The 57671-nt window shown below is 56.4% G+C and carries 48 protein-coding genes (1 of these 48 running past the window's edge); 29 read left to right on the top strand and 19 right to left on the bottom strand.

Annotated features, from left to right (window positions below):
- Together ACR0C6_RS10460 and ACR0C6_RS10465 are read left to right on the top strand one after the other, a co-directional pair.
- Positions 1-253, top strand: partial view of a Gfo/Idh/MocA family protein gene (locus ACR0C6_RS10460; RefSeq protein WP_480446958.1) — the 3' end only. Its footprint begins 782 nt before the window's first position; the window shows 253 of its 1035 coding nt (coding positions 783-1035); its start codon lies off the left edge, out of view; it ends in the stop codon at positions 251-253.
- Complete coding sequence (locus ACR0C6_RS10465) at positions 250-1245, top strand: ABC transporter ATP-binding protein (protein WP_480446959.1); 996 nt, start codon at positions 250-252, stop codon at positions 1243-1245. The genes ACR0C6_RS10460 and ACR0C6_RS10465 overlap by 4 nt, the downstream gene beginning before the upstream one ends.
- A 59-nt stretch (positions 1246-1304) precedes the next feature.
- Here ACR0C6_RS10465 and ACR0C6_RS10470 read toward each other — a convergent pair whose 3' ends face one another.
- Together ACR0C6_RS10470 and ACR0C6_RS10475 are read right to left on the bottom strand one after the other, a co-directional pair.
- Entirely contained in the window at positions 1305-3536 is a 2232-nt protein-coding gene (locus ACR0C6_RS10470) for a CHASE2 domain-containing protein (RefSeq protein ID WP_480446960.1), read from the bottom strand.
- A gap of 57 nt (positions 3537-3593) precedes the next feature.
- On the bottom strand, positions 3594-4544 hold the full coding sequence (locus ACR0C6_RS10475) for a FecR family protein (RefSeq protein ID WP_480619171.1): 951 nt from the start codon (positions 4542-4544) through the stop codon (positions 3594-3596).
- Between the two features lie 553 nt (positions 4545-5097).
- Here ACR0C6_RS10475 and ACR0C6_RS10480 point away from each other — a divergent pair.
- The 8 genes from ACR0C6_RS10480 (at position 5098) to ACR0C6_RS10515 (ending at position 12169) form a co-directional block, all read left to right on the top strand.
- Positions 5098-5526 (top strand): hypothetical protein, encoded by a 429-nt coding sequence (locus tag ACR0C6_RS10480; protein WP_480619173.1) that lies wholly within the window; start codon positions 5098-5100, stop codon positions 5524-5526.
- Positions 5523-6188: a MotA/TolQ/ExbB proton channel family protein gene (locus ACR0C6_RS10485; protein ID WP_480446964.1), complete on the top strand. Its 666-nt coding sequence runs from the start codon at positions 5523-5525 to the stop codon at positions 6186-6188. The genes ACR0C6_RS10480 and ACR0C6_RS10485 overlap by 4 nt, the downstream gene beginning before the upstream one ends.
- Positions 6181-6546, top strand: a complete 366-nt coding sequence (locus ACR0C6_RS10490; protein ID WP_480446965.1) for an ExbD/TolR family protein — start codon at positions 6181-6183, stop codon at positions 6544-6546. The genes ACR0C6_RS10485 and ACR0C6_RS10490 overlap by 8 nt, the downstream gene beginning before the upstream one ends.
- 4 nt (positions 6547-6550) lie before the next feature.
- A complete protein-coding gene (locus ACR0C6_RS10495; RefSeq protein ID WP_152460515.1) occupies positions 6551-6928 on the top strand; it encodes an ExbD/TolR family protein in 378 nt (125 codons plus the stop codon).
- Entirely contained in the window at positions 6925-8073 is a 1149-nt protein-coding gene (locus tag ACR0C6_RS10500) for an energy transducer TonB family protein (RefSeq protein ID WP_480446966.1), read from the top strand. The genes ACR0C6_RS10495 and ACR0C6_RS10500 overlap by 4 nt, the downstream gene beginning before the upstream one ends.
- Before the next feature lie 235 nt (positions 8074-8308).
- Positions 8309-10195 (top strand): DUF3604 domain-containing protein, encoded by a 1887-nt coding sequence (locus ACR0C6_RS10505; protein ID WP_480446967.1) that lies wholly within the window; start codon positions 8309-8311, stop codon positions 10193-10195.
- A 157-nt stretch (positions 10196-10352) separates the two neighbouring features.
- Positions 10353-11183 carry a peptidyl-prolyl cis-trans isomerase gene (locus ACR0C6_RS10510; RefSeq protein ID WP_480459119.1) on the top strand — a complete coding sequence of 277 codons (831 nt, stop codon included), beginning with the start codon at positions 10353-10355 and terminating at the stop codon, positions 11181-11183.
- On the top strand, positions 11180-12169 hold the full coding sequence (locus ACR0C6_RS10515) for a HupE/UreJ family protein (RefSeq protein ID WP_171229426.1): 990 nt from the start codon (positions 11180-11182) through the stop codon (positions 12167-12169). Before ACR0C6_RS10510 ends, ACR0C6_RS10515 begins: the two co-directional genes overlap by 4 nt.
- 162 nt (positions 12170-12331) lie before the next feature.
- Here ACR0C6_RS10515 and ACR0C6_RS10520 read toward each other — a convergent pair whose 3' ends face one another.
- A complete protein-coding gene (locus ACR0C6_RS10520) occupies positions 12332-13246 on the bottom strand; it encodes an AraC family transcriptional regulator (RefSeq protein WP_480619176.1) in 915 nt (304 codons plus the stop codon).
- A gap of 90 nt (positions 13247-13336) precedes the next feature.
- Between ACR0C6_RS10520 and ACR0C6_RS10525 the strand changes: the two genes are divergently transcribed.
- From ACR0C6_RS10525 to ACR0C6_RS10540, 4 genes are all read left to right on the top strand, one after another.
- On the top strand, positions 13337-13558 hold the full coding sequence (locus ACR0C6_RS10525) for a hypothetical protein (protein WP_152460509.1): 222 nt from the start codon (positions 13337-13339) through the stop codon (positions 13556-13558).
- Positions 13559-13562: 4 nt separating this feature from the next.
- Positions 13563-15227: a sulfatase-like hydrolase/transferase gene (locus ACR0C6_RS10530; RefSeq protein ID WP_480446970.1), complete on the top strand. Its 1665-nt coding sequence runs from the start codon at positions 13563-13565 to the stop codon at positions 15225-15227.
- Between the two features lie 143 nt (positions 15228-15370).
- Positions 15371-16480, top strand: a complete 1110-nt coding sequence (locus ACR0C6_RS10535; RefSeq protein ID WP_480619178.1) for an HlyD family secretion protein — start codon at positions 15371-15373, stop codon at positions 16478-16480.
- Positions 16481-16497: 17 nt separating this feature from the next.
- Complete coding sequence (locus ACR0C6_RS10540; RefSeq protein ID WP_480619180.1) at positions 16498-17244, top strand: outer membrane protein; 747 nt, start codon at positions 16498-16500, stop codon at positions 17242-17244.
- 258 nt (positions 17245-17502) lie between these two features.
- Here ACR0C6_RS10540 and ACR0C6_RS10545 read toward each other — a convergent pair whose 3' ends face one another.
- From ACR0C6_RS10545 to ACR0C6_RS10560, 4 genes are all read right to left on the bottom strand, one after another.
- Positions 17503-18573, bottom strand: coding sequence for a DUF2793 domain-containing protein (locus ACR0C6_RS10545; RefSeq protein ID WP_480619182.1), 1071 nt, complete (start codon positions 18571-18573; stop codon positions 17503-17505).
- A 170-nt stretch (positions 18574-18743) separates the two neighbouring features.
- The gene (locus tag ACR0C6_RS10550) at positions 18744-20183 is read right to left on the bottom strand and encodes a mannose-1-phosphate guanylyltransferase/mannose-6-phosphate isomerase (RefSeq protein ID WP_480619184.1); all 1440 of its coding nucleotides are present in this window, start codon (positions 20181-20183) and stop codon (positions 18744-18746) included.
- Between the two features lie 69 nt (positions 20184-20252).
- A complete protein-coding gene (gene galU / locus ACR0C6_RS10555; RefSeq protein WP_480619186.1) occupies positions 20253-21146 on the bottom strand; it encodes a UTP--glucose-1-phosphate uridylyltransferase GalU in 894 nt (297 codons plus the stop codon).
- Positions 21147-21807: 661 nt separating this feature from the next.
- Entirely contained in the window at positions 21808-23043 is a 1236-nt protein-coding gene (locus tag ACR0C6_RS10560; protein ID WP_480619250.1) for a lytic murein transglycosylase, read from the bottom strand.
- A gap of 199 nt (positions 23044-23242) precedes the next feature.
- On the opposite strand from ACR0C6_RS10560, the gene ACR0C6_RS10565 reads away from it, so the two are divergent.
- From ACR0C6_RS10565 to ACR0C6_RS10590, 6 genes are read left to right on the top strand one after another with little or no spacing between them, the layout of a single operon-like run.
- Complete coding sequence (locus ACR0C6_RS10565) at positions 23243-24187, top strand: cytochrome ubiquinol oxidase subunit II family protein (RefSeq protein ID WP_480619188.1); 945 nt, start codon at positions 23243-23245, stop codon at positions 24185-24187.
- A complete protein-coding gene (locus tag ACR0C6_RS10570; protein ID WP_480619190.1) occupies positions 24184-26274 on the top strand; it encodes a cbb3-type cytochrome c oxidase subunit I in 2091 nt (696 codons plus the stop codon). Before ACR0C6_RS10565 ends, ACR0C6_RS10570 begins: the two co-directional genes overlap by 4 nt.
- Entirely contained in the window at positions 26271-26903 is a 633-nt protein-coding gene (locus tag ACR0C6_RS10575) for a cytochrome c oxidase subunit 3 (protein ID WP_171636380.1), read from the top strand. Before ACR0C6_RS10570 ends, ACR0C6_RS10575 begins: the two co-directional genes overlap by 4 nt.
- Positions 26896-27222: a cytochrome o ubiquinol oxidase subunit IV gene (locus ACR0C6_RS10580; RefSeq protein WP_224856200.1), complete on the top strand. Its 327-nt coding sequence runs from the start codon at positions 26896-26898 to the stop codon at positions 27220-27222. Before ACR0C6_RS10575 ends, ACR0C6_RS10580 begins: the two co-directional genes overlap by 8 nt.
- A gap of 34 nt (positions 27223-27256) precedes the next feature.
- Positions 27257-28240 (top strand): HlyD family secretion protein, encoded by a 984-nt coding sequence (locus ACR0C6_RS10585; RefSeq protein WP_171229436.1) that lies wholly within the window; start codon positions 27257-27259, stop codon positions 28238-28240.
- Entirely contained in the window at positions 28237-29760 is a 1524-nt protein-coding gene (locus ACR0C6_RS10590; protein WP_171331477.1) for a DHA2 family efflux MFS transporter permease subunit, read from the top strand. Before ACR0C6_RS10585 ends, ACR0C6_RS10590 begins: the two co-directional genes overlap by 4 nt.
- Here the strand turns inward: ACR0C6_RS10590 and crcB are convergent.
- Together crcB and ACR0C6_RS10600 are read right to left on the bottom strand one after the other, a co-directional pair.
- A complete protein-coding gene (gene crcB, locus ACR0C6_RS10595) occupies positions 29757-30119 on the bottom strand; it encodes a fluoride efflux transporter CrcB (protein WP_152460498.1) in 363 nt (120 codons plus the stop codon). The genes ACR0C6_RS10590 and crcB overlap by 4 nt on opposite strands.
- Positions 30116-30484 carry a fluoride efflux transporter FluC gene (locus ACR0C6_RS10600; RefSeq protein ID WP_480446979.1) on the bottom strand — a complete coding sequence of 123 codons (369 nt, stop codon included), beginning with the start codon at positions 30482-30484 and terminating at the stop codon, positions 30116-30118. Before ACR0C6_RS10600 ends, crcB begins: the two co-directional genes overlap by 4 nt.
- 249 nt (positions 30485-30733) lie before the next feature.
- On the opposite strand from ACR0C6_RS10600, the gene ACR0C6_RS10605 reads away from it, so the two are divergent.
- Positions 30734-32314 carry an FMN-binding glutamate synthase family protein gene (locus ACR0C6_RS10605; RefSeq protein WP_480446980.1) on the top strand — a complete coding sequence of 527 codons (1581 nt, stop codon included), beginning with the start codon at positions 30734-30736 and terminating at the stop codon, positions 32312-32314.
- Positions 32315-32400: 86 nt separating this feature from the next.
- On the opposite strand, the gene ACR0C6_RS10610 is transcribed toward ACR0C6_RS10605, so the two are convergent.
- From ACR0C6_RS10610 to ACR0C6_RS10625, 4 genes are read right to left on the bottom strand one after another with little or no spacing between them, the layout of a single operon-like run.
- On the bottom strand, positions 32401-33057 hold the full coding sequence (locus tag ACR0C6_RS10610) for an ABC-type transport auxiliary lipoprotein family protein (RefSeq protein WP_152460495.1): 657 nt from the start codon (positions 33055-33057) through the stop codon (positions 32401-32403).
- Positions 33054-34370 carry an MlaD family protein gene (locus tag ACR0C6_RS10615; RefSeq protein ID WP_480619192.1) on the bottom strand — a complete coding sequence of 439 codons (1317 nt, stop codon included), beginning with the start codon at positions 34368-34370 and terminating at the stop codon, positions 33054-33056. Before ACR0C6_RS10615 ends, ACR0C6_RS10610 begins: the two co-directional genes overlap by 4 nt.
- A gap of 5 nt (positions 34371-34375) precedes the next feature.
- On the bottom strand, positions 34376-35191 hold the full coding sequence (locus tag ACR0C6_RS10620; RefSeq protein WP_480619194.1) for an ABC transporter ATP-binding protein: 816 nt from the start codon (positions 35189-35191) through the stop codon (positions 34376-34378).
- Between the two features lies 1 nt (position 35192).
- Positions 35193-36317, bottom strand: a complete 1125-nt coding sequence (locus ACR0C6_RS10625; RefSeq protein ID WP_224856179.1) for an ABC transporter permease — start codon at positions 36315-36317, stop codon at positions 35193-35195.
- 261 nt (positions 36318-36578) lie between these two features.
- Here ACR0C6_RS10625 and ACR0C6_RS10630 point away from each other — a divergent pair, with 261 nt between their 5' ends.
- The 3 genes from ACR0C6_RS10630 to ACR0C6_RS10640 all read left to right on the top strand — a co-directional run bounded on the left by ACR0C6_RS10630 (position 36579) and on the right by ACR0C6_RS10640 (position 40836).
- The gene (locus tag ACR0C6_RS10630; RefSeq protein ID WP_480619252.1) at positions 36579-38111 is read left to right on the top strand and encodes an alkaline phosphatase family protein; all 1533 of its coding nucleotides are present in this window, start codon (positions 36579-36581) and stop codon (positions 38109-38111) included.
- Between the two features lie 158 nt (positions 38112-38269).
- Positions 38270-40135, top strand: coding sequence for a PAS-domain containing protein (locus ACR0C6_RS10635; RefSeq protein ID WP_480619253.1), 1866 nt, complete (start codon positions 38270-38272; stop codon positions 40133-40135).
- Positions 40135-40836: a response regulator transcription factor gene (locus ACR0C6_RS10640; RefSeq protein ID WP_152460491.1), complete on the top strand. Its 702-nt coding sequence runs from the start codon at positions 40135-40137 to the stop codon at positions 40834-40836. Before ACR0C6_RS10635 ends, ACR0C6_RS10640 begins: the two co-directional genes overlap by 1 nt.
- A gap of 142 nt (positions 40837-40978) precedes the next feature.
- Here ACR0C6_RS10640 and ACR0C6_RS10645 read toward each other — a convergent pair whose 3' ends face one another.
- Genes ACR0C6_RS10645 through ACR0C6_RS10665 form a run of 5 tightly spaced genes read right to left on the bottom strand, consistent with a single transcriptional unit; the run spans position 40979 to position 50539 of the window.
- On the bottom strand, positions 40979-42289 hold the full coding sequence (locus ACR0C6_RS10645) for an HlyD family type I secretion periplasmic adaptor subunit (protein WP_171233236.1): 1311 nt from the start codon (positions 42287-42289) through the stop codon (positions 40979-40981).
- A complete protein-coding gene (locus ACR0C6_RS10650; RefSeq protein ID WP_480619195.1) occupies positions 42273-44420 on the bottom strand; it encodes a type I secretion system permease/ATPase in 2148 nt (715 codons plus the stop codon). The genes ACR0C6_RS10645 and ACR0C6_RS10650 overlap by 17 nt, the downstream gene beginning before the upstream one ends.
- Positions 44417-45760, bottom strand: coding sequence for a TolC family protein (locus tag ACR0C6_RS10655; RefSeq protein ID WP_480619197.1), 1344 nt, complete (start codon positions 45758-45760; stop codon positions 44417-44419). The genes ACR0C6_RS10650 and ACR0C6_RS10655 overlap by 4 nt, the downstream gene beginning before the upstream one ends.
- On the bottom strand, positions 45747-46580 hold the full coding sequence (locus ACR0C6_RS10660; protein ID WP_480619199.1) for a SapC family protein: 834 nt from the start codon (positions 46578-46580) through the stop codon (positions 45747-45749). The genes ACR0C6_RS10655 and ACR0C6_RS10660 overlap by 14 nt, the downstream gene beginning before the upstream one ends.
- A gap of 47 nt (positions 46581-46627) precedes the next feature.
- Positions 46628-50539, bottom strand: a complete 3912-nt coding sequence (locus ACR0C6_RS10665) for an Ig-like domain-containing protein (protein WP_480619201.1) — start codon at positions 50537-50539, stop codon at positions 46628-46630.
- 160 nt (positions 50540-50699) lie between these two features.
- Between ACR0C6_RS10665 and ACR0C6_RS10670 the strand changes: the two genes are divergently transcribed.
- The 5 genes from ACR0C6_RS10670 (at position 50700) to rfbA (ending at position 56478) form a co-directional block, all read left to right on the top strand.
- Positions 50700-52748: a dockerin type I domain-containing protein gene (locus ACR0C6_RS10670; protein ID WP_480619202.1), complete on the top strand. Its 2049-nt coding sequence runs from the start codon at positions 50700-50702 to the stop codon at positions 52746-52748.
- A 378-nt stretch (positions 52749-53126) separates the two neighbouring features.
- On the top strand, positions 53127-53696 hold the full coding sequence (gene rfbC / locus ACR0C6_RS10675; protein WP_171640951.1) for a dTDP-4-dehydrorhamnose 3,5-epimerase: 570 nt from the start codon (positions 53127-53129) through the stop codon (positions 53694-53696).
- Positions 53693-54733 (top strand): dTDP-glucose 4,6-dehydratase, encoded by a 1041-nt coding sequence (gene rfbB / locus ACR0C6_RS10680; RefSeq protein ID WP_480446988.1) that lies wholly within the window; start codon positions 53693-53695, stop codon positions 54731-54733. Before rfbC ends, rfbB begins: the two co-directional genes overlap by 4 nt.
- Positions 54730-55593: a dTDP-4-dehydrorhamnose reductase gene (gene rfbD, locus ACR0C6_RS10685; protein ID WP_480446989.1), complete on the top strand. Its 864-nt coding sequence runs from the start codon at positions 54730-54732 to the stop codon at positions 55591-55593. Before rfbB ends, rfbD begins: the two co-directional genes overlap by 4 nt.
- Positions 55594-55611: 18 nt before the next feature.
- A complete protein-coding gene (rfbA, locus tag ACR0C6_RS10690) occupies positions 55612-56478 on the top strand; it encodes a glucose-1-phosphate thymidylyltransferase RfbA (protein ID WP_480446990.1) in 867 nt (288 codons plus the stop codon).
- A 72-nt stretch (positions 56479-56550) separates the two neighbouring features.
- Here the strand turns inward: rfbA and ACR0C6_RS10695 are convergent, their stop codons facing one another.
- On the bottom strand, positions 56551-57405 hold the full coding sequence (locus ACR0C6_RS10695; RefSeq protein WP_480446991.1) for a glycosyltransferase family 2 protein: 855 nt from the start codon (positions 57403-57405) through the stop codon (positions 56551-56553).
- Between the last annotated feature and the right edge of the window lie 266 nt (positions 57406-57671).

Genomic DNA, 57671 nt, shown 5'->3' on the forward strand with positions numbered 1-57671 from the left:
CGACGGCCACACCAAGGTTGGCGGCCTTCTGGTCCACCGCCCTGACGGCGACCGGACAATCGAAATGCCGGATGAGCCCGGCCATCAGCAACTCTGCGATGCCGAGCAAGCCTATATGCTGCGCGCCATCGCCGAAGATATCGATCTGACCCGCCACATGAACGATGCCGTGCAATCGCTGGCCATCTGTCTGGCCGCTGATGAAAGCATCCGTACCGGCCAACCCATATCGCTGAAAGAGACACGCACATGACCGCCCTGACGCTGCAAAACGTGAATAAATCCTTCGGCACCGTCGAGGTCCTAAAGGATATCAACATCGACGTTGACGAGGGCGAATTCGTTGTCTTCGTAGGCCCCTCGGGCTGTGGCAAATCCACCCTTCTGCGTGTCATCGCGGGGCTCGAGGATGTGACGTCGGGCGAAGTGCGCATCGGCGGAGAGCTCATGAATCTCACCCCGCCTTCGAAACGCGGTATCGCGATGGTGTTCCAGAGTTACGCTCTCTATCCCCACTTGAACGTGCGCAAGAACATGTCATTGGCGCTGAAACAGGAGGGCCAGAGCAGGCAGATCATCGACGAGCGTGTCGAAAGGGCAAGCAAGATGCTGAACCTTGAACCTTACCTTGACCGGTATCCTTCCGAACTGTCCGGTGGTCAGCGCCAGCGCGTCGCCATCGGTCGTGCCATCGTCCGGGAACCAAAGCTGTTTCTGTTCGACGAGCCTCTGTCCAATCTCGATGCGGCCCTGCGTATGAATACACGGTTGGAAATTGCGAACCTGCACCGGCAGCTTGACGCTTCGATGATCTACGTGACCCATGACCAGACCGAGGCAATGACTCTTGCCGATAAAATCGTCGTTCTGCGCGACGGGCGTGTGGAACAGGTCGGCAGCCCGATGGAGCTTTACAACAATCCCGCGAACCAGTTCGTGGCCGGTTTTCTTGGGGCGCCTTCGATGAATTTCTTTCCTGCCAGCATGATCGGCGAAAGCGCAGACATTACAACGGGTATCCGGCCGGAAGACCTGTTTTTGTCTGACGACGGTCCGGTGGTCGCAAACGTCACCCATGTCGAGCATTTGGGCGGTGATACCAACGTGATTGCCATGATGCAGGATCACCAGATCACCGCGCGCCTGTTCGGGCAGCATCAGGTTGAAGCCGGTCAGAGCATCCGATTTGGATATTCCCCAGGCAGGGTCTATCGCTTCGACGCACAGGGTGCGCGTCTCGCGTGACACGGACTGACGCAGGGCTTTGGGGGCCGTAGTCAGCCGAGTTTTCCATGCAGCGCCGCCTAAACACCACCGGCTATTCTGGTGTTTCGGGTGAACATGACAGGCCCGGATGATGAAACTGCGCGGAAATCGGCCGCGCGACCCGCCAAAGCGCGATAGAACTGGCGCAATCCGGGTTCGATATCTGCGGCAAGTTCTTCGCAATGCTGACACATGCGCAGGATGTCGCCCTGCGGTTTTCGGGTTCTCAATGCTGCGATCAACTTACCGTGCCGTGCAACGAGTTCCTGGAACGCGTCCGTCTTTCGCAAAGCTGAATCTCCAACCAGAACAAAAACGGGCTCTGGGTTGGCTTTGCCTTTCAGGTCAACATGGCCTGCCTGCAAAAACGCCAGGTCATCGCGCCCGGCTTGATACACCGCGTCAGAGACGACAATGTCATACTCGACCGTTCGACAACATTGTTCGATCCGTGCCGAAACATTCACGACATCTCCGATAACCGTATAGTTGAACCGTTTTTGCGATCCGATGTTGCCGACGCAGGCCTGTCCCGTGGCGATTCCGGTTGCCAGCGCTATCGGCTTTCGGTTCCGCATGATCTCGGATGCATTGAACTGTGCCAGAGCACGCCGCATCCTGAGTGCGGCAAGCCCTGCGCGGCATGGATGGTCCGCGACGGGTAAAGGCGCGTTCCAGAAGGCCATGATGGCGTCACCGATGAACTTGTCGATCGTGCCACGCTCATGCAGGATCTGATCTCCAAGCTTGGAAAACAGCGCGTTCAACAAGGATACAAGTTCCGTTGCCGACGCGGACTCGGACAGAGCGGTAAATCCCCGGATATCCGAAAACATCACGGTGATTGCCTGACTTTCTCCGCCCAATTGCAGCTGGTGGCCCGAATTCTCCATTTCATCAAGGATTTCCGGGGCCACGTAATGCGAAAAGACTTTTCGAATCTGGCGCTTTTCACGCTCGGTCGAAACAAAAAGATACCCCGCCAGCAGACCGAAATTTGCGATGCCTCCAATCAGGGGAAAAGTGGCATCGAACAGGATGGATTGGTTTTGAAAAACCAGCCAGCTGATGGCAAGAACGGCTGCGGCGGCTATGCCACCGGCGATGAAGGATGCGATGGCACCAAAGCTGGACATGACCGCAATCACCACAAGCCCGAGAAACGCAAAGGCAAGCAGTTCCTGTGCTGCGGTTATGTCAGACCGGCTGAGCATTTCCCCGGTCAGAGTCTGCTCGATCATTTGGGCATGAATTGAAACACCGGGGACGCTTTCGCCAAGTGCCGTCTGGTGAATATCGAACAAACCGGCAGCTGAGGTTCCGATCAGGATAATTCTTCCTTCGATTTCGGATCGCAGCCCGGGGTCTTCAGTACCTTCCAGGACATCCTTGGCTGAAATGTAAAGGTCGGGGCTGTCCCGCCGGTACTTCAGCCAAAGCTCGCCATTCTCGGTTGTCGGTAAACGGTATCCGGCGATTTCGACGGCCAGCATGATGCCAGCCTCGTCAGGCGCGCCTTCCACGAAGATGCTGGTCTCACCCAGGGCGACCCTGAGGGCTTCGACGGCAAGGCTTGGCAGCGGACCGTCCGGACCGTTCCAGAGAACCGGCGCCCGTCTTACGATGCCGGTTCCTCCGATGGGCGAGACATTGACCCCGCCGACACCCGCCGCCGCCCGATCCAATGGTGGCGCGATCGGCGTCCAATGCGGAACCGAGATCAGCCCCTCGGTGGGGCTTTCCCCGAATTCAATGATTCCGGCCTTGGCCGCAATGGGCTCACCTTTGGCCGACAATCGCGCGGCCACGCCCAGCACCACGGGCCAGTAGGCCATTTCCATCCCAAGCAAGACATCGTTGTCCAGCTTTTCGGCATGGCGTTCCACAGTCAGTACGCCCGCCAGCGATGGATCATTCAGAAGGCGAGACGGCGAATACCGGTCAGGTTCAGCAAACAGCATGTCGAACGCAATCGTCGCGGCGCCGTAGTCACCCAGATTTTGAACCAACTGCGCAACCAAAGTGCGGGGCCAGGGCCATTGTCCAAAGCTGGCAAGCGAGGCCTCATCGATATCCACGACGCGCACGGGGAGTTCGGGATGGAACTCCCGCGGCGACAGTCTTTGCAAAACGTCGAAATAGATCAGGCGCGTCATTCGAACCGGGTACGGATCCCACGCCCGGATGAAGCAACCCAAAAGGATCAGACCCAGCCCCACGAGGCGGAAGGCCCATCGCCCGTTCCTGGATTTCCGCGCCTTGTCGCTCACACCATCCTCCAGACAAATGGAACTGGAACTGCGTGTTCAACAGCAATTCCCGAGCAATTACGGATCAGTTTCTTCCCGCTCTGGTTCGTCCCGTTCGGGCTCCTCAGGTTCCGGTTCTTCCCGTTCGGGTTCCTCATGTTCAGGTTCTTCCGGTTCAGGTTCTTCCTGCTCCGGTTCTTCTCTGTCGGGCTCTTCCTGCTCTGGTTCTTCGCGTTCGGGTTCTGCATGGTCCGGTTCTTCTCTTGCCGGTTCATTGTTCGCGGAAGGCGAAGGGCCAGAGACCGTATTCTGCGCTTCGCGCTGCTGAGGAGGGTCCCTACGGGCTTCCGACCGGTCCGCCTCGATGCGCCGTATGGGCGCTCCATCACCTGAACACCCTTCAACGCGTACCTGCAAAGGGGGCAGCAGCCCTTCCTGGGACTGAACGAATGGAAACCCGCTTTTCAGCGCTTGTTCGTATTGTGCCTGATCGGCAGGCCGTCCTACTCCTCCGTCTACGCTTGTTGCGAACATGCTACATTGACGCCCCGAAGATCTGCACGCGCCCTGACTGCCGCACATGCGGACCGTACCTTGCAGGACAAGCATCGCGCTTTGTTTTTCCGACACGATCCACATGTCGAAGGTGGTGCCGCGCACGGCCATTGTCGCCGAGGGAGTCCTGATCGAGTAAGCTCTTTTTCGGCTTTTCCCGGAAATAAACCGAAAACTGCCACCCAAAGCCTGAACGGCAAAGCTCTTGGCTTTGCGGTTATTTCGCAACATGGACACATCCAGAACCATGCGTGCGTTGGGGCCAATGGCAATCTTGGTGTCATCCACAAAAACGATTTGGATTACGCCAGTCTGATCAGTGCTGAGCGCGTCGCCGGACGCAACCTCCATTCCTGAATAAACGGGTTGTGCTTTTCCCGCGCGAACAACTTGGGCGCCTTGTTTGACGCTAATAATTTTTCCGATGTTGGCGATGGTCTGCGACGGTATGGCCACGACAACGCAAAGAACCATTACAATCTTTAACAACGACAAACTCGAACCCCTTCCCCCAATGGGCTTTAAAGCACGGAAACCGCGCTGTGCTCGACGCTTGCCTCTCAAAAAGCATGTTATTATCATTCATATGCATTAAAAATGTAGACAAATATGCATTTTTTTTCGCGCTTTTAGCAAGAATTAAGTGAAAACGACGTTCAAAAACCGCTTTGAGTGATTTTCTGTGAAGACTGGATCGAGCGCAGTTTCGCGCCTTTTGTTGCGGCTTAAGCACCTGTTTGGAAAAAGTGCGACTTTTCAAATTAGATCCGACATCAACTTGCTGGTTGTCCAGATGCGCTGAGCAGCTTTGTGCGCAGTTGAAATTCTGATTGCGCACCGTATGTCTTGCCGTGAACGTACGTATATCAACACGCGCTGACGACCCTTTTACTTTGCCACCCTTCGCGGCTCTTTTTTGCCACCCTTCGCGGCTCTTTAATGTGACATGTCCCTCTGGTAGAAACGCAGATGGGCAAGCTGACGGTCGCTGCCCGATTGTTCCAGCGCTGCAACACGGAGTCTGTTCATGCTGTTTCGTCGCATTATGGTCGCGGCCATGTTTTCTGGCTGTTTGCTGTCCACAGCGTCTGCACAATCCGATTCCGCTGCACGGCTCTTTGTGGAGCTGAACTCGGCCGAGGATGTCGCCAGCGCGTGCAGGTTGACGTTTCTGGTCAAGAATGAAACCGGGCAGCCGATCGACGGTGCCGTGTTCGAAACCGTCATTTTCGACACCGAAGGTGGTGTGTTGAACCTTTCACTTTTCGATTTTCGCGATCTGCCCGCCGACCGGCCCCGGGTGCGCCAGTTCGACCTTTCCAACAGAACATGTGACGCAGTTGGACAAGCCTTGATCAACGGCGCGAACTCCTGCGTCGTGGATGGTACCGAAAGTGACATATGCGACAGCACCCTCACGCTGAGCAGCAGGGTGGAAATGGAGTTGTTGGGATGAGCCCTGTAGCCGCACTTCGTGAGATTTTTGACCTCGGCGGGCCGGTGGTGGCGATATTGATCGCCATGTCGGTTTTGACGCTGGCGGTCACCCTCTACAAACTTTGGCAATTTGCAGCCTGCGGTGTCGGGCGGCACAAGGTGCTGTCTGAAGCTCTGGCGGCCTGGGACGCAGGAGATCACAGTGCCGCGCGCGCCAGGCTGGCGGACAGCAGCAGCTATCTTGCCCCTATTGTGGGCGCGGCGATGAATGCATCTGGTGTTCCGGGGGCCGATGACCGGCTGGATGCCGAAGCGGGTTTGGCGCTTGCCGGGCTGGAACGTGGTTTTCGTTTGCTGGACACCGTGGCGCAGTTGGCGCCTTTGCTGGGTCTTTTTGGTACGGTTTTGGGTATGATCAGTGCATTCCAAAGCTTGCAATCCGCTGGATCATCGGTTGATCCGTCACTTTTGGCCGGCGGCATCTGGGTGGCCCTGATCACCACGGCCGTTGGTCTGGCCGTTGCGATGCCAACTTCGATGGTTTTGTCCTGGCTTGAAAGCCGAACCGCACGCGAGCGTGTTTTTGCGGACAAGGCACTGCGTACGGTTCTGGTTCCCGGTCATTCCATCCAAAGCACAGAGGCGGCGGCACAGGTCCCGGTCGCCCCAGAACATGCGTAACACTGCACCTTTTGTGCGGCGGCGCATGTCGATGACGCCGCTTATCGACGTGATCTTTCTGCTTTTGCTGTTTTTCATGCTGTCCTCAACGTTTTCGCGGTTCAGCGAGATCGAGTTGAGCAGCGCCGCCACAGGCGGGAATGCCGACGCTACGCCGCCCGAACGCCTTTTCGTGCAACTTGGCCCCACACGTGTTGTCCTGAACGGCCAACCCCTGTCGCTTGAGGAATTGTTCGATCAGGCCCAGGCCGGTCAGGTGCTGGTAAGCCTTGATACCGGGACAACCGCGCAACGTCTTGTGGACCTGCTTGTCCCGTTGCGCGGGCGCGAAGGTTTAACAGTCAGGGTGTTGGAGTGAGGCAATGATCCGTTACATCCGACCCGGTCGAAATCGCGATTCCACAATTCCGCTGATCAACGTCGTCTTTCTGATCCTGATCTTTTTTCTGATTACGGGTACGATTGCACCGCCATTGGATCCCGATCTGGATCTGGTGAATACTGCGGATCTTGACGGTCGCGAGCCGCCGGATGCGCTTGTTCTTCATCGGGACGGGACATTGAGTTTTCGCGGCAATCCGATCGAGGCAGAAGCTTTCATGGCCGCGCATGACTCGGGGCCCGTGCGGATCGTTCCAGACAGGAATGCGTCGGCCTCTCGATTGATGGAGATCACCAGCAGTTTGCGCCGGTTGGGTGCGCCAACCGTTTTTCTGGTGACCGAACAGGCCCTCGAATGATCAGGCGGTCCGTTTTTGTTGCAATCATTGCAATTTCGATTTCCGTACTGGTGCATCTGATCGGCCTGATTGTCACTGTACCAGATTTGTCAGACCCGGCTTCCGGGGAAACCGGTACCGACACGATCGAACTCAGCAACGCGTTCGAAGAGTTGGCCGATACCACGATCGAACCCGTACCGCCTGCGCCGGATGAACCGCCAACCTCTCCGGTGGAACCGCCAACCCAGCCGCAGGAGGCAGAAGTTCCGACAAGTGATGCCCGCGTGGCCTCGCCGAATCCGCAAGAGACGTTCACGCCCGATACCGGGGATTCAACGATTATCCAGCCGAGGGCGCCGGATGAGGTTGTCGTGGACCCTGTAGACCAGAACCTGAAGGACGAAGGCGAAGCCGCCGAAGCTGAAGGCGCTGTGTCGGCAAGGCCCGAAGCGTTGGCCGAAACACCCGAGGTGCCGATTGAAGAGGCGGTTGCTCCGGTTGAGCCTTCTTCTGCCGAAGAACCGGTGTCCGAGGAACAGCAACAGATTGCCGCGTTACCGGTCGAGGTGGCTCCTATTGTTCCGGAAAACACGTCCCCACTTGAACCTGTAATACCAGAAGAAGCGTCGGAACCTCTGGATGACGACGCCGAACTGACCGTACCCGATGCAAGCGTGGACGGATCCGAACAGGCCGTGGCCACGTCATTGCGGCCTCGCCTTCCAGACCGACGCCCGCAACCCACTCTGCGGGGTGCGTTGGATCCGTCAAGCAACTTTGATGCTCTGAGATTTCCGGAACAGACGATTGAATCACCTCTGGCGACGTATCAAAGAGAGGGTGTCGACGCCTTCCGACAAAACCGGGGCGGCACCCGTTCAGGCGGGCGGGGGCCGGGAAATTCGGACACCACGAACTATGCGGGTCAGGTTCTTGTTCATCTGAACAGGGCGCCAATCGTTTACGTTGCCGGTCGTGGCTATGCGCGGGTGTTTTTCCAGATTGACCCGGATGGTTCATTGGCTTGGGTTGATGTCGTCGAAAGCTCTGGCTCGCCGGAAATAGAGCGCGCAGCCAAAGAACAGGTTCGAACCGCCGCACCTTTCCCGCGCCCGCCTGGGGGCGTCAGCCGGAAGCTTTCATTTTACTATCAGATAAGATGATCCGACGAGTCTTGTCAGGTGAACACGATTAGCGATCTCCCTAAGGGCTTTCGCCGAATTCCCTGATTGCGCGGGTTTGCAGCTCTCAGATTAAAAAAACCCTTTGGCCAATAGAATGTGATATAAGAAAATGGGAATATAATAATGGCGCGATGAAATTCGCCCTCACAGCTAAGTATTCCTGAACTGGGAGGTCACTTTGTTTCGGAAATCTGCTTGCATAATCTCACTCGTATTGGTCCCTGCTGTTGTTGGTGCCGACGCCGTACCCAGCGAAGATGCTGCCGAGGGATTGTTTTCTGATCAGCCCTATTCCCCTTACGCCCAACGCACATTTCCTGAACGCCCATTATGGGGAGACACTCACCTTCACACCGGGCTTTCGCTGGATGCGGGTGCTTTCGGGAACACCTTGCTGCCGGATGAGGCGTGGCGTTTCGCCAAGGGTGAGCAGGTCATTTCTTCGACGGGTCAGCCTGTAAGACTGTCACGACCCTTGGATTGGATGGTTCTCACGGATCACACGGACCTGATGGGGTTCGCGCCGGATTTGCAGGCTGGCAAGCCGGGCGTTCTTTCTGATCCCAAAGGACTGGAGTGGTACGAGGGGTACAAGGCCGGCGGGGAAGAAGCCGGTAAAGCGGCTTTCGACATCATCACCAATTTTTCGCAAATGACACTGCCGGAAATCCTGTTGGAATCCTACAGCCCTGGCGCCGATGCATTTGCCTTTACCTGGGAAAACATCGTTCTGGCAGCAGAGCGGCACAATGACCCCGGCACCTTTACCGCTTTCATCGGCTTTGAATGGACCTCGGTACCGAAAGGGTTCAACTTGCACCGCAATGTCATGCTGCGCGATGGGCCAATCAGGGCGCTTCAAATGGTGCCGCCGGTCACGCAACCGCCCTACGGTGATACGGATCCAAAGGCGCTTTATGCCTGGCTTGAAGAGTACCAGGAAAAAACGGGGGGGCGTGCAGTTGCCTTTGCCCATAACGGGAACCTGTCGAATGGGTGGATGTTCCCAACCGAAGACACGTATCACGGCGGCAAAGTTGACGAGGAATATGTCGCGGACCGCGCAAAATGGGAGCCCCATTACGAAGTCACCCAGATAAAGGGCGACGGTGAAGCGCATCCTTTCCTGAGCCCGGATGACGAATTTGCCGATTACGAGAACTGGGACGTCGGCAATCTGGACATAACCGAGTTGAAAACCGATGACATGCTGGCCGGAGAATACGCCCGAGAGGCATTGAAACGCGGCTTGATGCTGGAAGAAAAGTTTGGCGTGAACCCCTATAAATTCGGCATGGGGGGTGCGACGGACAGCCATACCTCTCTGGCTACGGCCGAAGAAGACAACTTCTTTGGAAAATCCGTCAGCGTCGAGCCCTCAGCCTCGCGTATCAAACATCCGTTCATAGCCAATGACCTTGGTGAAATTCCCGGCGATTTGCTTGTCGCCTCCGGATACACGGCCGTCTGGGCCACTGAGAATACGCGCGCGGCGATCTTTGACGCGTTCAAGCGCCGCGAAACCTATGCAACGACCGGGCCAAGGATCGGTCTACGGTTCTTTGGCGGATGGGATTTCAGTGAAGCAGACGTTGAAACTCGTTTCCTTGCCAATGTTGGCTATACCAAAGGCGTGCCAATGGGTTCGGACCTGCGCCCGCGCGAGGGCGAGGCTGCGCCAAGCTTCCTGATCGCCGCTTTGCGCGACCCGGTTGGTGCCAATCTGGACCGTGTTCAAGTGATAAAGGGATGGCTCGACTCCGAAGGTGCCTTGCAGGAAAAGGTCTACGACGTCGCATGGTCGGATAACCGCGAGGTCGATCAAAACGGCAAAGTCCCTGCGGTTGGAAACACTGTGGACGTGGAGACTGCCAGCTGGACCAACACAATCGGAACGGCCGAACTTGTCACCGTATGGTCAGACCCGGATTTCGATCCGAATGCACGCGCGTTTTACTACGTCCGCGCCATCGAAATTCCAACGCCGCGTTGGATCCTGTACGACAAGTTGAGATACGGTATCGAATTGCCCGAGGATGCAGTGCTTACGCATCAGGAACGCGCCTATTCGTCCCCGATCTGGTACACCCCGGCAGAGTGATCCGTTCTGCGATTGGAACACAAGCCGAGTTAATGACCTTACCTCGGTGCGTCCTCCGCGTTACTGTAACACGCGGAGGGCATCATCATGCAAAACCCGACCCGATGACGCCAACATCTGAACAAACAATCTGGCCACGTTTCACGCAGGAGGCTTGATGCGAGTACTTAAAGAACCTCTGCTCCATTTTTTTTTGATTGGAGCGGCAATTTTTGTTTGGTTCCATATTGTAGCACCGGAAAGCGAGAGCGTTGAAGATCTTGAGAAAATAACACTCGACGAGGATGACGTGGCGCTTTTGTCCGCTCGTTTCGAAGCGCAGTGGAAACGCCCTCCAAGCGATTCGGAACTGAAGGCTTTGGTCGACGCATCCATTCGTGAAGAGGTTCTGGTCAGGGAGGCAAGACAACTTGGTCTGGATCGCGGAGATCCCTTGATAAGGACCCGGCTGAGCCAAAAAATGGATTATCTGACCGAAGCCATTGCCACTTCCATCGTTCCGAATGACGAAGATCTGGAGGTTTTTCTTCAGGAAAACGCGGAACGCTATGCAACGCCTGTCATGGTGGCCTTTAATCAGGTCTTTCTTGGAGAGGAGCCCGGAGAGGCCGAAATCGAGAAAGCACTGGCCACCGTGCGCGCCAAGCAGGAAATCTCCGAACTGGGCGGTTCGACCTTGCTGCCGGCGTCAATGCCTTTGTCCGCGACGCGGGTTGTCGAGTCGGTCTTTGGAGGAGGGTTTTCGCAAAGCATCACAGAGGTCGAAACAGGTCAGTGGACGGGTCCGATCCGGTCAGGTTACGGTATCCACCTTGTCGAGGTCGTTGCTGTCGAGCCCAGCCGAACACCTCCTTTGGCTGAAATCCACGACGCGGTGCTGCGGGATTGGCGCCGCGCGATGAGTGAAGACTTGGCGCAAGCGCAATATCAGTCTCTGGCCGAAAAATACGAGATTGTGGCCCCCGATCTTTCAGGCCCAGCCAAATGAGAGCTTTGATCTGCTTCCTGCTTGCGCTGCTGTTTGTGTGGCCTGCAAATTTCGCTGCTGCGCACGCGCTTGATCCGGGATTTCTGGAAATTCGTCAAATTGCCTCTGACACCTGGAGCGTTCATTGGCGAAAGCCCGACGTGAATGGCCAACCGATGGCGATTGACGCAATTTTGCCAGATGGCTGCACTCCGGCGCGTGGCCCGGATCCCATATCCGACGGTCGAGGGTGGGTTTCGTCCTGGGTCGTCGAATGCCAGGCGGGTATCGCGGGCCAACCCATTGCCATCGAGGGCCTTGAGACTCAAAGAAACGATGTGCTGGCGCGTGTGCATCCCGTTGATGCTCAACCTTCTACCCTTCGTTTTACACCGGATATCAATGCCCAAATCATACCTTCTGAACAGTCGACATGGTCAGTGTTTGCCGCATATTCCCGGTTGGGTTTTGAACACATATTGGAAGGTTGGGATCACCTTCTGTTTGTCTTCGCGCTGTTTGTTTTGGTCCGCGATCCATGGAAACTTGTCGGAGCCGTAACAGCGTTCACACTTGCGCATTCAATAACCTTGGCGCTGGCAACGATGGGCGTTTTGAATGTTCCCGGACCACCGGTCGAGGCCGTTATCGCACTGTCCATCGTTTTTCTGGCGATGGAGATCGTCAAAGGCGGCGAAGAACGGTTCCGGCTTTCAAAGCAGAAACCCTGGATCGTATGCTTCGGGTTTGGGCTTTTGCACGGCCTTGGTTTTGCAGGGGCATTGGCAGATATCGGGTTGCCCCCTGACGATATTCCCGCGGCATTGCTGGCCTTCAACCTCGGTGTCGAAGCCGGGCAACTGAGTTTTATTGCGGCTTTGGCTCTTCTGATGGCGACCTGGCGGCTGATCGCGCTTCCGGTTGGCAAACATGCCACGGTTTTGACCGCCTATGGCATCGGGTCAGTGTCAATGTACTGGCTGATAGAACGCGTAAGCGGTTTTTGAACCGCAGCGAAGTCGCGAGAGTTGAGCAAGATTTTGTGGATCATGACGGCGCATGACCCTGAAAAGTAATACGGCCCGGGCCTGACCTGCTGAGCTTTCGCGCGGTTTCGGATTTGCTTCGATGAAAGGCCATGGTCACAAACAGCACAAAGCCCAGTGTTTTCAATCGACAGTTGCTGATGGCAATTCGCCGAAACACTTTTTGTAATCTTGTGAGAACTGCCCGATATGCCAAAAGCCGTATCGGTTTGCGGCGTCAGAAATCGACAGATCTTTGCCTTGTTCTGCAAGCAGGCTTCGAACCCTGTTAAGGCGGAGCCTTGTGTAATAGGCCTTTGGGCCGATACCGAATTTTTCGTTGAACGCGCGTTCCAATGTGCGCAATGACACGCTGATATCCCCGCAGATCTCGCTGATGGGGACGTTTTCGTCCGGGGTCGCCGTCATCCGATCAATGGCCGCAGCAAGTGCCAGCGCTTTTCGGTTTATCCGCGGTTCCCTGCGATCCGCCCCGCCCCCCAAAGCGATCCGCAGTATCTCTTCGATCAAATGGGTTTCGCCCTGTTCTGACGAATTTGGGTTCGCCAACAAAGTCTGAATGTCGTTCAAAAGCGCAGCCGAGCGATCAGGTGGCGTTGCAGGCAACAAAAATGCCCCGAATTCGGTATCAGAGACTGCGATCCCCAGCTTCTCGCTTATTTTCATCGCATTCTCAGATTCAACGGTCATCGTATATCCGCCGAACCCGCTGTCGCTGATACAGTCGAACTCATCGCCGCTGCCGAAGGACAAAAACGGTGGCGTTTCGATGCTGGTACCGTTCCAGTCCGTCAGTCTTGAATGGGTAGGGATGCCAAATGTGATGTGCCCCTTCGGAGACGCGCCGATCTGGTGCACACGCCGCGAGAAACCAAACTTCATAACGGAAATAAGCGGGCCGGATCTGACCTTGAAATCCGCCTGCATTTCGCCGTCTTCGATCTGACGGAAATCCATATCCCATTTGGATATTGCGGCGATTTGGTTCGGATCACGGAAAGTGGCCGCAAAAAACCGGGGCGCTTCGGGCGGGGCCAAGTCTAGTTTTGTCGATTTTTTGATGCGGTGCAAAATATCTCCCCTGTAGTTTGCATGAAAAGCTTAGTCGAAACATAGGAATATGTTCAAATGAAATTGCCAGATCCGCTTGCCGCGCCCAAACGTGGTCGCCCTCCGCTTCCGAAAGCAGAAGTGCGGTCGGAACGGATCGTGACCCTTCTTACACCCTCACAGCGTCACAGGCTTACGCGTCTTGCGGATTTGACCGGTCAGACGCTTTCCAGTGTCGCCCACGATCTTATCGCACAGGGTCTGGAGCGAGAAGAAAACCCAAGGAAAAAGGAAACCTAAAGAAATGGATCTCAAGTTGTTTTTGCTGGGTTCTCTGGCGATCAGCGCACCTGCCTACGCGCAGGATGCACCCATTGCGCATGATTCCGAGTTTTATATCCTTCAGGCCCAGAACAAGGATGCCTGGGAACAGGACGATACAGCCGTTGATCAGGCTCTCGCGGCATTTCGAGAGGAAAACGGTGGCAACCCCCCGAACATCATCAGTATTCTGGTCGATGACATCGGTTTTGGGGATATGGGTATCCCAGAATTGAACGCGGTACGCGGCATCAGTACCCCGAACATCAACGATTTTTCTGACGAAGCGATGCGCATGGTGCGCATGTATACCGAGCCATCCTGCACCCCGACACGTGTGGCCCAGACAACCGGTCGTCTGCCGGTTCGGATCGGAATGGGTGATACGACCGTCGACATCGCCGGTTTCGGTCTGCCCGGAGAGGAAGTGACGCTTGCCGAGGTTCTGAAGGCCGAAGGATATGCAACCTCGCATGTCGGCAAGTGGCACATGGGCGACATTGCCGAGAGCTGGGCAATGAACCAGGGGTTCGACTATGCGCAGCACGCCGTTCATCAACAGGGTCAGTTGACGATTTTCAATGACGATGCAATCCGCGAGCAGGTTTCGGTTGGTATCGCAGATTTCGACGACGACTACACGATCGACGACTGGTTCCGCCCCGATGCATCGGCCATGGCCACGGTGATCGAAGGAAATGCCGGCGGACCTGTTCGTGAGATCCGAATGGAGCCGGGTGAGCGTTGGAACGCAGCCAAATATGATGAGATGAACCAAGCATTTCAGGACAAAACCCTGAGTGAACTGGAACGCTTGGCCGGCGGTACAGAGCCGTTCTTCCTTCAGTATTGGCCGATGATCCCGCTGGACAACACGCGGGCCGGGCGTGACGGACCGGAAAGCGTCAATGGAGGTCTGTACGCCGACAAACTGCAAGAGCTGGATACGTATTTGGGCGCAATCTTCACGCGCATGGACGAGCTTGGCGTGGCGGATAATACGATTGTCGTGTTGATGGGCGACAACGGCCATTTCACCAAATATTCACCGGCCTCCGGTTTTACGCCAATGGTCTTTCGCGGAGGCAAAGGCGATACGACCGAAGGCGGGGTTCGCGTGGACGCTTTCATAAGGTGGCCGGGTCTGATTGAACCAGACAGCATGATCAACAACATTATTCATGTGTCTGATCTATATACGACGCTGGCTCGATTCGGCGGTGCGGTTCAGCATATTCCCCGGGACCGGTTGATTGATGGCGTGGATCAATCAGCCTCGATCCTGTTTCAAGATGAAAGCAAAGGTCGGCGTGATCACGTGATCATCTATTCGGTGAGTACCCCAAAGGCGATCGTCAAGGACAAGCTGAAGCTCAACCTTCCCGGGCCGGGTCAAAACGCGATCATTGCTGATTTCTTTGATGTGATGCGCGACACGCATGAAAAGTACCCGGTTTCGACCGAAGTTGGTGCTTGGGGCGGGCAGGAGTTCGTCCGCATATTGGGACGCCACATGGCGAGAAAAGAGCTGTTCCCCGATACTGGCCCCGCCACAGGTATGCCTTATGAAGGAATAGAAAACCTGCGGCCGGAAACGCAACAGGCAGTCGAGGCTTTCATGGTCAAAAGATCTGCGGCGCAACAATGAAACAAGGCCGCGCGCGTCAACAGAAATGCGCGGCCGCGAAATCGACACGCAAATAGGGCAAGCGTTGGCGTACTTCTTGGCCGCATCCGAAACAAATATTGCGCCCCGCTGGTATCAGCAGCTCTGCGCAATGGAGTAAACATATGCTTATTGTCTTAGGTCTCTATTTCGGAGTGATCTGGGTGGTGTTTTCCAAGCTGGGGCTGCTTCCATGGAACCGGTTCTGGAAATCTGTCGTCTATGGGGGTGCCGCAATCATTGCTCTGGTTGTAATCGGTGCCCTCAACCACACTACACCGACAGGGCCTGTTTCGGTGCAGGGCGTTGCCACCAACATTGCCCCCAATGTGTCAGGTACTGTCGTTGACGTTTCGGTCCGCCCCAACGAACGGGTCGCGAAAGGGGATCCGCTGTTCCGGATTGACGATACACCCTTTCGGATCGAAGTCGCCCGGCTGACAGCCAGTCTTGAAACCGCGCGTTCTGCGGCAGATCAGTTACAGTCCGACCTGGCAGCGGCGGAAGCCGACATTGAATCCCTCACCGCGCAATTGACCTTTGGCGTCCAGCGCCGTGACGACATTGTCGATCTTGAAAAGCGGGGGGCATCGACGACCTTCCAGTTGCAGGAAGCCGTGTCTGCCATCGATCAATTGTCCGCAAGCCTGCGCGCGGCCGAGGCGCGCAAAGCCGGTCTGGAGCGGCGGATTGCCGCCAAGATCGACGGCATTGATGCCGGTGTGGTCGAGGCTGAGCAGGCTTTGGCGCAGGCGCTTTGGAATCTGGAACAAACAGTCGTGCGCGCGCCGGAAGACGGCTTTGTCACCGCCGTTTCTCTGCGTCCCGGAAATCGTGTATCTATCGCACAGGGGGCGATCTCTTTTGTTGTCCCCGATGACCGCCATCTGATCGCAAGTTTGCCCCAATCAAGTCGCATGAACGTTTCCGTCGGCGACCAGATCCGCCTTGCGCTGCGAATCCAGCCGGGCGGCGAAATACCTGGGATCGTCATATCGTTGCCCGTAGGAACGGCAGAGGGCGTTGTTGACTCGCGCACGGGCCTTCCTTCACTGCGCGATCTGGCTGGCGTGTCCAGCTATCCGGTGCTGATCGAAGTTCCGGACCAGATCAATATCGAAGATTTTCCATTCGGGACTTCCGGCACGGCGCTGGTAATTACGGACAAGGCGGGCGCAATCAGTGTGTTGGCGGAAATCCTGTTCTGGATCACCAAAAAGCTGAATTACATCTGAAATATTGGAGGGACGAGATGAAAACAGAATTGGCAATAAGAGGCGCGGGTTTGGCCTTGGTTGCGGCGTTTGGCACAACCGCTTCCGCGCAGCAAAGCGATTGGTCCTATGAAGCGACGATTTACCTTTTCATGCCTGAAACGGAAACGTCTATCGAAACCCCGTCTGGGACATTGGACGGCACGTTGAGTTTCTCTGACGCTCTGAGCAACCTGGATTTCGCCTTTATGGGCGCGTTTGCGGCATCCAATGGGCGTTGGAGCCTGCTGGCTGACTACAATTATACAAATTTATCCTTCAGCAACAGTGGTGCCGATCCGTCTGGATCCACTCTCGATACATCATTCACCACCCAGTTCCTCAGTGGGTACGTGGCCTATCGGGTCTATGAAGATCCTTCCGTTCAACTGGACATTGCCGGTGGTTTCAGATGGTTCAGCACCGAAACCAATTTCACACTAACGTCCGGTTCGGCACCTGGGCGCACGACCGTTGTTGACGACGATTGGGTAGACCCGGTCATTGGCGCAAGAATACGTTACGTTTTTTCCGACAAATGGACGGGAACCGGGTTCATTGATTATGGTGGCTTCCGCAGTGACAGCGAAACGTGGCAGGTTCTGTTGACGGCAGATTATGCCATCAATGACAGATGGGTGATCCGTGGCGGATATCGCTATATCGCCTTCGACCATGAGATCAGCGGCAATGATTTCGAGTTCCATCAATCCGGGCCGGTGATCGGGGCGACCTACCGATTCTGATTGATTGTAAACGAATATTGTCTTCGGCTTCGACTTGGCACGAGAAGTCGGACGGGCAGATCGCGCATGTTTGGTCGGTGCAAACCTCCTTATTACAAGTTGTTTGCTGCGTTCCGCGAGCAGGAGTTCCAGCAACCATCCTGCTTTTCGGCGTGATGAAGGGCTGCAAATCTGGTGGCGCGGGTAAAAGCGGAGCGGGTCGCAACCGATCTGCTGCCGGATTGGCCGCCTGATCCGGTATCCAGGCGGCCCTGCCTGTCAGAACCAGCGACCAATTGCTGTGACGGATGGCGCCAAGGCTGCCGCATCCGAGATCGCCGAGAAGACAATGAATGTCGATTGGGACGACGAAGGTGTATCAAACCCGGTAAAACGGGTTGCAACGCCTCCGGTACCGTTCAGGTTCGGGGGCGTCGAAAAGTCAGCCGGAAAATCCCAGGTAATTGGGCCGCTTTTGAAAAGAGCACCCTCAGCAGTCGTGCAAGCCACGGGCGCAAGCATGGCCGTACAGATCTGAGTGCCGTCGGCAAACCGCACATAATCTCCGTTGGCGTTGCTGCCGCGCTCAATGACAGCGCCGGTCGGAACACCCGCGTTTTCCGTCACTGTTCCAAGAAGGTTTCCAGGGCCGTATCCATAGTCGGCGCGCATCAGTCGGCCCGAAGTCGTATCGCTGGCATCGGCCTGAACAGCTGCGCCCGACACGGTTCCGGCCACAGGATCAAAGGTCATCGCTTCAGTCCAGTTGCCGCCGTCAGGAGACACTTTGATGGAAAATCCGGTTGTGCCAGACAGTCCCATTTCCGCGTGACCCGTCCAGTTCGATTGGAACAACAGCGACGCGTTATCACCTGCGCTGGCTTTGTTGATCTTCAGCTGATGCCCGCCGCCTTCGTGGCTCAGCAAGGTCGCCGGGCTGCGAACGGACAAACGGTTTGTACTGTCTGAATTGGCCGCAACCCCGACTCCGTCCAGGTTCTGAGTACTGACAGGCAGGGGGGACCAGGCTGTTCCTGTCCAGTATTTCAGATCTCCGGCCGCTTCATCCCAGGCGCGCCAGCCAATGTCGGGGGTCACGAAATGCCAGGCGTTGTCCAGCCAGGCGGCAAGTTCACCGGCATGTCCTGTCCAGTCCCCGGTCGGGTTGGCTCCAAGGGCATGAACTTCGCCTTGCTCGGGGACAACAGGAGGTGTCCCGGAATCTGTTGACCGTACCGAGAGTTGCACGACCAGATCGAGCTGTCTCAGGGCTTCGTTGTGGGTAACGTGTTTTTGCGCTTGTGCCGGTTGCAGCAAAGGCAGGTTCAATCGGGGGGATGTTTGTGACACGGGGGGTCCTCCTGTGGCGTCGGTCCGAAGCTTCGGTTGCGCGCTACCCTGCCGCAAAGCGCGTCAATCCTGTCTGACCGGGCCGACCGCCCAGGGAAGATTTTGGTAAGATTCTGATGTCTGCGGGGAACCCGCCGATGGATGTTCCCGTGCAGAGCAGTGCCCGAAACTCAATCGCGGGCGTAGATGTCGTCGTATCGGATGATGTCGTCTTCACCCAGATAGGTGCCAGTCTGAACTTCGATCAAAACCATGGGAACTTTCCCGGGGTTTTCCATTCGGTGTGTCGCTCCCAGTGGGATATAGACGGATTGGTTTTCGGTTACCAAACGCTCCTGATCATCGATGGTGACCTTGGCCGTGCCTTCGACCACGATCCAATGCTCGGAACGATGATGGTGAGATTGCAGGCTGAGCGACGCGCCAGGATGCACATGGATGCGTTTGACCTGAAATCTGTCTCCGATCACAAGGCTTTCGAACCAGCCCCACGGACGATGATCCACCGGCAGGGATTCTGCCTGCTTCGCCCCCTTGGCCTTCAGTGCTGCAACGGCCTGTTTCACGTCCTGGGCCTTGTCCATGCTCGCGACCAGAACCGCATCGGGCATCGCAACGGCGATTACGTTTTCAAGACCCATTGCCACGACTTCCTGCGCCGGCGACTCGGACCGTATCAGTGCATTGCGGCAGTCGATTGCCGTTACTTCTCCGTTGGTCGCCACACCGTCTTCATCGGGGTTCGACAGCTCTTGAACCGCGGTCCAGCTTCCGACATCGGACCAGCCAGCGGAATAAGGCACCACGCTCAGGTTCAGGGCTTTTTCCATCACTGCGTAGTCTATTGAAATGTCTTCCACACCCGCCCATGCCGCCGGGTCCAGTCGAAGAAATCCCAAATCCGTTTTTGCCTCTGCAACGGCCTTTTGAACCGGCGGGATCAGTTCGCTCGCGTGCTGTTCAAAAGCTGCCAGGATATCGCGAACTGCAAACAGGAAGATCCCCGAGTTCCAAAGATAACTGCCATCTGACAACATCGCCTCGGCCGTTTTGCGGTCAGGTTTTTCCACAAAACGATCCAATGGGACAGCCTCATGGGTCGTATCCGGCGGATGGCGGAGTTTGAGATAGCCGTATCCGGTTTCCGGGTGCGTTGGAGTGATGCCGAAAGTTACCAGATCGCGCCGTTCACTTATTGCCCGTACGCCTTCGGCAACGGCTTGATGAAAGGCGTCCATGTCCGGAACCACGTGATCAGACGGCGCCACCAGCATGATGCCATCGGGATCTCGCGCCGCCAGATACAAGGCTGCGGCAAGAACAGCGGGGGCGGTGTTTCGACCTTCGGGCTCAATCAGAATTGGCCCGGGGTCAATTCCGACGGCCATCAATTGTTCCGGGACAATAAAGCGAAAAGCCTCGTTGGTCAGAACAAGTGGCTTTGCATACGGGGCCTGCGAAGGGCCGAGCATCCGTTCCGCGCAATTCTGCAACAGGCTTGTTTCGCCGACCAGAGGAACGAATTGCTTGGGATAGCTTTTGCGTGACAGGGGCCACAAACGTGTTCCCGAACCTCCGCAAAGAATGACGGGGTAGACTGTATTGGTCATGCACGTGCCTTCGAATTGCGGGTGACTGACAGTATTGCCATGTTTTTAGTCAAGTAAAACAATCTGTGGTTACTGAGCAGCTTTCCCCGTGGCGACAATGTCATTCAGATATTGGCTCAGATCATCGCGCAGGTCTTCGCGGGCAAGAGCAAAAGCAACGGTGGCTTGCAGAAAGCCTGATTTTGAACCGCAATCAAAACGCTGACCGTCGAATTTATAGCCGTAAGCCGGCACTCCCGCGGCAATGTCCTGGGCGATGGCGTCGGTCAGCTGGATTTCGCCGCCGCTTCCGGTTTTTTTTGCGTTGAGGTTGTTCAAAACGGACGGCCGAAGCACATACCGGCCGATGACCGCCAGATTGGATGGTGCCTCTGATGGGTCAGGCTTTTCAACCATGCCTCTGGTGGGGACGACAGACCCGATATTGTCGCCAACATCGAGCACGCCGTAAGAGCTTGTCTTTTCCTTCGGAACTTCCATCGCTGCGACCATATTGCCACCGGTTTCTTCGTAGGCCTCGATCATCTGTTGCAGACAGGGTTTGTCGGCGGCGATGACATCGTCAGGCAGCATGACGGCAAATGGTTCGTCGCCGATCAGCCGCCGGGCGCACCAGACCGCGTGTCCCAGCCCCAGAGCTTTGTGCTGGCGGATATAAGCGATCGCGCCGCTTTCCATATTCGTTTTGTTCAGCACGTCCAGAAGCTTGTTTTTGCCTTTGGCTCTCAACTCCTGCTCCAGCACCAGGTTGTGATCGAAATAATCTTCCAGCGCGGATTTCCCGCGCGACGTTACAAAAATGAACTCCTTGATCCCGGCGGCGCGGGCTTCGTCAATTGCATATTGCACCAGCGGACGATCCACCAGCGTCATGATTTCTTTCGGAACGGATTTGGTTGCTGGCAAAAAACGCGTTCCCATGCCCGCTACTGGAAAAACCGCTTTGGTAACTTTGCGTGTCATGGTGCCTCTCAATTATCAAGTTTTGCCAGCAGTGCAGGAAATGTCCGGAATGTCCTCATAGGCTGCAATACCCTGTCAATCAATGATGCCTGATGGATCAGGCTGCTATCAGTCAAATCGTGCCACCTTGCCAAGGAGGAGTCAAAAGCCCGGTCTGATGCGGTATCAATATAATCTTTATGTACGACGCGCTTGGATCATTGGCTGACTGCACAGTGTAGAGCGGGACACATCACCACCGGTCCATCAAGAAAAAATTCGTAGGCTTGTTCTTCGCGACGTGTCTTGCAGATCATGGCGTTCCACGAACCGACCCGACCGGGTTGCCGCGCCGCGTATCATGTTATTTTTGCGTGGTTTTCCCATGCGGAAAACCGCAACCCGCCCAAAGTCGCCCACAACCCTCTTTTCGGAAGCAAACGGCTTGAAGGACAAGCCGCGTCAAAGGGTGCAGACGGACAGAGTATCTTCCTTGGCAAAAGGCCGGCTGACCGCCTTGTTCAACGCATCCGAGTTTTTGATTCGCCCTTTCAAATTCTGTTCTCGAATGGGCAACAATTGTCACGCGGTTCCATAGATAGGTTCTGGAAACGCCTGATTGTTGCACATTGGATCGATGAGCAGGCCGGGTGTCAGAGTCGGTTGAACATCTTGGTTTGTCTCACGGGGCCAGGCTTGTTTTCATCAGCGCATCCGGAAAGCAGGTCTGTTCGATGCCAAGGGTTTCTTGCCATCGACCTATCGAACGACGCGTTTTGAACCCCGGCAGCCCATCGACCCCTCCGACATCATGCCCTTTTTGTTCCAACGCCTGCTGCATCTTGGCAATATCGGATCTGTACAGCCCGCCGACCCTTGCCCAAGCGCCATTGAAATCGCCGATTCCGTATTGAATACGGTCGCCAACATGGCCGACAAACAAGGCATACAGGTCGCTTTTGTTGTATTCCTTTAGAACGTAGAAGTTTGGCGTAACCAGAAAAGCCGGACCATGTCGTCCTGCGGGCATCATCAAATACCCGTCACCACGCAGCTCATGGGCCGGAAAGGGGTTGCCCGAGACGCGACGTACCCCCATCTCAACCCAGTCCTGAATAGGTCGCCCCTGATCAGGGCCTTCCAAAGCGCAAGAGACATTTTGGGGTACGAAAACTTCGAATCCCCAGTCCCGTGCAGGAACCCAGCCGTGCTTCATGAGGTAGTTTCCGATTGAAGCAATCGTATCTTCGGGTGACCCCCAAATATCAGCCGCCCCGTCGCCGTTGCCGTCGACAGCATAAGACAAGTAGTTGGACGGCATGAATTGAGGCTGACCCAAAGCGCCAGCCCAACTGCTTTTCATTTGCCGGGCGGGCTGGTGCCCTGCCTCTGCGATTTGCAGGGCGGCAACAAGTTCGGTTGAGAAATAGTCTGCACGGGTGCTCATGAAGGCCTTGGTCGACAGTACCCTGAAAGCATCATGCCGGATCGGAACCTGTCCGTATCCGCTCTCTCTTCCCCAGATCGCCAGAATTATGCGGGCAGGAACGCCGGTTTCGGCTTCGACCGCCGCCAGAGTTGCGGCATGGCGCCGTGCCATTTTACGTCCTGCTGATGTTGCGCCTTGCACCGACCCCGGATTGAAATAGCGACCGGGTGAGCCAAACTCGGCCTGTTTCTGGACCTTGGGAGTTATGCGCGTGCTTCCCGGTGGCACCAGATCCGGCAATTTCCAGTCAAGGGTCACGTCAGAGAGGGCTTGTTGCATCGTCTCTCGTGTCACACCTTTGGCCTTTGCCCGGGGCCAAACGGTTTCCTGCAACCACGACTGAAACTGGCGTTCGATCGCCGCACGATCCTGCGCCAACGAGGGCTGAAAGAGCAGGATCAACCCGAAGGAGAATACCAGAATACGCATCTTCATTTTGTCTGTCCCGGTTGGGATTGCAAGTCAATGGGAAGATACCGCGCATCCTTGGTTCTATATACCCGAAGTTGAATCGGGTTAGACTTGGGCAATTTGTGGTTTGAAAAACTCTTGAGAAAATTCACGCACTTGTCGATAGTCGAATAAAATTTGTTTGAGGAAAGGGCAGTCAGTTGTGGCACAAGTAAAAATGCCCAATCAAGTTCCTCGGCTCGCGATGGCGTTGATCCTGTTTGTGTCGATGCCGCAAATGGTTGCCGCCAGCGACAGTTTTATGGAACCGCAAGGACCTATTGCCGCCATCCAGAAAACGCATCTGCTGCGAGCGACCGCTTTGATCATGGTGGCTGTTATCCCTGTCCTGATACTGGTGCCGTTGATCGCGTTTCGATATCGCCGCCGAAGGAACAGTCACGCAGCTTACCGACCGGATTGGGATTTTTCAGCGAAACTGGAATTCCTCATGTGGGGTGTGCCTGTTGTGATTGTGGCGCTCCTGTCGTTCTACCTATGGAAGGCCACCCATCGGCTTGATCCGTACGCGTCGACGTTTGGCGAAGACCCGGCCTTGCGCGTGCAGGTTGTCGGGCTGGATTGGAAGTGGCTGTTCATCTATCCCGATCTTGGTATCGCCAGTGTGGGCGAGTTCGGCATTCCCACCAAAAGGCAAGTGGCCATGACGCTGACCACCGATACAGTCATGCAATCCTTCATGATCCCTGCGCTGGCGGGCCAGATTTACGCGATGCCGGGAATGACCACGCAACTGCATCTGGTCGCGGACGTCCCCGAGGTCATGCAAGGCGAGAACACGCAGTACAACGGGCGGGGTTTTACCAAACAGAAATTTCGAACCGTTGCCATGCACAGTGATGAATTTGAAAGCTGGGCCCGGAAAGTCCGCGAAAATGGTATCCGACTGGACCCGGAAACGTATCAGATGCTCGCGATGCGGACAGACAGGGATGAGGTGCAGGCGGCGCTGGGCACCGACAAGATGCCAAAGGACGCGCTGTACTTCACGATGGAACAAGATTTGTTTCAAACAATCCTGCACCGCTATCACAGCGGCAAAGCACTGCCGGTGGATCAACAGCCAGGAACGGCATCCTTCGGGCAGGAGGTGCAGCAATGACGCCGTCCTATTCAGGATTCCTCGGCCGCCTCGACTGGGATGCGCTTCCGATCACAGGGTTGATCCAGAACCCGAACGCGAATGAGATCGTAGCCAACGCTGCGGCCGCGATCGTCTTGGTTGGCGTTGTCGTCGTGGTCGGCCTGCTCAGCTGGTTTCGGTTGTGGACGCCCCTTTGGCGCGATTGGCTGACCAGTGTTGATCACAAGAAGATTGGGATCATGTATGTCGTCTTTGCCATCGTGATGCTGGCGCGCGGCGTGTTGGAAGGCGTTGTCATGCGCGCGCAGCAGGCCGCCGGCCCGGGCGACGGGTTCCTGGAAGCCGAACATTTCGCCGAGCTGTTCAGCACCCATGGCACGATCATGATTTTCTTTGTCGCGGTGCCCTTTGTCTTTGGCATCGCGAACTACGTCGTCCCGTTGATGATCGGGGCGCGGGATGTGGCGTTCCCGCGCTTGAACCAGATCAGTCTGGGCCTGACGGTGTCCTCGGGCATGATGCTTATGGTTTCGCTGGTCGTGGGGCGGTTTTCGACCGGTGGCTGGACGGCCTACCCGCCGTATACCGGCGCCGCCTTCAATCCGGGCGTTGGGCCGGACTACTGGATCTGGGCGATCGTTGTTTCGGGTGTCGGCACGACGCTTACCGGTATCAATTTTGCCGTTACGATCTACAAGATGCGCGCGCCGGGCATGACCTTCATGCGGCTGCCGATGTATTGCTGGACCATCATATGCAGTTCGATCCTGATCGTCTTTGCCATGCCGCCGTTGGGCGTCGCGGCGCTTTTGCTGGCCGCGGACCGCTATTTGGACTTCCACTTTTTCACCAATGACCTCGGCGGCAACATGATGAACTATGCCAATCTGTTCTGGCTGTTCGGCCACCCCGAGGTTTACCTGCTGGTTCTGCCCGCTTACGGCATCTACTCCGAGGTTTTTGCGACTTTTTCGGCCAAGAGGCTCTACGGCTACAACTCGCTGGTCATCGCCACGATGTCGATCGCGGTTCTGTCGTTTACCGTCTGGCTGCACCACTTCTTCACCATGGGGCAGAGCGCCCTGATCAACGCCGTTTTTGGCATCGCAACCATGCTGATCGCCATTCCCACCGGTGTAAAAGTCTATGACTGGATGGCGACTTTGTGGCGGGGGCGCATCCGGTTCTCGGTGCCGATGCTGTATGGATTGGCCTTTTTGATGTTGTTCGTGATTGGTGGCCTGAGCGGGGTCATCCTGGCCAATCCGACCGTGGATTATCAGGTGCACAATACGCTGTTCCTGGTGGCCCACTTCCACAACGTACTGTTGCCGGGCGTGCTGTTTGGACTGTTGGCCGCCTATAACTACTGGTTCCCCAAGGCATTCGGATTTCGCCTGAACGAATTCTGGGGCCACGTGACTGTCGCCCTCTGGACCTTAGGGTTTTTGCTGACCTTCATGCCGCTTTATTTCGTCGGGCTGATGGGGATGCCGCGTCGTTCTTTCAGCTATGATGACCCATCTTTCCATCCCTTCATGATGGTGGCGATCGTCGGGGCGCTGATAATTACCTGCGCGTTGCTCTCGGTTCTGATCCAACTTTGGGTCAGCATCCGCGACCGCGAAAAGACCCGCGTTCCCGTTGGAGATCCATGGGATGGGCGGACGTTGGAGTGGTCAATCCCGTCGCCGCCGCCGCCGTACAACTTTGCGATCATCCCAACCGTTACGGACCGGGATGATTTTGCGGCGGCAAAGGAAAAGGGGGCGGCCTATCCAACGCCCGACGCCTATGAGGATATCGATTTGCCGCGCAATACAGGCATTGGCTTCGTTCTGTGTGTCATGAGTGGTATCTGGATGTTCGCGCTGGTCTGGTGGATCTGGTGGTTGGCTGCATTGATGACGGTTCTGATGATCCTGGCGGTGATCGTCTGGACGTTCGACGACAGTACCGAGCTGACCATACCTGCGGAGGAAGTGCGCAAGGATCACGAAGCCTGGCTCGCACTGGTTCACGGTGAAAAGGCGGTGGATCGCGATTTCGAGACGTCTTCGGAAAATCGCGGCCTCGCCCGCCCCGATCTGGAGGCGATGACATGAAGCGCGCGCCCACCCACAGCTATCCGGGTATCAATCTGGGGGAACGTCACGCGAGCGCTGACAAGGCGACCGAGGTCGTCACCTTCGGGTTCTGGGTCTTCTTGATGAGCGACCTGGTCTATTTCGGCCTGATGTTTGCGATATACATCACGATGATCGATGCACAGGCCGGTGGTCCAGGCCCGCACGAGCTGTTTGATCTCAAAAGCGTCTTTGCGCAGACGCTCATCCTGTTGACAAGCAGCCTGACGGTTGGCCTTGCCATGCTGGCGCTGAAATACAATCTGCCGCGCGCTCGCATTGTCTTGTGGTTTGGCGTCACGCTTTTTCTGGGCATCAGTTTCCTGGTGCTGGAGGTGCGTGATTTCATGGCCATGGCGGAACAAGGTGGCATTCCGCAGCGCAGCGGTTTCTTGTCGGCCTTCTTCGGACTTGTTCCGCTGCATGGTCTGCATGTCGCCGCGGGGTGCCTGTGGCTGATCGTTCTGGGTATTCAGCTGCGCGTGAAAGGGATGACGGACGTCATTATCTCGCGTGTGGTGCGGTTGGCGCTGTTCTGGCATTTTCTGGACCTGATCTGGATCGGGATCATCACCATCGTTTATTTCGGAGGTCTGACCTATGGATAAACGCTCTGAAATGCACCGTCGCGAGCGTCGGCGCTATGTGATCGGATACGGTGGTTCGCTGCTGTTGACTTTTGCGACCTTCGGCGTGGCCCATCTGTTTGGGATCGAAACCCCCGGTGTTTACCTGACAATTGGATTGTTGGGTCTGGCCCAACTTGTTCTGCAACTTGTTTATTTCCTGCACATCGATCGCCGGCGCAGCAGCCGCGAAGACCTGCATCTGGTTCTGTTTTCCACGATGGTTCTGTTGATCATGATTTTTGGAACGGTCTGGGTGCTGGGCAATCTGGCAATTCGAATGCACATGCATGTGATGTGATGCGCATGGGTCGTGCGCAGAAAGGGATACGAAAATGAAGCCACTCAAAATCGCAGCCGTGGCTTTGATACTTGCAGCAATTGCAGTCGGTCTTGTTCTGTTCTGGAGGCACGAAGAGCGCTACCCGTCCACTCAGGATGCATATCTGGGCGCGAACATCATCTATGTCGCTGCGCAGGTGACAGGGCAGGTGGACGATGTACATGTGATCGAAAACCAGCCCGTGAAAAACGGCGATCTGCTTTTCACGATCGACGACACTCAATTCAAGGCTTCGGTGGATGCAGCCAAAGCCAATCTGGACAGTGCGATACAACAGGCCAAATCCTATTCCACACAGATTGCCGCGGCTGAGGCTTCGGTGGACAGCGCCCAATCGGCCTACGATACTGCATTGAAGAGTTTTGAACGTGCGAAAGCCCTGTTTGCATCAGGCGATGTCGCACAGGCATCGCTGGATCAGACGGCCTCGGATTTCGCCCAAGCCTCTGCAAGGTTGACGACCAGCCAGTCCAGCCTTTTGGCACTGAAAAGTGGGTTGCAGGCGAAACAGGATGATATCCTGTCTGCGCGGGCACAGCTTGAAATAGCAGAAACCAACCTTGCCTGGACCAAGATCCATGCCGCAGCCGACGGATGGATCGCCAATCTGACCCTTCGCCCCGGATCCTCGGTGTCCGCCAATGCCCCACAATTTTCGATTGTCGAATCGTCCGATTGGTGGGTGGACGCGAACTTCAAAGAGACCGCATTGGCGCGCATTCGTCCGGGTCAGCCGGTCACGATACGTGTCGATATGCTCCCTGGGACGACGCTCACAGGTAAGGTGGCGTCGATCGGGCGAGGGTCCGGGGACACGTTTTCCTTGTTGCCCTCGGAAAACGCGAGCGGGAATTGGGTCAAGGTCACCCGGCGATTTCCAGTTCGGATCGAGCTTGACCCGACCGATGCGCCCTTGCGTGTCGGAGGCAGCAGCAAAGTTGTCGTAGATACAACAGGCCCGGTGGACGGCAAATGACCCCTGCGGCGTCCGGCCATGTGAACATGGTGATCGTGATCGCCGTTGTTCTCAGCGCCATTCTGGAAGTCTTGGACAGTACGATTGTCAATGTGGCGTTGCCGCATATCCAGGCCGCATTCGGGGCGACGACCGATCAGGCGACATGGATTCTGACCAGCTATATCGTTTCCGCGGTGGTCATCATGCCGTTGACAGGGTTCGTCGCCCGACGCGTGGGCCGACGACGGTTGATTCTGACGGCGGTGACTGGTTTTGCCGTCATGTCGATGATGTGCGGCATGTCCTGGAGCCTTGAGGTCATCGTTGCCTTTCGGCTGGCTCAGGGCATGTTCGGCGCTTTCCTGATCCCTTTGTCCCAGTCCATTCTGTTCGATGCCTTCCCGCGGGAAAAGCGCGGACAGGCAATGGCCATTTTCGGTCTGGGCGTCGTGGTAGCGCCGGTACTGGGGCCAACGGTCGGTGCAATCCTGACCGAATATTTTTCCTGGCGGATGGTCTTCTTTGTCAATGTTCCCGTGGCGGCCCTTGCGCTGCTTCTGCTGGCCGGAGAATTGCCGGAGGACAAAACCGAGGAGGTTCAGATCGATTGGAAAGGCCTTGCTCTGCTGGCTCTTGGAATCGGGTGCCTTCAATTCGTTCTGGATCAAGGCGAGACACTGGACTGGATGTCGTCCCGCGTCATCCAGGTGGCCGTGATCGCTGCAATTCTCGGGGCGTTTGGTTTCATTTTTCACGCGTTGACCTCTCGCAATTCGGTTGTGGACCTGCGTCTGTTCGCAGATCGAAACTTTGCCCTGTGCAATCTGATCATCGCGGGTTTTGCCGTGTCTCTGTTCGGGGGCATCGCGATTTTGCCGACGCTTGTTCAAAGCCTGCTGGATTTCCCTGTCATCGCGTCGGGCCATCTGTTCATTCCGCGTGGCCTGACCGCAGGGCTGTCCATGGTTCTGACCGGCGCAGTTCTGGTAAACCGCTTTGATCCGCGCCTGCTGGCGGGCATCGGTCTGTTGCTGACGGCGATCGGGAATTTCATGATGGGTGCCATCAACCTCAATGCCGGTTTTTGGGAGCTCGCATGGCCGGGGGCCATCAGCGGCCTCGGGATGGGTCTTGTGTTCGTGCCCATGTCGATACTGGCTTTCGAGAGCATCAGTAAAGGCCGGCAGGACGAAGCCTCCGGTCTGTTCAACGTGACAAGGCAATTGGGATCGTCGGTTGGCATCTCGCTGGTCGGCACCTGGGTTGTACGCGGGTTGCAGACCAATACGGCAGTGCTCAGCCAGAATGTGACGCCGTACAACCCCGCAGCCCAGGCGTATCTGAGCCCGCTTGGCCTTGCACCGGACAGCGCTGAAGGTGCTGTCATTCTGGGCCAAGAAATCATGAAGCAGGCCGAGATGATTTCCTATTTGACCGTGTTCAACAATCTGGGTCTGCTTGCCTTGGCCACTATTCCATTGCTTTTCTTTTGTCGCGCTCCGAAGCCCGGGTCACATGTTGCCGCTCATGTGCATTAGCGCGTCAAGGTCAGCCCAAGCCACAGGGCAAACCAGCACAGCGCCAGGCTGATCAGGATATTGCCAGCTGCCAGAACCAGAGTCCGCTCGCGCCGAAGCTCAAGAGACTGATAGGCAAAGCTGGAAAACGTGGTGAACCCGCCGCAGAATCCAAAGACCAGCCGTCTTTGATCCTCGGGGATGTCGACAGGGCCGCCCAGATAGCCGATCCAGATCCCCAGCAGCAGGCTGCCCAATACATTGACGATCAACGTCGAAAAGGGCAAATCGTGCCGCACTTTCAAAGCCAGCCAATGACGTAGGACCGCCCCCAGGCCTCCGCCCAGTCCGAACATCGCATGAAGATAGAGGTCATTCATGACGGTGGCCTCTCGGAATGAAAATGGTTGCCCAGTTTCTCTCCGACCAGCGCAGCGCCAATGCCGAAAGCGATTTCCAACCCGACGGCAAGCGGCACGGCCCAAAGATCACTTTCGGCAATACGTTCCAGATCAGCTACGAAAGACGAAAAGGTGGACAACCCACCACAAAACCCGACCGCGCCCAGATGCAGCACATGCGCGTGCAACTTGTGACGTATTGAATACAGCCACCCCAAGACGAAACAGGCCGCCACGTTGATGCCCAAGGTCGACGTGAGGAAACTGAGGCCGGGGATTTCCAGCGCGAAAACTTCGCGCAACAACGATCCCAGCGCCCCTCCGGCAAAGACGGCGAGAAACATAAGGCTCTTTCGGTCGCGCCGGTGTTGGGAATGCGTCTTTGTCAAGTGAATGCCTGTCGCCTTCTGGTATACGTGGCATATCCACTGGCGACACCCTGTTCAACTGTTGAGCCACCGTAACGCGTTTTCACGTTTTCGTCTTCGGGCGGATAAATTCCCGCGAAAGCTTGCAATTAAAAATCAATCTGTTTCACGTTGAGTGCTGTTGGAACCCGCAACCGCCGGTCGGAACCACGAGGAGACAGGAACATGATTGTACGCAGGATCTACTATTTTCTGAGCTATGTCTGCCTGCCGCTCGTGTTGCTGTTGGGGTTCTTCTGGCCGCCCGTACATTGGCTTTTGGTCATCTTGGTGCCCTACGCGGTCATCGGCCTTTATGATGTTTTGACTACCAAGCACAATGTTCTGAACAACTATCCGGTTCTGGGGCATTTCCGGTACATGCTTGAATTCGTCAGCCCGGAAATTCGACAGTATTTCGTTGAAACCAACGAAAGCGGCCGACCTTACAACCGGATCGTACGCGGGCTGGTCTATTCCCGCGCCAAGGGCCAGATGGATACGCAGGCCTTCGGAACGCAATACGACATAAACGAGGTTGGATATCACCGCGCAAATCATTCGCTTGCGCCCAAACATGTGGACAAAAGCGAAGATCGCATCATGTTGGGCGGGCCACAATGCACGAAGCCGTACAGTGCCTCGCGTCTCAATGTTTCGGCCATGAGCTTCGGCGCGCTGAGTGCCAACGCCATCCGCGCGCTGAACGGCGGGGCAAAAGACGGAGGCTTTGCCCACAATACCGGTGAAGGCGGGTTGTCTCCTCACCATCTGGCCGAAGGCGGCGACATCATCTGGCAGATTGGGACGGGCTATTTTGGATGTCGAACGCCGGAAGGCGGGTTTGACAAGGACAAGTTTGCCGAAAGGGCCACAAAGGATGTGGTCAAGGCAATCGAAATCAAATTGTCCCAAGGTGCCAAACCTGCGCATGGGGGCGTTCTTCCCGCTGCCAAGGTCGATGCCGAAATTGCCGAAATCCGCGGGGTGCCCGAGCATCAGGATGTGATTTCCCCCCCAACTCACAGTGCCTTTGACGGGCCCTCGGGGTTGATGCACTTCGTTCAACATCTGCGCGAAATGTCCGGCGGCAAACCTGTCGGCTTCAAATTGTGTATTGGCAACCCGTCCGAGTTCATGTCGATCTGCAAGGCCATGCTCGAGACAGGAATTTTGCCGGACTTCATCACCATTGACGGATCAGAAGGGGGTACGGGCGCGGCCCCGGTCGAATTCACCAACCGCCTGGGCATGCCCCTGAACGAGGCGCTGATTTTCGTAAACAATTGCCTGCGTGGCGTTGGGCTGCGCGACAAGATCCGTATCATTTGTGCGGGCAAAGTGGCGACCGGATACGACATGGTCGAGAAATTCGCGCTTGGTGCGGATATGTGCAATGCGGCACGGGCGATGATGTTTGCGGTGGGCTGCATTCAGGCCTTGCATTGCAACACCAACCGTTGTCCGTCCGGGGTCGCCACCCAGGATCCGGTTCGTGGGCGCGCGGTGAACATCCCGCAAAAGCGGCGGCGTGTTCACCGGTATCACGACGCAACACTGGAAAGTTTCCGCGAACTCTTGGGTGCGATGGGAAAGGAAAAAGTGTCCGAGCTGCATCCGCGCGACATTTTGCGGCGCACGGCGGACGAGCATGAGCGCACCTATGGCGAGCTTTACACCTATCTGGAGGATGGTGCGTTGCTGGCAGATGTGGTTCCCGAGGAATTCGCGGCGGATTGGGAACGCGCTTCGGCATCTCGTTTCTGAGACCCGATCCGTCACAAACAACCGTTTACCCAGAACAGGCGTGAGCGAACTGCGCCCGCGCTCACCGTTTTGTCATGTGGATCAACTCAACTGGGGTTCGATCTGGGATTGTTGGCCACATGCGTGTTGATCCTGCGAATGCTCCATTCAACGGAATCCCGCATCGCGCGTCCCAAGGCCAAATCAAACGCTTTGATCAGATCTGATGTCTGGTCGCTTGCGGCAACGACATTTTCCTGAAACGAATTCGAAGCGATGATCTTGTCGTCGTATTCATCGATGACCTTGATGTTCATGCGCACTTCGATACGGATTTTGTCTCCGTTCTCGGGATCCGCGACAACGATGCCCTGAAACTCGCGCAGGTCCGGTGCGATCACGTAATCAGCGCGCAGACCAACCGTTGACCGTCCGACGGCAGCGACTTTGCCAGAGTTCTCAAAGCTTTCGATCAACAGCGTCTGAACGATCAGGGGTGCGCGATCCACCCATCGCGCCCGTGGCAAATACTGAACCTGAAACGGGGTGGGCTGAATGGCGATCTGATCCGTGTTCACTGCGGCGGTTGCCGTTGGTTCTTCAACAACGATCTGTTTCTGTATTCGCGGCAGCGCCGACGAAAACGTGCTTTTGGGTGTCAACAGATATAAATCGTTGGGTTTCGCGGCTTGTTTCAAAGTGCCCAACCCGGCACATCCACCGACCAATGCAAACGTCAGAATTGCAATTGCAGGCTTGATCATTGACGGAACTCCGATGCTTGGGTGCCCAGCAGAAACCGCGCAGGATCACGTTCGACCTTGTCCACCAGACGGTCGAGGCTGATTACCAGGCGTTGGGATTCTTCGACGAAGCGGATAAATTGCGGCAGACCCACGCGCAGGAAGTCTGACACCTGCCGGCGGTTGGTCTGCACGATGCCGTCAATTGTCCCCAACAGCTCTGAGGCAGAGTTCGACGCGCTCAGGACATCGTCTGAAATCTGATCGATCTTACCGGTGATGTTCGAGACTGTTTCGGTGACCTGGTTGGCCGCCTTCCGGATATCTTCCGCAACGGGCGCCACGTCTTCTTTCATGACGCGGTTGGCTGATTCAAAGGCCGTTTCCGCCGAAGACAGCGCACCTTTGGCCGTGTCCATTGCAGATGTGATCGAACCAAGTGTCGTGTTGGCGTTCAACACGGTCTCGTTCACGATCCCCAAAGTGACGCTGCCTTCATCCGACAAGAGGGTCAACCGTTCGGCCAGTTGCGACCCGCGTTCGATGAAAGGTCGAACGTCTTGCTGCAAAATGCGGTCTGCCGTTTCGATCGTCGTTTTCACTTCGTCCAGCGCAGCCCTGGCTGACTCGGACGCGGACTTGACCGAATTGAGCGTGTCCGTGCCGGTCTTGAGGGTCGTATCCGCCGTTTCGATCAAAGGGTCCAGACGTTTTGAAAATTCACCAATATCCTTGGCTGCACTGCCAATGTCGCTGGCCACGGATTCAAAGCTTGTCAATGTTTTGTCCAGCCGGCCGGTTGCCGAGGCAAGGTTGTCCAGAATGCTGCTCACGGCTTGCCGGTTCTTGTCGTCGACGACCTTGTTCAGGCTTTCCAGAAGTGTAACGGCCTCGTCCAGCACTTTTGGTGCGCCTTCAAACAATGACTGGATGGTGCTGCGCTTGCTTTTGATCACGCTGTCTTGCGGCAGCCTTTTGGCAGTCGGTGACCCGCCGGTAAGTTCAACGTAACCGACGCCGGTGACACCCAGCGATTGAAGCTGGGCGATCGTTTCTTCGGTGATCGGAATATCTGCATCCACTTCTATTCGCACGCGAACCTTGGAGGGATCGTCCTCGTCCAGGTTCAGAGAGATCACCTGCCCAACAGGAAGGCCGTTGAAATTCACCCCGCCCGCCGCCGAAAGCCCCGAGACGTTATCGAACAATACATCGAAATAAGCGTATTGGCGGGTCACTTCGAATTTCGCCAACCACAGGAAAAAGCCGAAAACGCCCAACAGCCCCGCAAGGGTGAACGCGCCGATCAGGATGTAATTTGCTCTGGTTTCCATCGCCTTTACCTGTCCTGACCCTTCTGTTGCGCCGCGCGGGCGCGGGGGCCTGTGAAATATTCCTGCACCCAAGGATGATCCACTTTGGTCATATCCTCAATCGGACCTTCAACCAGCACGCGTTTTTCTGCAAGCACTGCAATTCGGTCACAGATGGCGTAAAGGCTGTCCAGATCATGGGTGACCATGAAAACAGTCAACCCAAGTGCCTGCTGCAATTCGCCGATCAGTTCATCATATGCAGCCGCGCCAATCGGGTCCAATCCGGCGGTCGGCTCATCCAGAAAAACGATTTCGGGATCAAGCGCCAGCGCCCGTGCCAGGGCGGCGCGCTTTCGCATGCCGCCCGACAGTTCCGATGGAAACTTGCCGCAACTCAGCTGGGGCAGACCCACAAGGCTGATCTTCAACGCCCCCAGCGATTCCATCAGTTTTTCACTGATGCCCGTATGTTCTCGAAGTGGGGCCATCACGTTTTGCAATACGGTCAGCGATGAAAACAGCGCGCCGTCCTGAAAGGCCACGCCCCAGTGGCGTTCGATCCTGCGGCGATCTTCTTCAGGGCCGTTTAAGACATCCACGCCCAGCACTTCGATACTGCCGGCGGCTGGTTTGTTCAGACCCACAATCGTACGAAGCAAAACGGATTTTCCGGTTCCGGACCCGCCAACGATGCCCAGAACCTCGCCGCGCCAGACATCAAGGTTCAGATCGTCATGAACCACTTGGGTTCCGAATTGGTTCCTGAGACCGCGAACGCGGATCACGGCGTCACGCTGCGCTGCGGTCTGTTCCGTTTCGTGTTGCGTGCCATCATTCATGTCAGATTCCGATTTCGGAAAAGAAAATCGAAAACAATGCGTCGATTGCAATCACCATGAAAATGGATTGCACAACCGATGCGGTTGTACGCTGCCCCACGCTCTGGGCCGACCCTTTGACCTGCAAGGCCTGCCAGCATGCGATGACCCCGATGACCAGCGCAAAGAACGGTGCCTTGATCAGCCCAACCGCAAGTTGCCAGACATCGGTGTTTTCCTTCAAACGGGTGACAAACATGCCAGGGCTTACGCCCAGATCAATCCAGCTCATCAGGGCGCCGCCGAACAGGCCGGCCATATCTGCGACAAAGCCAAGAATGGGCAGCATGATCAGCAACGCCAAAACACGTGGAATGACAAGAACCTCGATCGGGTCAAGGCCCAGCGTCCGCATGGCGTCGATCTCTTCCTGTACTTTCATCGAACCGATCGAGGCCGTGAATGCCGAACCCGAGCGGCCGGCAACAATAATCGCGGTCAGCAAAATTCCCAGTTCTCGCAGAACCGAGATCGAAATCAGTTCGACCACAAAGATCTCGGCCCCGAACTGTTTCAATTGTGTCGCACCCTGAAAGGCCAGCACGACACCGATCAGAAAACCCATCAGGGCCACGATGGGAAGGGCTTTGACCCCGGTTTCCTCCATATGAGTGACAAGGGCCGCTTTGCGCAGACGCCACGGCATGACCAGGGTCCGAAACAAGCGGTGCAGGGTAAGGCCCAGAAATTCGAGGATCGACAGGGTATCCTTCCAGGCACCGAATGTGCCCTGACCCACATGAGCGACCCAATCCAGAAAACCGCGAGGGTCCTCAAGCTTGCCGGGTTTGTCCGGGATGCTGCGTGTCACCGTGTCTATCAGTGTCGCATGTGCGGGTTTCACGCCTTGAAACTCCAGCGTGGCACCGTTTGACGTGAACCTCCGGCCTAGGTCCGCAACCAGCCAGGCTCCGCCCGTATCCAGTGCTTCGATACCGGACAGGTCAAAAACGACCTTGCCCCCGCAAGGTTGGACCGCAGCAAAATCACGCTCCACGGTTTGCAGGGATTGTGTGAGCAACTCACCAGAAATGCGCACTTGATTGCCGCTGGCGTCGCGCTCTGATGTGATCGTTGGCTGCGTCATGGTGCCATGTGAAGTAAAACATTCAATGCCTGCAATGACTTTGTGCCCTTTGACCCGGTTTTTGCCGCAAAGGATGGCCTTGGCGTCACGCCGTACCATGAGCAGTAGCAAGCATAACTGGAGACTTGGGCGTTACTTTTCGCGGCTCAAGTCAGGCAGGAAAAGAAAACGCAGGGCTGTTCGACTAATCGGTTGCGCGAAAAACGGAAGCGGGACACATTCCGCTGCGGAACCCTGGGTGCGGAATTCGGAGAAGTCGGTATGCATCACGCCAAGAACGTTCTGTTCATCATCATCGATCAATTGAGAGCAGATTGCCTCAACGGCGCTCTGGCCGAGCACGTGCAGCTACCGAACCTGCGGGCTTTCATGGACGAGGCGGTAAGTTTTACGCGCCACTTCTCTGTCACCAATCCCTGTGGGCCATCCCGCGCATCGATTTTGACCGGCCAATACGCGATGAACCACCGTTCCGTGCGAAATGGTACCCCACTGCGTCATGATACGCCGAACATCGCCACGGAAATGCGAAAGGCGGGTTATATGCCGATGCTGTTCGGGTACACCGATACGTCTGCCGATCCCCGGGTCCATGATCCCAACGACCCCGTGCTCAAATCTTACGAACAATCGATGAACGGGTTCCTTGAAGTTGTCGAAATGCGCCTGGAAGAGTCATACCCTTGGCGATCATATTTGATGAAAAATGGTTATACGTTCGATACATATTGGGATGTCTACAAACCTGTCTCACCGGATGGTCAAACGCCCAAGCTGAACGACCCGGCCATGTATCGGGCAGAACACAGCGACACAGCCTTCCTGACCGATGCGTTTCTGGACGGGATTGCACCTCATCAAGGCAAGGGATGGTTTGCTCATCTGACTTACATCCGTCCACATCCTCCTTTGGTTGCGCCTGCCCCGTATAACGACATGTACGATCCGGCGGAAATCCCTCTGCCGAAACGCCTGCCGAGCGAAGCCGCTGAAAAGGCGCTGCATCCGTTTTTCGGGCCAAAGCTGGACGCCTATACGGCAGAAAAGTTCGTTCATGGCTTTGCTGACGTTGAGCCAACGGATGAAAATATCCGCACTTTGCGTGCCGTTTATCTGGGATTGGCGACCGAGGTCGATCACCATATCGGGCGCGTTGTTCAGTATCTCAAGGACAGCGGGCAATACGACGATACCATGTTGGTCATTACGGCTGATCATGGCGAAATGCTGGGCGACAGGCACAGCTGGGGCAAAATGACTGTGTACGACGCTGCCTATCACACACCGTTGATGATACGCCTTCCGGGGAACGAGGCCATGGCCGGCGCGAAAGTGACCGTTCCTACCGAGTCGATTGATGTTACGCCGACTATCCTTGATTGGATTGGGCAGACTGTTCCAAACGCCATGGATGGCAGGTCTTTGCTGCCCTTGTTGCACGGCGACGTTCCCGATGACTGGCGCAGCTATTCCTTCAGCGAGCTGGATTTCTCGGAACCCGAAGAACCGACCCTCTGGCAACGGCGGTTAGGAACGGGCAACAGTGATTCCTGTCTGGCAATATTGCGGGACGAACGATTCACGTTGATCGAATTTGCAGCTGACCTGCCGCCGATCCTGTTTGATCATCAGGGACAGGGAGAATTCGAAAACCTTGCGGAAAACCCCGCGTTCGCGGCTGATCTTGCCCGGTTGGGCAGACAGATGCTGCGCCATCGGATGCGAAACATGGATCATACCTTGTCGTTGCACTCCATCACGTCCGAAGGCGCGAAGTCCCGTTCCAGATATTAGGATAACTGAACGTTTTCGCGCTCTTTTCAGTCGGATCAGGGAAGATGCATGAGACGTTTTGTCGTTCATCAATTCCACTACCGGCGCATCAATTCTGATGGTACCCATGGGGCGTGGAGAAGACGAACCTGGACATCACCGAACAGCGCATAAAGGCGATGACGACTGCCGGACTGAATCTCATCGGTCAGGCGCTTTCGATCTATGACAGCAACCTGAAACTGGTGCTGAGCAATCGTCGGTTCAAGGAAATGTTCGACCTGCCGGACGAGCTGGTCGAACGCGGAGCTTTGTTTCGGGATACCATCCATTTTCTCGCCAGCCGTGGCGAATACGGTGACGAAGAAAGTGTGGAAGAAATGGTGAACCTGCGCGTCGAGCAGGCTTTGGCTTTCGAGCCTCATTACATGGAGCGCGTAAGGCCCAACGGGCAGGTTATCTCGATAGAAGGCGCGCCGTTGCCACAGGGCGGATGGGTTGCGGTCTACACTGACATTACCGGCACCCGGCGTGCAGAAAACCTGCTGCGGGCGCGATCAGAAGAATTGTCGGAACAATTGCTCGGCCACGCCGAAGAACTGTCTGCAACCAACCGAAAGCTTGCGGCCACGATCAAGGCATTGGAAGAGGCCAAACGCGAGCTGACCGAAATCGAAGCCCGCACACGCATGATGACCGAAATGATGCCGGCTCATATCGCGCATTTGGATAGCACTGGTCGATATGACTACTCCAACCGCCGTTTGAGCGCGGTCCTGCCCGGACGTCCGTCGGAGATTCTTGGGCTTCACATATCTGAAGCGCTTGGTGCCTCCGCCTATCGGCGGGTCAAAGCGCATCTGGCGAAAGCCTATGACGGAGAAACCTCCGTATTCGAGTTCAACGAGGATCAGGATTCCCGACGCATCCGCGTTTCGTTCACGCCGGATGACGCCGGTGGCGTCTATGTAATGTCGGTTGATATCACCGAAGAAACGCAGGCGCGCGTCGTTTTGCAGCAAACGCGCCGCCGGGCTATGGCCGCCCAAATGACCAGTGGATTGGCTCATGACTTCTCCAACTTGCTGACGATCATCCTTGGGATGCAGTCCAAACTGAACAAAATGGACCTGTCGGATGAAGCACATGAGCTGGTTGCCGCGACACAGCAAACGGCGCGTCGGGGTGGGCAATTGCTGAACCGGATTGCGGACATGACCGGGAACCGAACGCCACATCCTCAGGCCACGGACATGAAGGCGCTGTTGGAAGACCTGAGAATATTGGCCTCGCCTTCTTTGCCGCGCGGCGTCGGTTTGTCGGTGGTCAACACTTTGCCCGACCGGGCTTTGATGTTGGACCCGGGAATGGTGCAGGATGCGTTGCTGAACCTGGTGTTGAATGCGCGGGATGCCTGCGGCAGTTCGGGCCAGATTACAATCAGCGCGCATACCATCGGAGAAATTTGGGTTGAAATCACCGTATCGGACACTGGCCCAGGCTTTACGCCAGAGGCGCTGGAAAAGGCGCTGAACCCGTTCTTTACCACCAAGGGAAGCGACGGGTCGGGGCTTGGACTGCCCATGGTGTATGACACTGTCAAGCTGGCCGGGGGCGATCTGAACCTCAAGAACACGCCATCGGGCGCATCCGTCGTTTTGCGGTTGCCCTATCGGCCAGCTCCGCCCGTGCAAGACGGTCTGGTACTTCTGGTCGAAGACAGCGAAGATTTGCGGGGGCAGTTTCGGGATATGCTGGTAGAGCTGGGCTTCGCCGTCATCGAGGCCAATTCGGTAGATGAGGCGCTGGCGTTGATAGACAGCGTTGAAGACATTTCTCTTGTCCTGTCCGATATCCGTCTCGAAGGAAGTGGTACAGGTCTGGATATTTTGCGGCAGGTGAAGCCGGGATTGCCATGTATCCTTATGACATCGCTGCCCAGTTCGGACCCGTTGTACCAGCGCGCCCTTGCGTTGGCCCCGGTGTTGCGTAAACCGTTTTCGCAGGCTCAATTGTCAGCCCTGATCCAAACCGAGGCCGCCTGATGACGCAACCGCTGGTTACCATCCTCGACGACGAACCCGAAATCCGGCGTATCCTGACGGACGCTCTGGAGGATGCCGGTTTCCGTACGCAGAGTTTTTCCCGCGCGCGAGAATTCGAGGCTGCGCTCAACCGTGTGACGCCCGATGTCTGTCTGGTCGACCTGTCATTGCCAGATACGGATGGGCTGGCGTTGGTTCATCGTCTGGCGTTGGAACAAGGCGCGGCCGTGATCATCATTTCGGGGCGCGCGCAGGTGCAGGACCGTGTTACGGGGCTGGAACTTGGGGCAGACGATTATATTACAAAACCGTTTGACCCTGCGGAAGTCGTGGCGCGGATCAGGGCAAGATTAAGAACACCTCGCACTCAGACCTCTCATTCGGATACGGCGGAATTCAACGGCTGGACCGCACATTTTGACCGATACGTGCTTGAAAGTGAATCAGGTGACGAAACGCCGTTCAGCCATGCAGAGGGGGAAGTCCTGCGGCTGTTTCTGGAAAGCCCCAAGCGGCTGATCAGCAGGGGACAAATGCAGGAGTCCCTGGGCGGCGCAGCCGGAGACAGTTTTGACAGGGCGATGGATGTTCGGATTTCCAGGTTGCGTACCAAGCTGGGAGAGGATCCCAAGAACCCGCGGTTGATCAAGACGATCTACGGGGCGGGGTATATATTTTTGGGTGATGTCGGTTGGAAGTAGACGCAGATCCAACCGGCCGAGACTTGGTCAGATGAGTTGTTTTCCATGTCTGTTTGACCCTTTCGAGCCTTCCGTGCTGAAGCTGCTGACACCGAGATTTCCGTATCGGAAGTGACACGTCTGCCCCCAATTACCCCATCGCTCATTCGCGCAATGCCTGATCCTTTATCTTCACAACCGGTTGCAGAATATAATCCAGCACTGTTTTGCGACCAGATAGAATGTCCACTTCGGCGATCATTCCAGGTATGATTTCGACCGCTATGCCATTCCCATCAAGCATGGTGCTTTTGGTTCGGATCTCGACCACAAAGACCTCTTCGTCATTCCGCTCTGATCGTGTGACCGTGTCTGCACCGATGCGGATGATTTCACCATCCAGCGCCCCGTATCGTGCGAAATCATAAGCCGTGATTTTGACCTTCACAGGCTGACCAGCGTGCAAAAACGCGATATCCTCAGGCTTTACATAGGCTTCAACCAGCAATGTGTCGTCCAGCGGCACGATTTCAACAAGGTCCTCTCCACTGCGGGCGAGACCGCCGATGGTGGAGCGATGAATCCGGTTTACAATGCCGCGTACCGGAGACCGAACCTGTGCCCTTGACGCCCGGTCGCGCAAAGCGGGCAGGGCGGGTTGCAAGGCAGCCAGCTCGGCAGTAGCAAGCGCCAGATCCGTCAGCGCGGCGCTGCGAAACCGGCTTCGCACCGCTTGAATCCGATCATCGATTTCGTCCAAGCCCGTTTGCAACCTGTTGGTCACAGCTTCTGCCCGCACCTTGCGACCGCGCCATTCGGCTTCACTCCGCCGCAACGCAAGCAATGTTGTTGCAGGCTCCATTTGACGCTCGACCAGCGGCGCCATGATGGCCCTCTCTTCGGCCAGGACCACCAGGGTTTCTTCTGCCGTCACTTGATCGACCAGGCCTTCCTCAAACTCTCGCTGTTTTTGCTGACGCTGACGCTCCAGGATGGCTATTTCTGCCTCCAACTCAGCCTGCCGGCCTTGGTACAGTGCAGTTTCGGATTGCACGACGGTAGGCGCGCCGTTGATCAGTTGAACATCGAAATCCAGTTGTGTCCCATCAATTTCGGACCGAAGACGTTGGATGCGCGCCATCAGCCCGAACGCGCGTTGCTGTTCCTGACTGAGCTGACTGTCAATTTGGGTTGTTTCCAGTTCCATCAGCAGTGAACCTTTTTCGACCAGTTGGCCTTCGCGCGCATGCAACGACTGCAATACGCCGGGCTCGGTGGCTTCGATCAGCTGGATGTCTCCGGAAGGCACGATCCGGCCGTCCACGCGCGTGACATCGTCCAGTTCGGTCAGATGCGCCCACAATAGCGCGGCGATCAGGCAGAGCAGAATCACCAAAAGCAGCAAGGAACTCCGAACAGGAGAGCGTCCCTGCATCTCGCGCGCCAGGGTGGCCAGATCAGGATGCTGCGACATTCAAGCGCCTCCCTGTCCGACGAACATGTTGCGTCAACATGCTTTTGGGGCCATCCGCCGCGATTTTCCCGTGTTCAAGGATGATGACTCTGTCAACAAGCTCCAACAGGCTGGTTCTGTGTGTAATGACAACCATGGTGGACTCTGCCGTGCATTCTTTCAGACGTTGGATAACCTGGGCTTCGGTTTTGACATCCATCGCGCTTGTTGGTTCATCCAGCAGGAGAACCGGCGGACGGCCTATGAGTGCCCTTGCCAGGGCAATGGCTTGCCGCTGTCCGCCAGAGAGGCCTTCGCCGCGTTCCGCGAGTTGAAGATCGTAACCCCCGGGATGGTTGGCCACGAAATCCTCAACCCCGGCGGCGCGGCCTGCTTCGATCAGTTCGTGATCTTTTGGCCGGATTGTGCCGCTTGCGATATTGTCCCGGACTGATCCGGAAAAGAGCCATATATCCTGCAGGACGGATCCGATATTGCGTCGCAGATCACCAGGATCGATCTGGCGGATATCAAGGCCTTCGAATGTGACAGATCCTACACGCGGCGCGTACAATCCAAGCAAAAGACGTGCGATGGTGCTTTTCCCGCAGCCAATCTGACCCAGGATCGCCACCTTTTCACCCGGTTTGATCGTGAATGAAACGCCTTGCAGGGTATCTTCCCCCTGATCAGGGTAGGAAAAATACACGTTGTTGAAGGCGATCGCCCCTTTGAAATGGGGCCGGTTCACCCATGTTCGGCCTTGTGGGCGTTCGCTTTCCGCCATCATCAGCGCGTTGAGGTTTCGGTATGCGCTTCGGGCTTGGTTAAGCCTTGTCAACGTCTGCGCCAACTGCCCCAAAGGTGCCAGTGCCCGCCCTGTCAGCATCACCGAGGCAACCAAAGCGCCCATGCTGGTCTGACCGTCTGTGATCAGAAAAACACCATAAAATACGATCAACACCTGTGCCGCTTGTTGCGTAAAACCGGTGAGGTTGAGAGCAAATTGTGTAACGGCCCGGCTCTGAGCACCGTGCGAGGATTGCCGTTCTATCGCCTGCTCCCATCGGGAACGCATTTGCCGGCCCGCGGCCGTTGTCTTTATCGTTTCAAGGCCCGAGACAGCTTCCACGAGGATCGATTGTTTGGATTGCCCGTCAGACAGGTTCTTTTCTGCCATGCGGGACAGAAGCGGCTGTACGGCCAAACCTGTCAGCAGAACCACAGGCACGGCCAGAGCCGGGACCAATGCCAGTTGTCCGCCGACCAGGTAAATCACAAATACGAACAACCCGATGAACGGCAGATCCACGACGGCAACAAGCGTTGCGGACGTGAAGAACTCGCGCAGGGTCTCGAACTCACGGATGGTACTTGTCATGGCGCCGGTGGAACCCGCGCGTGACTTCATCTGGATGTTCAGAACGTGGTCGAAAATTCGCCGCCCCATGAGCAAGTCGGCTTTTTGCCCGGCCCTGTCGATGAATGCTGCCCGCAGCAATTTCAGCGCGAAGTCGAATAGCAGCGCCAGGGCCACGCCCGCCGTCAAGGCAATAAGCGATTCGGTTGCCTCATTGGGCAACACGCGATCATAGACAACCATGATAAAAACAGAGGTCGACAAGCCAAGAAGGTTTGCCAGTGCCGCGGCGAGAGCAACCTGTATGTAAGTCCATCGATTGGCGGACAGCGCCGCACGAAACCAATGACCTCGGTAAGCCGTGTGACCGGTGTCCAGTTCATCTGTATGATTTCGCCGAAACAAGACCGCGAAACCGGTGTAGGACTTGGCCAGCTGTCCTTCTGAAACTTCACCGATTCCTTCGCCAAGTTCCGGGTCATAGACCAGCAAGGCACCGTTTTTTGCGCGGCCATGGTACACAACAGCCTTGTTTTCGGTCATCAGCAACAAGGCCGGAGCCAATGCTTCGTCAAAACTCGCGATGCGCCGCGCGCCATAGCCCGCCTGTAGACCTGTGTTTTCCGCCACCGAGAGGATGTCACGAACAGTCAGATCCCCGTCTGAACCGGTCTGCGACGCCTGGATCGTTGCAAGGGTCAGAGGGCGTTCAAGCGTCGCGGCGATATTCAGAATGCAGGCTTCGTAGCATGTCAAACGGGCGCGATCCGGCATTGATTTCAACGTGCTCATTTCACCTCGTTCCAATTGCCAAGCGAAAGTCCGAGCAGGTCCAGAATGTCTCCGGTAAGGCTCAGTGCCGCGTAGTTGGTCAGAAAATAACTCTGTTCGGCCAGAATCAGGCGTTCTTGCGCATTTACGTAATCGCGTTGAGCGTCCAGAATTTCGATCAGGCTGCGACGCCCAATCGAGAACTGTGCGCGGGATGCAGTAACACTGTCGGCATTGGCAGTTGCCGCAATACGGGCCGCGCGCAGCCGTTCTGCGCCTGCTTTTTGATCGGATCGAATAAAGCCCAGCTCCCGCATGATTTCGCGAACCAATTGCTCTCTCGCGAACTCCGTTTCTTTCACTTTGGCTTCTGCTGCTGCGATGGCGGCGCGGCGTTGGCCGGTGCTGTCAAGCTCGTAGTTGAAAGAAAGATCCACGCCAAAATTTGCGTCCCGAGTGTCATCCTGGTTGGCAAATGCGGCGACCCGAACGTTCGGTTTGCGCCGTGCCTGCGCGGCCGACCATTCGGCTTTGGCTGCCAGCAAGCGGGCATCCGCCCTGCGGATCTGAGGGCTGTTCATTACGATCTGGGCATCACTTCTATTCAGCGGTGGAGCTGGTACAGGAGGGGGCAATGAGCCGGGGAAAGTTCCGAACACTTCTCGAAACCGCGCTTCGGCCCGATCAGTTCGTGATCGTGCGTCAGCCAGTCTTGTGCGTGCATCTGCCATTCTGGACTGCGCGGTCAGAACATCAGCATTTGAACCGGCGCCACCCGCTGTGCGGTCCGAAATCTGACGCACCAGTTCTTCATGAACCGAGACATTGTCAGCCGCGATGCGGAGTAGCTTTCTTTGATCAATGACAAGCACATAGGTCTCGATGGCGGCCAGCGCCGTGGCTGATGCCGTCTGAATTTGATCGCCCCGTGTTTCCAGAACACGTGCCCGGGCTGCCGTCAGGTCCCCCGAGGCAGCCCCACCGTCATAAACCAATTGTGAAATTCTCAGATAGGGTGAAACATCTGCAATGTCCGATTCGACCCGTTCGGACCGTGCATTTATTCCCAACGAAATCTGCGGAAGAAAGGCGCCTTCCGCTGCATCTTGATTGGCTGATGCGATATCCATCCTTGTATTGCTTTGCGCCAATGTCGGGCTTGTCTCTACCGCCTGGCGCACGCGTTGCCCGAATGCACTACTGCTGAGCTTTAACGATGGCTTTACTGCCCCGGCACCGGTGGTCCCGGGTGCAAAAGACACTGCCACTAGAGTCAAATCAGGAGGGGGCGTGCAGGCGGACAACGGTATTGCGAGCAGAGCGAACGCAACCCAGGACAAAACTGCTTTACAGGAACGCATGATGACCCTCCTGCCTGCAATGGTCCATGGCTTCTTCTTTCTGTTGCGCCGCAACCAACGCGTCCAAGAACCCTGAAACACCGGTGGTCTGTTGTGTCAGAGAAGTATCAGCTTCCCGATGCGCGCGGGCATGTGCGTGTGTCAGCCAGATACTGTGGGTCAGCGAAATCTGATGAGCGTGAATCAGTCGCAACCCCCCATTCGAAGTAAGCAGTGACAAGTGCGCGCGGGGAATTTTCTCCAGGGCGTTCTGCGTGACGCCAAAATGCCCGCTCGGAAACTCAACTCCCTGAAAAGTGGTCAGTGAACCAAACAATCCCATGTCAGCAAGAACACGACACAGATGAGTTGTGTATTTCATCGACACTTTCAGGGCGCTAAAGAAAGCTGCGACTTTTTTCAGTTCCGGCGCAAGTTGACCTGATTTGTCGAAGAATACCTCGTCTTCCGGATTGTCAGTGACAAGCCCCGCCGTTTCGTCGACAAGCAATTCGTCACGGCCGTTACCATCCGGTTCAATCAGTCGTGGCCGGAACGGAGCACAGCGCAAGACGCATGGCACATAAGTCGCGAGCCATTTGCCATGTGCTGACACAAATGGCGTAGGCTGGTCCGGTTGCATGGACAATACAGCCACTGGATAAAACCCGTGTTCAGATTTCCGAAAAGTGATTGGAAATGTGGCGGCGGCCTGAAGAATTTCTAGTTCGACCACAGGGCAATCTGCCATAGTCCGTGCGAAATCGAACGAGGTGAACCGCCTCCAGAACCGATGACCATGTCGTCCAAGACTGACCGGAGTTAAGCCATTCTGTGCCATAACCGCCTCATGATGTTGAATTACGTCTGTATGTGCGCCGGTCTGGATCAGGCCGTTGCCCCGGTCGGGTCAGTGTGCAGGATGTTATCTGCGGTCAGGCCGCTCAGATCGCTCAGGTCTTGGAACGTGGCCACGGTTTCAACGCTGGCATCGTTCGCCGCCTGGAAATCTACCTTGACCAGAACACTGTCTGTTCCGTCGGTTGCCATCACGTAAAGCTCATCGCCCGCCATGGCTCCGGCAAGACTCTCGGCAGCGGCTTCGATTGTGCTGAGGTTGAGGTCGGTGAGTACCGTGCTGAGGCCGACAAATCCGGTGTTCGTGCCCAACGTGTCTCCGGTGGAAAGCAATTCGAATCCGGTGCCATCACCGCGAAGCGTATTGGTGTCCAGCCCATGGAACATCAATGCGTCGGTTACATCCGCAGCCGGGCCAATCGTAAAGCCAGTCACAGTGTCTGTACCATTGCTGGCCGGGTCGGCCTCGAAGACGACGATGTCTCGCCCTGCTGCAGAAACATCAATGGTATCGTCGCCGTCACCGCCGCGCGTGATGGTGTCCGTATTCGCAGCGGTGAGCGTGTCATCGCCAATGGTGCCAAACTGCACTGTCGTTGGCCCGCCATCAGACGTTTTGATTGTCAGCTCAATAGGCTGGCTGGAGTCCTGGATCGTCATCGTGAAAGCGACAAGCGGCTGAGAAAGATCTGTAAAGGTTGTCGCCGCGCCAGCAAAATTCATCGCGCCCCCGGCGCCCGGGCTGGCCAAGAACAAATCGAAGGCGTTGTTTTCCGAAACCGACGCCGTGTTGAATGTGACAACCGAAGGGTCAAATCCGAGCTCTGCCGTCAAAGCCAGACCGCCAGAGATATCGCGGTCGGCTTCGGCATGGATTGCGAATGTCACCGTAGATCCCGAGCGCCCAACTTCAGAGATCACATAGGCGGCGGGTTCGTGCGCAACGGCCTGCTCGGAAACCGGCAGCGGATCTGGTCCACCCGCAACTGTCGCCTGCGCGGAAAAGACAAGGTCATCACCTGCCTCCACTGTCGAAAAGTTGGACACCGCGACAGCCAGCGACCAGGATCCGTCTGCGGCCACCGTTGCAGATCCGACCGAACTGCCGTTTAACGTGACATCCACCGACTGGCCGATTGACAATCCGGTCGATGACCCGCCGAGAGTAATTCCGGAAGCTTTGGCATCGGCAAGACCAATCGAATTGTTGACCCCGACATCGTTCAACGTCAACAGGGGGCGAAAATCTGTGGAAAGTGAGCTGTTCGCGGCGGCCGAGCTGTTTCCTGCCAGATCGTCAACAGTGGCGGAAATAGTATAGCTCGTTCCGTCAGAGAGCATTCCAAGATCACTTGCTGGAACGGTAACTGCCCACGAACCATTTGATGCAACGCCTGTATAGGTTTGCCCGCCGAATGTGACCGAAACGGGCCGGCCATCTTCAGCCGTGGTCGTGCCTGAGATTGCAAGATCCACGCCCCTCTCGGTCACGTCCAACACGGCACCCACAGGCAGACTGTTTATGGTTATCGAAGGTGCTGTAAAGTCAGTGGCAAAGCTTGTCGTGGTTTGATTGTTGTTTCCCGCCGCGTCCGAGATCGACGCATTGATATTGTAAGTCTCGTTGTCTTGCAGGGCAGACAAATCTGTCACGGTTGCCGTATAGGTCCAAGTACCCCCGGTTACCGTAGCCGTTCCGGTGACGTCCGTAGTGCCGTCAGCGCGCGTGATTTCGACGGTAACAACTGTTCCGTCCGGCGCATCGGAAGTTCCTGACACCGTCAGGTCGGTTCCTTGTTCAGCGGCGTTCATGACGGCCCCGTCGGATACGGTTGAAATTCCGATCGTCGGTGGCGTGAAATCGGTGGTAAAGCTGTTGTTCGCTTGCAGTGCCGGATTCCCGGCAGCGTCCGAGACATCAGCGGTCACGGTGACGGTCGACGCGTCAGATAGACCTGCCAGATCCGAAGCAGGTACAGTTACGCTCCAATTGCCGCCGGAAACCGTTGCGCTATGGGACTGCCCGTTCAGACTGACGGTTACGATTTGCCCGTCTTCAGCTGTCGTACTGCCCGAGATGGAAAGATCCGTGGCCCGCTCGGCTGCATTCATGACAGCTCCGTCCGAGAAACTGTCGATGCTGAGCGTCGGCGCGGTCACATCCTTGGAAAGTGTCACTGCGGCCTGCGGTGCCGTCACGCCACTGGCGTCGTCGACATCTGCGGTAACAGAGAAGTTGCCTCCATCCGACAAGGACGCCAGATCCCCAGCTGGCACAGTCACGTTCCAGGCCCCGCCGGATACTGTTCCGGAATATGTTTGACCATCCAAGGTTACGGTAACTTGCTGACCATCCTCAACATTTGACGTCAGCCCGCTGATGGTCAAGTCGGATCCGGCTTCGGTTGCGTTCAGTACGGAACCAACAGGAAGCGGTGTTATCGAAATGGAAGGACCGGTCAGGTCTACGGGAACCGATACTAGAAGCGGCACTGCCGGATTGCCCGACACGTCCTCGACGGCTACCAGAACAGATGCAGGTACTCCGGTGGAAAGACTGCTCAGATCGGAATTGGGGATCGTTACACTCCAGCTTCCGCCAGAAGCGGTGCCTGTGTGCACTTGTCCGTTGAACGTAACGATGATGGTCTGACCATCCTCTGCCGTGGTGGAACCGGTCAAGGCCAGGTCGCCGGCGACGTCGATCAGTTCTATCGAGCCGCCAGCCACGGGATCCAGAGAAACAGTTGGTGCAGTGAAATCAGTATCGAAGCTCCCGCTCGCCTGTGGTGCGGGATTTCCCGCCGCGTCAGCAACATCCGCGGTAACGGCAATCGTCGCGCCATCAGGAAGGGCCGAGAGGTCTGCTGCGGGAACGGTGACGCTCCATTGTCCATTGGATACCGTGCCCGAATAGTTTTGCCCGTTCATTGAGACGGTAACGGTCTGCCCGTCTTCTGCATCGGTTGTTCCGGTGACCGTCAGATCCGTTGCCTGTTCGATCGCATTCAAAACAGCGCCATCGGAAAACCCGGTGATCGACAGGGTTGGCGGAATTGTATCAATATCGAACTTGACGGATTCGCTGGACAGTTCCGTGCCTGAATCGTCCAGATGTCTGACTGTCACCGTAGAGACGCCTTGCGGAAGCGCATTTGCTTCGGCCGCAGTGAGAGAAATGCTCCAACTGCCGTCATCGTTGGGTGTTACGGTTTTGACCAGCGAACCTATGGTGACCTCGACTGTCGATGTTCCTTCGGGTGCGGCGGCATTGGTAATGGCACTGTTCAATGCCGTTGCCTGAAGTTCGGCCAGGTTCAGGCTGGTATAGCTCGGTTCCGGTTGGGGTTGGGGTTTAGGCGCTGGCGCGACAGGTTCCGGGGAATCGCCGCTGCCGCCACCGCCCCCGCCCGCAGCGGCAGCTGCGCCGGCCAGCCCGAGGCCGCCCAATGCAGCCCCGGCGCCGCTGATTCCGCCAGCTGCTGCACCGGCTTCAGCTGCGCTGAACTGGGCGATTTCAGCAACCGCCGCTTCCGCAATCATGATTGCGCCGCTGTCCAGAACCTGCACGTTTTCCGCCGCCACGATCATGGTTCGACCGTCTGCCATTTTCAGAAGAACATCGCCGTTTTTCAGCAACTTGGCGGAGCGTACACCCGGTATTGTCTCTGCGAACTGGAAGGCGTAAAGCTCTTCGATGGTTGCTTGTGACAAGGCAGGCAATGCCATCAAAGTGGACATGAGGCCGCCAGCCGCGCCTCGACCCGCCCAACGACCAAGCTTACCATTGATCCATTGTTGAACTTGAGATTTGCGATCTCCGTCCGTTGAGTCAGCCGCCGGACGATTGTTGGCCTCAGGTGCTTTGGTCATCTTGCCCTCGCATGTGGTGTCCGCGATCATCGCAACAGGAAAGGATGTGCTGTTTGGCGTTTTGCTCATCTGTCTTTCCCATTTGTTGCCGTTGCGATCGGACCTGAAAAAATTGAGTTAAACTGAAACCGAACTTCTCGTTTTCACCACAATTCTGCTTCGGTTTCGGTCTGCTCATCTGGTCATCTTGCCGTAACTGCCAGGGGTGGCGCGGGAGGTGATGGCTGTGATGCTTCAGTTCGAAAGTGTAGTGGCAACGGGGAGCACGGCGCTCGATTCAGGTATCGGCGATACGGCTTTAAAAACGCTTAACGGGAATACGTATCTCTACACGGTGACCGGCCCGGGTGGCGGCGTCGCGGTCTGGCGGCTGGTCGACGGTGCCCTGCCGCAGCTGGTTGATACCGAGTATTACAGCGGTTCGATCACCTTCCAGGTGGGGTGCAGTGCCACGTCGATAACGCTGGCGGGAACCGAGCAGATTGCGCTCGACATCAACACTGCCACGGGCCTGGTCGGGTATGACGTGAACGCGGACGGAACGATCGGTAACCTGAAGGAAACGGGTGTGCTCAACGGAGGCGGAGATATCTCGGCCATCGTACAGTTTTCACTTGGGTCTTCGGGTGTCCTTGCGATGGCGCATGAGGATACAGGCAATATCGGAACCTACCATGTGAACGCGAACGGGACGCTCAGTCTTGCGGGTTTGATTGCCGGCACAGCGGATGCCATGCAGACGTTGCGGTCGGGTTCGGAACATTTTCTGATCTCAAGTGACGCGGCAACAAACTCTGTCTCGACATATCGCATCGATTCCGGCACCGGCACTTTAACCGAGATCAACAATGATTCGGCGCTCGGAACCCTTGGTGTTTCTACTCCAACGGATGTCGAGACCGTAGAGGCATACGGTAAATCCTGGGTCGTGGTGGCGGGGTCCGTAAGCAACTCTCTCAGTGTTCTTCAATTGAACAGCGATGGAAGTTTGAAGGCGACGGACCATGTGCTTGATACGCTTCATACGCGGTTTGAATCGGTTCAGGATCTGGAGGTCATAGACGTGAACGGTCGGGTCTTTGTGGTTGCAGGCGGCGGCGATGATGGCCTGTCTCTGTTCACTTTGACACCCGAAGGTCAACTTGTTCATATGGACAGTTTCGAGGATACGCTGGCCAGTGGATTGCAGAATGTCGAATCGCTGGCGGTTGCACATGTGGGCGACGAGCTGCAAATTCTCGTGACGTCACAACAGGATGCCGGGGTGAACGTCCTGACGGTCCCGGTCGATGATCTGGGTGTGGTGCGCAAGGGGTTCGGTACCGTAAACGGGAGCGCGTCGGACGATATCCTCAGCGGCGGTATACTGGACACGACCCTGTTGGGAGGCGCCGGAGACGACATTCTCATCGCGGGGAAGGGTGCGACGACGATGTCGGGTGGTGCAGGGGCCGACATCTTCGTGATGCAGTCCGGTAGTGGTCTGACCACAATAACCGATTTTCAGGCGGGCGTGGATCGTCTGGATATGTTCGACTACCCGTTGTTGCGGTCGCCTCAGCAACTGACCTTTACCAGCACGGCAAACGGGGCTCAGATCGAATATCGTGGCGAGGTCGTGCAGGTCCAATCCGCCTCGGGCGGCGCTTTGACAAGCACGGATATCTTTGGCGCAGGCTTCGCCGGACCGGATCACATCCCGGTAGATTTCGGGGACCTGGGCGGGCAGACACCGGGCAGCTCTGGTGGATTGGTCGGGCAGATTACGGTGGACAGCGAGGCTGCGAATCCGGGGCTGACGGATGCGGAAATCCGGTTCACGCCGGATGGCGGGGGCACGGTATCCGGCACCGCAGATGATCAGGGGCGGTTCGATCTGGAATTGCCCGATGGCACCTTTCCCGGAGTGCTGGACATCACCAAATACTATTCCACGGCAAGCGGAAAGATTGACGCGCTGGACGCTTTGCAAGTGTTGCGCATCTCGGTTGGTCTTGATCCGACATGGGGTCCTGCGACCGCGGAAAACCTGATAGCCGCAGACGTCAACACAGATGGCACTGTAAACGCCCTGGATGCGCTTGCAATTTTGCAAGTCGCCGTTGGGCAGCCCACGGCCCATGGCCCTGAATGGGTATTTCTGGATGAGAACGCGGACCTTTCAGGGATTACCAAGGACAATGTAACCTATCAGACGGGTGTCGACGTCGTGGCGGTGGATGGGGTCATCAACGTGGACATGACCTCCGTCTTGTTGGGAAATCTCGAAGCGGCCTGAGCGCCGAAAGATATCTCGGCCAAAGCAGACTTGTACCTTTTTTAAGCAGTAAGGTGCGGAGTGGCTTTTGCGGCCAAATGGACGCGCCTCAGCCTCAGCGCTCGAATGCTGCCCCATGTCGCGGTGCTTCTGGTTTCGACCCAAGCGTTGTCGCGCTTGCGGCTTCACTATCTGTTCCATCCCTGTGTTTTCATGCGGAGATGGTCCAATAATTTCAATGAATTCTACCAGAATCGCAACTTGCCTGCGATAATCGCCTGACCTTCAGAACCGATAAGCCGCTCAAATTGCTGATCGGACAACATAGGTCTTGGCGTCGGTGGAGCAAATGTGACATAGCAGGCCGAGACATCAACACAGAGATGAAAATTAGTAACAATGGAAATATTGGCGCTTTCCATTCCGGAAGTGAAACTGATCACCCCGAAGCGTTTTGGCGATCATCGCGGGTTCTTTGAGGAAACCTACAATGCCGACAGTTTTGCGGCACAAGGGATTCATACGCAATTCGTTCAGGACAATCATTCCCTTTCGAGCACGGTGAACACGGTCCGCGGATTGCATTTTCAGGCTCCGCCAAGGGCGCAGGCCAAGCTGGTGCGCTGCGGTCGTGGGCGGCTGTTTGATGTCGCGGTCGATATCCGCAAAGGCTCGCCCACCTATGGTCACTGGGTCGGTGAAGAACTGAGTTTCGAGAACGGGCGGATGCTGTTGGTTCCTGCGGGGTTCGCGCATGGGTTCGTGACGTTGGAGCCGGAGACCGAGATCGTCTACAAGTGTTCTGATACCTACGCGCCGGAAACCGAAGGCGCGGTTCGTTGGGACGATCCCGATATCGGCATAGAATGGCCACAGAGCAATTCAGAACCCCAGCTGTCCGACAAAGATCGGATCGCACCACTTCTGCGCGAAATTGAATCTCCTTTTGTATTCGAGGACACACAATGAAAATTCTGGTTACGGGCGGGGCGGGCTTTATCGGCTCTGCCGTTATCCGTCGCGCGATTGCCGATGGGCATTCGGTCGTCAATGTCGATGCCCTGACCTACGCGGCCTGTCTGGACAATGTTGCCTCTGTTGCGGATGCGCCGGGATACGTTTTTGAACATGCGGATATCCGGGATGCCGCCGCCATGTCGGCGATACTGGACAGGCACCAGCCAGACGCGATCATGCATCTGGCCGCTGAAAGCCATGTTGACCGTTCGATCGATGGCCCGGCCGCGTTCATCGACACGAACCTGACCGGTACTTATGTATTGCTGGAAGCCGCACGCGCCTATTGGGTGGGTGCCGGCCGGCCCGAGCATTTCCGGTTTCATCACATATCAACCGACGAGGTCTTTGGGTCCTTGGGAAAAACCGGGTTTTTCACCGAAGACAGCCCATACCAGCCGAACTCACCCTATTCTGCCTCGAAAGCGGGATCGGATCACCTCGTGCGGGCGTGGCGTGAAACATACGGCCTGCCAGTGGTTCTTACAAATTGCTCCAACAACTACGGCCCTTACCAGTTTCCGGAAAAACTGATCCCCGTTGTCATCCTCAGCGCGCTGGCAGGCAAACCGATCCCGATTTACGGGAAAGGCGACAACGTTCGCGACTGGCTGCATGTCGATGACCATGCCGAAGCCCTGTTACTGGTGCTCGAAAAGGGTGAACTGGGCCGCAGCTACAATATCGGTGGCGAGAATGAGATGACCAATCTTGATCTTGTCAGAATGCTGTGTTCGATCCTGGATCGCCTCAAGCCGGGTGAAACGCCCTATGCGGACCTGATCACGTTCGTCGCTGACCGCCCGGGTCACGATCAGCGTTATGCCATCGATCCGACCCGGATTCGCACCGAACTCAACTGGCGTCCCTCCTACACGCCTGAAACTGGGCTGGAACAGACGGTTCAGTGGTATCTGGACAACAGCGCGTGGTTGAACGCCTTACAGGCCCGCAGTGGCGTGGGTGAGCGGCTGGGTGTTGCCAAATGAAGGCGCTGGTGTTCGGCCACGGGGGGCAGGTGGCGACCGAGTTGCGGCGTCGCGGACAGGCGCATGGTGTCTTGGTTGAAGCTCTGGATCGCGCCGCGGCGGACCTGTCTGACCCGTCGCAATGTGCAGACGCCATCCGGCATACGGATGCGGACGTGATCATCAATGCGGCCGCCTATACGGCGGTGGACAAGGCCGAAGAAGAAAGCGACCTGGCGCAACGGATCAACGGAGATTCACCCGGTGCAATGGCGCGCGCCGCCGCGGCCCGCGACCTGCCTTTTCTGCATATTTCCACGGATTACGTTTTTGACGGCTCTGGTACGACCCCCTGGAACACCGATGACCCGACCGGGCCCTTGGGGGCCTATGGTCGAACCAAGCTGGACGGCGAACACCAGATCGCAGAGGCTGGCGGCCACTATGCCATTTTGCGCACAAGCTGGGTGTTTTCGGCCCATGGAAAGAACTTTGCAAAGACCATTCTCCGACTGGCAGAAACCCGTGACAAGCTGACCATCGTCGCAGATCAGATCGGCGGGCCAACACCTGCTGCAGACATCGCCGAAACCTTGCTGAAAATGGCCAAGGCTGGCCTCGAAGCCAAAGGGGGGGTGTTTCACTATTCCGGTGCACCTGATGCCAGCTGGGCGGATTTCGCCCGTGAAGTTGTTTCTCAATCCGGCTTGTCGGTCGAAATCGAGGATATTCCAACTGAGGCTTACCCAACGCCGGCACCCAGGCCGCTGAACTCACGTATGGACTGTTCGCGGCTGGATAATGTGTTCGGAATCCAGAGACCCGACTGGAAAGCCGGACTGGCCGAGATATTGAGCGAGTTGAAGTCAGCGACCAGCTGAACCTTGAAAGGACAGATTATGCAGCGCAAAGGCATTATTCTTGCCGGTGGGTCCGGAACCCGGCTTTACCCGATCACCATGGCGATTTCCAAGCAATTGCTGCCGATCTACGACAAGCCGATGATCTTTTATCCGCTGAGTGTTTTGATGCTGTCGCAGATCCGCGAAATCGCGATCATCACCACCCCCCAGGATCAGGATCAGTTTCAGCGCCTGTTGGGGGATGGCAGTCAATACGGGTTGTCCTTGAAATGGATCGTGCAACCGTCTCCTGACGGTCTGGCGCAGGCTTATACTCTGGCCGAGGATTTTCTGGACGGTGCCCCGTCTGCGTTGATTCTGGGTGACAACATCTTCTTCGGACATGGCCTTCCGGACCTGCTGCTCGAGGCGGATCAACTGGAGCGCGGCGGTACGGTTTTTGCGTATCGGGTCGCTGATCCAGAACGCTACGGCGTTGTGGATTTCCAAGGGAACAAAGCCCGCGCGATTGTCGAAAAACCCAAGGTGCCTCCGTCGAATTACGCGGTTACGGGTCTTTATTTTCTGGATGGCGACGCTCCGGCCCGCGCACATGAGGTCAAGCCGTCAGATCGCGGCGAGCTGGAAATCACGTCGCTGCTGGAAATGTACCTGGACGAAGGTTTGCTGGATGTGCAGACCATGGGGCGCGGTTTTGCCTGGCTGGATACCGGCACGCACGGGTCTTTGCTGGATGCGGGAAACTTCGTGCGCACGATCACGGAACGTCAGGGCATGCAGACCGGCAGCCTGGATGAAATCGCCTGGGCGAATGGCTGGATCGACGACGAGGCTCTTGAGGCGCGCGCGCGCCTGTTCGCCAAGTCCACTTACGGCACCTATCTGAAAGGGCTTCTGAGCTAGGCCGGAACTGTTTCATGGTTACGTGTTCAGGCTGGAATTAGCGTGGGCTGTAAGCTGCTTCACGCTTTGTGATCAAGGTCTGAACGGGGCTGGTCGGGTATTCCGGCCATGCCAAACGCCGCGCAAGAATGCCCATTGTTTGGCGCGTTTTCTCGCTGAAAACAACACAGCCGGAGACAGCATTTGCAGTAGCGCCGATGCCAGGGCCCGACCAAAGGCCATCGGGACTTCATGCTTGCGGGCGACGTGAACGCGCGATTGCCCCATATACCACCCCTTCAGGCCAGCGATGGCTGGGCTTCCCGGCGAGGATTTGCCTCTGGCGTGGCGCATCTGAGCGTTGTGAACATAGTACAGTGGCCCGCAAACGGCTTTGAGCCGCAGGCTCAGATCATCGTCTTCATGATACAGAAAGATTTCGGGATCAAACCCGCCGACCGCTTCGAACGCTTCGCGGCGGACCAGGAAGGCGGCGCCGACGAGGACCGGCAATTCAAAGTCGGAATCGGCTGTTTTCCTGGGCAGGGTTTCGTTTCGGGGAATGATCACACTGTATCGCCTGAAACGAGGTGCCCCCTTTCGGTCCAGAATTGCAGGGTTGAAAGCTGATGCATCCGGATGATTGTCGGCCCCCTCTTGCAACGCGTCCAATGCTCCGGGCAGCAAGTGGGAATCCGGGTTCAGAAATAAAAGCAGGTCCGTTGTCGCCTTGGCGGCACCAAGGTTGCATGCGCGGCCAAACCCGATGTTGTCGGGGCTTTCGATCAGAGTTGCGCCATGTGCCTCGGCCATTTGCCGAACCGCTTCTATATCATCCGAGCCATTGTCGACCAAAATTGTTGGCACGCCCTCTGGGATGGAATTCAGCATCTCCGGCAGTACACCACTGCTGTTGTAACAAACGCTTATGATCGTAATCTGTGACAATCCTGCCTGCCGTATCTGTGGAATGGGCCTGATCGTTACTTCCTCGCAAACACAGTTAGGGTCAACCCCGGTTCCAGTACGACGGATCCGGGCTGCTGAATACGGTCTGTGATCCTGTGCGTTCAGCGGCGGCAATCTGAGAAATGATTGAAATGGTTTTTCCCCGGTGAGACGAAGGCAGAAAACCGATCATCAAGCATGGCAGAATGGCAAAGCCGCGTTAGGGGATGCAAAGCCTTTTTTGATCGGAGCGGCAGGATTTCCTC

The organism is Ruegeria sp. AL12 (assembly GCF_056540885.1).

Excerpts from the sequence above, each read along its gene's own strand:
- ACR0C6_RS10465 (WP_480446959.1), top strand. The coding sequence starts at position 250 with ATGACCGCCCTGACGCTGCAAAACGTGAATAAATCCTTCGGCACCGTC.
- ACR0C6_RS10475 (WP_480619171.1), bottom strand. The coding sequence starts at position 4,544 with ATGGTTCTTTGCGTTGTCGTGGCCATACCGTCGCAGACCATCGCCAAC.
- ACR0C6_RS10480 (WP_480619173.1), top strand. The coding sequence starts at position 5,098 with ATGCTGTTTCGTCGCATTATGGTCGCGGCCATGTTTTCTGGCTGTTTG.
- ACR0C6_RS10485 (WP_480446964.1), top strand. The coding sequence starts at position 5,523 with ATGAGCCCTGTAGCCGCACTTCGTGAGATTTTTGACCTCGGCGGGCCG.
- ACR0C6_RS10490 (WP_480446965.1), top strand. The coding sequence starts at position 6,181 with ATGCGTAACACTGCACCTTTTGTGCGGCGGCGCATGTCGATGACGCCG.
- ACR0C6_RS10495 (WP_152460515.1), top strand. The coding sequence starts at position 6,551 with ATGATCCGTTACATCCGACCCGGTCGAAATCGCGATTCCACAATTCCG.
- ACR0C6_RS10500 (WP_480446966.1), top strand. The coding sequence starts at position 6,925 with ATGATCAGGCGGTCCGTTTTTGTTGCAATCATTGCAATTTCGATTTCC.
- ACR0C6_RS10510 (WP_480459119.1), top strand. The coding sequence starts at position 10,353 with ATGCGAGTACTTAAAGAACCTCTGCTCCATTTTTTTTTGATTGGAGCG.
- ACR0C6_RS10515 (WP_171229426.1), top strand. The coding sequence starts at position 11,180 with ATGAGAGCTTTGATCTGCTTCCTGCTTGCGCTGCTGTTTGTGTGGCCT.
- ACR0C6_RS10525 (WP_152460509.1), top strand. The coding sequence starts at position 13,337 with ATGAAATTGCCAGATCCGCTTGCCGCGCCCAAACGTGGTCGCCCTCCG.
- ACR0C6_RS10530 (WP_480446970.1), top strand. The coding sequence starts at position 13,563 with ATGGATCTCAAGTTGTTTTTGCTGGGTTCTCTGGCGATCAGCGCACCT.
- ACR0C6_RS10535 (WP_480619178.1), top strand. The coding sequence starts at position 15,371 with ATGCTTATTGTCTTAGGTCTCTATTTCGGAGTGATCTGGGTGGTGTTT.
- ACR0C6_RS10540 (WP_480619180.1), top strand. The coding sequence starts at position 16,498 with ATGAAAACAGAATTGGCAATAAGAGGCGCGGGTTTGGCCTTGGTTGCG.
- ACR0C6_RS10550 (WP_480619184.1), bottom strand. The coding sequence starts at position 20,183 with ATGACCAATACAGTCTACCCCGTCATTCTTTGCGGAGGTTCGGGAACA.
- galU (WP_480619186.1), bottom strand. The coding sequence starts at position 21,146 with ATGACACGCAAAGTTACCAAAGCGGTTTTTCCAGTAGCGGGCATGGGA.
- ACR0C6_RS10560 (WP_480619250.1), bottom strand. The coding sequence starts at position 23,043 with ATGCGTATTCTGGTATTCTCCTTCGGGTTGATCCTGCTCTTTCAGCCC.
- ACR0C6_RS10565 (WP_480619188.1), top strand. The coding sequence starts at position 23,243 with ATGCCCAATCAAGTTCCTCGGCTCGCGATGGCGTTGATCCTGTTTGTG.
- ACR0C6_RS10570 (WP_480619190.1), top strand. The coding sequence starts at position 24,184 with ATGACGCCGTCCTATTCAGGATTCCTCGGCCGCCTCGACTGGGATGCG.
- ACR0C6_RS10575 (WP_171636380.1), top strand. The coding sequence starts at position 26,271 with ATGAAGCGCGCGCCCACCCACAGCTATCCGGGTATCAATCTGGGGGAA.
- ACR0C6_RS10580 (WP_224856200.1), top strand. The coding sequence starts at position 26,896 with ATGGATAAACGCTCTGAAATGCACCGTCGCGAGCGTCGGCGCTATGTG.
- ACR0C6_RS10585 (WP_171229436.1), top strand. The coding sequence starts at position 27,257 with ATGAAGCCACTCAAAATCGCAGCCGTGGCTTTGATACTTGCAGCAATT.
- ACR0C6_RS10590 (WP_171331477.1), top strand. The coding sequence starts at position 28,237 with ATGACCCCTGCGGCGTCCGGCCATGTGAACATGGTGATCGTGATCGCC.
- crcB (WP_152460498.1), bottom strand. The coding sequence starts at position 30,119 with ATGAATGACCTCTATCTTCATGCGATGTTCGGACTGGGCGGAGGCCTG.
- ACR0C6_RS10600 (WP_480446979.1), bottom strand. The coding sequence starts at position 30,484 with ATGTTTCTCGCCGTCTTTGCCGGAGGGGCGCTGGGATCGTTGTTGCGC.
- ACR0C6_RS10605 (WP_480446980.1), top strand. The coding sequence starts at position 30,734 with ATGATTGTACGCAGGATCTACTATTTTCTGAGCTATGTCTGCCTGCCG.
- ACR0C6_RS10610 (WP_152460495.1), bottom strand. The coding sequence starts at position 33,057 with ATGATCAAGCCTGCAATTGCAATTCTGACGTTTGCATTGGTCGGTGGA.
- ACR0C6_RS10615 (WP_480619192.1), bottom strand. The coding sequence starts at position 34,370 with ATGGAAACCAGAGCAAATTACATCCTGATCGGCGCGTTCACCCTTGCG.
- ACR0C6_RS10620 (WP_480619194.1), bottom strand. The coding sequence starts at position 35,191 with ATGAATGATGGCACGCAACACGAAACGGAACAGACCGCAGCGCAGCGT.
- ACR0C6_RS10625 (WP_224856179.1), bottom strand. The coding sequence starts at position 36,317 with ATGACGCAGCCAACGATCACATCAGAGCGCGACGCCAGCGGCAATCAA.
- ACR0C6_RS10630 (WP_480619252.1), top strand. The coding sequence starts at position 36,579 with ATGCATCACGCCAAGAACGTTCTGTTCATCATCATCGATCAATTGAGA.
- ACR0C6_RS10635 (WP_480619253.1), top strand. The coding sequence starts at position 38,270 with ATGACGACTGCCGGACTGAATCTCATCGGTCAGGCGCTTTCGATCTAT.
- ACR0C6_RS10640 (WP_152460491.1), top strand. The coding sequence starts at position 40,135 with ATGACGCAACCGCTGGTTACCATCCTCGACGACGAACCCGAAATCCGG.
- ACR0C6_RS10645 (WP_171233236.1), bottom strand. The coding sequence starts at position 42,289 with ATGTCGCAGCATCCTGATCTGGCCACCCTGGCGCGCGAGATGCAGGGA.
- ACR0C6_RS10650 (WP_480619195.1), bottom strand. The coding sequence starts at position 44,420 with ATGAGCACGTTGAAATCAATGCCGGATCGCGCCCGTTTGACATGCTAC.
- ACR0C6_RS10655 (WP_480619197.1), bottom strand. The coding sequence starts at position 45,760 with ATGCGTTCCTGTAAAGCAGTTTTGTCCTGGGTTGCGTTCGCTCTGCTC.
- ACR0C6_RS10660 (WP_480619199.1), bottom strand. The coding sequence starts at position 46,580 with ATGGCACAGAATGGCTTAACTCCGGTCAGTCTTGGACGACATGGTCAT.
- ACR0C6_RS10665 (WP_480619201.1), bottom strand. The coding sequence starts at position 50,539 with ATGAGCAAAACGCCAAACAGCACATCCTTTCCTGTTGCGATGATCGCG.
- ACR0C6_RS10670 (WP_480619202.1), top strand. The coding sequence starts at position 50,700 with ATGCTTCAGTTCGAAAGTGTAGTGGCAACGGGGAGCACGGCGCTCGAT.
- rfbC (WP_171640951.1), top strand. The coding sequence starts at position 53,127 with ATGGAAATATTGGCGCTTTCCATTCCGGAAGTGAAACTGATCACCCCG.
- rfbB (WP_480446988.1), top strand. The coding sequence starts at position 53,693 with ATGAAAATTCTGGTTACGGGCGGGGCGGGCTTTATCGGCTCTGCCGTT.
- rfbD (WP_480446989.1), top strand. The coding sequence starts at position 54,730 with ATGAAGGCGCTGGTGTTCGGCCACGGGGGGCAGGTGGCGACCGAGTTG.
- rfbA (WP_480446990.1), top strand. The coding sequence starts at position 55,612 with ATGCAGCGCAAAGGCATTATTCTTGCCGGTGGGTCCGGAACCCGGCTT.